Genomic DNA, 57,671 nt, shown 5'->3' on the forward strand with positions numbered 1-57,671 from the left:
GTCTCACGTGGTTTCTGACGCTTTCCCTTTTGTCGAAGGAGTCCAGAATCGGCCTCGACGAGGCCCATATAAATCCAACGATAAATTGTCTTGAACGAAAGTCCTTCTTCTTGGAATAATCGTCCGGCAATCTGTTCAGGGGACCACGTCTCCCGTAACTTTTCGAGGATGCGGACTCCTTTTTCGAGCGTAAACTTCGTCCGTGCACCGCACTTCTTTTTTCGCTCCACATAACGCTGGTCGGCATGGGAAGAATCATAGTGAGGATTTCGTTTCAATTCTCGTGAAATCGTAGAAGGTTGACGCCCCAGGCGTCCAGCAATCTTTCGGACAGAGAAACCTAGCTCGAGATACGTCTCTATTTTGACTCTTTCTGATGTGGTAAGATGAACATAGCTCATAACGAATCCTCCGTTGAATTTTGTGTGGTAACTCTATTCTACACGAGGTCGTTATGGGTTTTTTTGTGTTTTCAGCTAGGTGTTGCACTTAATATTACAATTCGTCAATAATAAAAAAGCTTTGTATGAACAAATTGGTGACGCTCGATTTATAAAAAGAAAAATATAAAACAGAAAATATAAAACAGAATAGAAGATTAAAGCAAAATAATTAGTTTTTTTAAAATTGATGAATAGCGAACGTTAGAATATCATTGGAATATTTAGAGAAAGTCTGGTCGCTAAAATTAGCGTTGACTTTTTTTTTACGAAAACATGTATAAATAATGTTTAATTAAAAAAGAAGTAGGGGAAATTCAAAATGTTGGCATTTAAAATTATTTGTAAGCGTTTGATATTTGATTTTAACATTAAATTTTAAAACGCTGTTAATCCAAAAGGAGGAAGAGGATCATGAGTAGAAAAGAGAATACATTTATCGACCTGTTTAATAGCCAAGCGGAAGTATTAAGCAAGGGTGAATGAATTAAAGGCACAGGGTTATAATGAAAGAGATATGTATGTCGTCGCACAAGATAAAGATTCGTTTTCTATGTTGAAAGACCCAGACAGACGTGAATGTGGATACTACGGGTGAAGAGCAGCATCAAGGGTTCATGGGGAAATTCATGGCTGCCTTCTCTGATGATTCTTCTACGGAAGCATTCAATGGTATGGGGCTAGATCGTACTGAATCAGAAAGAGTACCGTCGTCAAGTAACAGAATGGAAAATTGGTATTGTACGTAGACAGTGATTATGGGGATTCTTACGAAAAACACAATCAGAGTTATGTCAAGGATACGGTACGACTTCAGAAGTGGACCGGAATCAGGATTACGATAAATCTTCAGAAATGGATCGGACATCTACTACTGCATCAGATGTTGGGACAGAGGAAGAACGTATTCGCCTACATGAAGAACGTTTGAACGTTGATAAGAAAGAGTTCAAACTGGAGAAGTAAACGTTAGCAAACGTGTTGTCGAAGATCAACAATCCATTGAAGTCCCTGTTGAGCGTGAAGAAGTATATGTAGAACGTCGCCCAGTCAACGAGAGCGAAACGAGAACAGAGGCGTTTGTAGACGAAAATGACTCCATCCATGTCCCGCTTTCTGAAGAACGCGTTGTAGTTTCAAACAAGATGTCGTTACTGAAGAAATTGTGGTCGGGAACGGAAAGTTCAAGATACTGAAATCGTCTCAGAAACAGTTCGTCGTGAAGAAGCGGATATCGATGATGGTACGAGTACAACGAATAATCTTGATCGAGATAACAGACTTGATCGAGATAATGATCTTGATCGAAACAACGGACTTGATCGAGATGATAGAAGATAATTTTATAGTTAATTGTTAAAAGAGAGTAGCTCATCAGCTACTCTCTTTTTTGTGAAAGGTCTGGTCGCATCCTCTTACTTCGAAGAATTGCCTGAACTGAAAGTTTTAGTTATGCCCGTATTCGCTGTAGTTATGGTGATCGCGTTCGGAAAACGACGGATTCAGTTGCAAGTTCATCAATTGTTATTCAAGAAGCGTCCTGAAGAACATATTCAAGCCAAAGCAAATAAAGAAAAACGCTTCCAAAACCGAACGTTTCGGATTAATTAAAGAACTAAATTTCGCTTTTATGGTTGACCGTCCATTTTTTGCGTGCTACGATGTGTCTGTTCTTATTTTTATCATCCACTAAAAAACAAAAAATAATGCCGTATAATTCTGGGGATATGGCCCGGAAGTCTCTACAGGAACACCTTAAAGGTTCCTACTACGGCGTGCACTGATTCTGGTGTGCGCTTAAAGAAACGGCTTTTACCGCTTAGGTAACTGCCGTTTTTTTCGTTTCTTGAGACGGCTTATTTGGAAAGAGGGCAACCATGAGCACACAGATGAAACCGCAACAACCAAAACAAAAGGAGAACGCGATTGCGCGTTACTTCGATTTTAATGGACTCGGTACGAATATGCGGACAGAGTTCATCGCCGGTATGACGACCTTCTTCGCAATGGCCTACATCTTGTTCGTCAATCCGAACACGCTTGCTGAAGCCGGGATGGATGCAGGAGCAGTCTTCGGAGCAACGGCACTCGTTGCGATCATCGGTTCGGTGACGATGGGCCTACTCGCCAATTACCCAATCGCCCTGGCGCCCGGTATGGGACTCAACGCATTCTTCGCCTACAGCGTCGTCATCGGAATGGGCATTCCGTGGGAGACCGCTTTATCCGGTGTCTTGGTATCCGGACTTGTCTTCATGGTCTTGACGGCGTCCGGTATTCGCGAAACGATCATCAATGCGATTCCTGAACCCCTTAAAATGGCAGTTGCTGCCGGAATCGGTTTATTCATTGCTTTCATCGGTTTGAAAACAGGTGGTATCGTCGTCGCCAATGAAGCAACACTCGTCTCACTTGGTAATCTTGGTCAAGGAACAACATTACTTGCCGTCTTCGGATTAGTCATTTCAGCGATCTTAATGACACGTGGTATTAAAGGCGCCATCTTCTTCGGAATGATCATTACAGCGATTGCGGGGATGATCTTCGGCTTGATTCCCGTACCATCCGGTCTAGGTGAGATCGTCTCGGCGCCACCAAGCATCGCACCGACATTCGGACAAGCGTTCTTACACTTTAACGAAATCTTTACGGTACAGATGGCAGTCGTCATTTTAACATTCTTCTTCGTTGATTTCTTTGATACAGCAGGAACACTCGTTGCTGTAGCGAACCAAGCCGGTTTGATTAAAGATAATAAAGTCCCGCGTGCCGGTCGTGCCTTGATCGCGGACTCGACAGCAACGGTCGCGGGTTCGATTCTCGGAACGTCGACAACGGTCTCCTACATTGAATCGAGTGCCGGGGTCGCAGCCGGTGGACGTTCAGGGATGACGGCGATTGTCACAGGATTATTCTTTGGACTTGCCTTGTTCTTCTCACCACTACTTGCGGTGATTACGGCGCCGGTTACAGCACCGGCATTGATTATCGTGGGCGTCTTGATGGCTTCTTCGCTTCTCCAGATTGATTGGAAGAAGTTCGAATATGCAGTTCCGGCATTCTTGACGGTCATCATGATGCCACTGACGTACTCGATTGCAACCGGGATCGCGTTCGGATTCTTATTTTATCCAATCACGATGATCGCGAAAGGACGCGCGAAAGAGGTCCATCCAATCATGTATGCGATGTCCCTCGGATTCCTGGCGTACTTCATCTGGTTACACTAAGTGTTCTTGTACGTTTGACGTCTTTCTTCTATATAGAAGAAAGGCGTTTTTTTTGTTGATCAGGGAAAGGAAAGAAAGAGGAGGTGTTTTGGATGATTGAAAAAATTACAGGCCCTGTATTTGAATACTTAGCGGAAGACAAACGATTGATCAAGCTGGCCCGAAAAATCGGTTTGCCGCTAGGTGGCACATTTTTTGTTGGTGGACAGACGTTGGATGAAACCGTTGGAACCGTCCAAACGTTAAATCAAGATGGGCGGGCGGCGACCATCGATTGTTTAGGTGAGTTCATCGAATCAGAAAAAGACGCCATCGATATCGCGGATGAATGCATAAAAGTCATTCACCGTATTTCAGAAGATCAACTGAATGCCCAAGTGTCCTTGAAGCTTACATCAGTTGGTTTACGGTTAAATCCAGAAATCGCTTTTGCACAAATGACGCGCATTTTAGAAACGGCAGAACGTTTTGATATGCGCGTGACGATTAACATGGAAGAAGAGGCGGTATGTGAATCGATCATACATGTATTTGAACAGCTGCGAACAAGATTTTCAAACGTCGGCATTGCCTTGCAAGCGAATCTGTATCGCAGTCGCTTCGATCTTGAACGTTTGCAATCCACCGTTCGTGTTGTTAAAGGAGCGTACACAGGTCCAGCTGATATTTATATCGAACGGAAAGAAACCGTCGATGCGACATATTTACAGCTAGTCAAACAAAACCTTTTGCAAGGGTGTTATACGCAGGTGGCGACACATGACGAAGACATGATTCAAGAAGTTATCCGTTTCGTGCATCAACAGGGAATCGGATTCGAACAATTTGAATTCCAGATGCTGCAAGGGATGCGACCGAATCGGCAAAAGGAATTGGTAGAGGAAGGATTCCGTGTCGTGATCTATGTTCCGCATGGCGTCGACTGGTACACATATTTGATGAAACGTTTGGCGGAACGACCAGCGAACATCGTCTTTACTGCAATCAGTATGTTAAGGCTGTAACTACTTTGCAAAGGGTTCTTAAACTCTTTGTAAAGTTTTTTTTGAAATAATGCTTGTGTTTGTCGAATTTTGTTGGTATATTAATAAATGTTCCAGCGAGACGCCTTTTATAAACGGTTTGTTGGGGCTGAAAAAACTTTTCTAAAACGTGGTTGACATAATCGAAAGAACCTGTTAGTCTATTAAAGTCGCTAACACGACTTAAACGAAACGACGAACTTTGAAAACTGAACGATGAGGCAAAAAACGTATCTTCGGATACAAACAATGAATGAAGCGCAAGCTTCGTCAACGTGACTTCGGTCACAAAAACGAGCAAGTCAAACACTTTATGGAGAGTTTGATCCTGGCTCAGGACGAACGCTGGCGGCGTGCCTAATACATGCAAGTCGAGCGCAGGAAGCTCACGGAACTCTTCGGAGGGAAGTGAGGGGAATGAGCGGCGGACGGGTGAGTAACACGTAAGGAACCTGCCTTAAGGATTGGGATAACTCCGAGAAATCGGAGCTAATACCGGATAGTTCTTCAGACCGCATGGTCTGATGATGAAAGGCGCTTCGGCGTCACCTTGAGATGGCCTTGCGGTGCATTAGCTAGTTGGTGGGGTAATGGCCCACCAAGGCGACGATGCATAGCCGACCTGAGAGGGTGATCGGCCACACTGGGACTGAGACACGGCCCAGACTCCTACGGGAGGCAGCAGTAGGGAATCTTCCACAATGGACGAAAGTCTGATGGAGCAACGCCGCGTGAGTGATGAAGGTTTTCGGATCGTAAAACTCTGTTGTAAGGGAAGAATAGGCGTGAGAGGTAATGCTCACGCTATGACGGTACCTTACGAGAAAGCCACGGCTAACTACGTGCCAGCAGCCGCGGTAATACGTAGGTGGCAAGCGTTGTCCGGAATTATTGGGCGTAAAGCGCGCGCAGGCGGCCTTTTAAGTCTGATGTGAAAGCCCCCGGCTCAACCGGGGAGGGTCATTGGAAACTGGAAGGCTTGAGTACAGAAGAGAAGAGTGGAATTCCATGTGTAGCGGTGAAATGCGTAGAGATGTGGAGGAACACCAGTGGCGAAGGCGACTCTTTGGTCTGTAACTGACGCTGAGGCGCGAAAGCGTGGGGAGCAAACAGGATTAGATACCCTGGTAGTCCACGCCGTAAACGATGAGTGCTAGGTGTTGGGGGGTTTCCGCCCCTCAGTGCTGAAGCTAACGCATTAAGCACTCCGCCTGGGGAGTACGGCCGCAAGGCTGAAACTCAAAGGAATTGACGGGGACCCGCACAAGCGGTGGAGCATGTGGTTTAATTCGAAGCAACGCGAAGAACCTTACCAACTCTTGACATCCCCTTGACCGCTTGAGAGATCAAGTTTTCCCTTCGGGGACAAGGGTGACAGGTGGTGCATGGTTGTCGTCAGCTCGTGTCGTGAGATGTTGGGTTAAGTCCCGCAACGAGCGCAACCCCTATCCTTAGTTGCCAGCATTTAGTTGGGCACTCTAGGGAGACTGCCGGTGACAAACCGGAGGAAGGTGGGGATGACGTCAAATCATCATGCCCCTTATGAGTTGGGCTACACACGTGCTACAATGGACGGTACAAAGGGCAGCGAGACCGCGAGGTGGAGCCAATCCCAGAAAGCCGTTCCCAGTTCGGATTGCAGGCTGCAACTCGCCTGCATGAAGTCGGAATCGCTAGTAATCGCAGGTCAGCATACTGCGGTGAATACGTTCCCGGGTCTTGTACACACCGCCCGTCACACCACGAGAGTTTGCAACACCCGAAGCCGGTGAGGTAACCGCAAGGAGCCAGCCGTCGAAGGTGGGGTAGATGATTGGGGTGAAGTCGTAACAAGGTAGCCGTATCGGAAGGTGCGGCTGGATCACCTCCTTTCTAAGGAAAACGTCCCGTAAGGGACATGCCCATCGTTCAGTTTTGAGAGCTCGTCTCTCAGTCTCGATAAGAGACACTCGCACCTTGAAAACTGAAGACATCAACAAGACATCAAACTTTTTATAACCATGTCATTAGACGTGTGTTCTTAGAATACCAAAATGCTAGATCAAGGTATGAAGGGCGTACGGTGGATGCCTTGGCACTAGGAGCCGATGAAGGACGCGACGAACAGCGATATGCTTCGGGGAGCAGTAAGTATGCTTTGATCCGAGGATTTCCGAATGGGGGAACCCACCATCCGTAATGGGATGGGACATGTTACATGAATACATAGTGTAGCGTGAGGCAGACCCGGGGAACTGAAACATCTAAGTACCCGGAGGAAGAGAAAGCAAATGCGATTCCCTGAGTAGCGGCGAGCGAAACGGGAACAGCCCAAACCGGAGAGCATGCTCTCCGGGGTTGTAGGACACTCTATACGGAGTCAAAAAGGAAGACAGTAGGCGAACGACCTGGAAAGGCCGGCCGAAGAAGGTGACAGCCCTGTAGCTGAAACTGTTTTCCCTCCAGAGTGGATCCTGAGTACGGCGGGACACGTGAAACCCCGTCGGAATCCGGGAGGACCATCTCCCAAGGCTAAATACTCCCTAGTGACCGATAGTGAACCAGTACCGTGAGGGAAAGGTGAAAAGCACCCCGGAAGGGGAGTGAAATAGATCCTGAAACCGTATGCCTACAAGTAGTCAGAGCCCGTTAATGGGTGATGGCGTGCCTTTTGTAGAATGAACCGGCGAGTTACGATAGCGCGCGAGGTTAAGCTGATGAGGCGGAGCCGTAGCGAAAGCGAGTCTGAATAGGGCGCCATAGTGCGTTGTCGTAGACCCGAAACCAGGTGATCTACCCATGTCCAGGATGAAGGTCAGGTAACACTGACTGGAGGTCCGAACCCACGCACGTTGAAAAGTGCGGGGATGAGGTGTGGGTAGCGGTGAAATGCCAATCGAACCTGGAGATAGCTGGTTCTCCCCGAAATAGCTTTAGGGCTAGCCTCGAGGTTGAGAGTTCCGGAGGTAGAGCACTGATTGGACTAGGGGCCCCCACAGGGTTACCGAATTCAGTTAAACTCCGAATGCCGGCAACTTATACTCGGGAGTCAGACTGCGAGTGATAAGATCCGTAGTCAAGAGGGAAACAGCCCAGACCGCCAGCTAAGGTCCCAAAGTGTATGTTAAGTGGAAAAGGATGTGGCGCTGCCTAGACAGCTAGGATGTTGGCTTAGAAGCAGCCACCATTCAAAGAGTGCGTAATAGCTCACTAGTCGAGTGGCGCCGCGCCGAAAATGTAACGGGGCTAAACATACCACCGAAGCTGCGGATTCCGTAAGGAATGGTAGGGGAGCGTTCCAAACCGCTGTGAAGCTGTACCGTAAGGAGCAGTGGAGCGTTTGGAAGTGAGAATGCCGGTGTGAGTAGCGAAAAGAGGGGTGAGAATCCCCTCCGTCGAAAGCCCAAGGTTTCCTGAGGAAGGCTCGTCCGCTCAGGGTTAGTCTGGACCTAAGCCGAGGCCGAAAGGCGTAGGCGATGGATAACAGGTTGATATTCCTGTACCACCGATCCACCGTTTGAACAATGGGGGGACGCAGGAGGATAGTGACGCATGCGGATGGAAGTGCATGTGTAAGTTTCGAGACCGTCTGATTGGCAAATCCGTCAGGCATCAAAGTCGAGGAACGATGCGGAGTCCCGTAGGGACGAAGGTCACGATTTCACACTGCCAAGAAAAGCCTCTAGTGAGGTGGAAGGTGCCAGTACCGTAAACCGACACAGGTAGGCGGGATGAGAATTCTAAGACGCGCGGGATAACTCTCGTTAAGGAACTCGGCAAAATGGTCCCGTAACTTCGGGAGAAGGGACGCTCTACATTGAGTAGAGCCGCAGTGAATAGGCCCAAACGACTGTTTAGCAAAAACACAGGTCTCTGCTAAATCGCAAGATGACGTATAGGGGCTGACGCCTGCCCGGTGCTGGAAGGTTAAGGGGATGGGTTAGCGCAAGCGAAGCTTTGAACCGAAGCCCCAGTAAACGGCGGCCGTAACTATAACGGTCCTAAGGTAGCGAAATTCCTTGTCGGGTAAGTTCCGACCCGCACGAAAGGCGTAACGATTTGGGCACTGTCTCAACGAGAGACCCGGTGAAATCATAGTACCTGTGAAGATGCAGGTTACCCGCGACAGGACGGAAAGACCCCATGGAGCTTTACTACAGCCTGATATTGAGGCTTTGTGCATGATGTACAGGATAGGCGGGAGACGTCGAGACCGGAGCGCCAGCTTCGGAGGAGTCACCCTTGGGATACCGCCCTTCATGCATAGAGTCTCTAACTCGCAGCCGTCATCCGGCTGGAGGACCGTGTCAGGCGGGTAGTTTGACTGGGGCGGTCGCCTCCTAAACAGTAACGGAGGCGCCCAAAGGTTCCCTCAGAATGGTTGGAAATCATTCGTAGAGCGCAAAGGCAGAAGGGAGCTTGACTGCGAGACCTACAAGTCGAGCAGGGACGAAAGTCGGGCTTAGTGATCCGGTGGTTCCGCATGGAAGGGCCATCGCTCAACGGATAAAAGCTACCCTGGGGATAACAGGCTGATCTCCCCCAAGAGTCCACATCGACGGGGAGGTTTGGCACCTCGATGTCGGCTCATCGCATCCTGGGGCTGGAGTAGGTCCCAAGGGTTGGGCTGTTCGCCCATTAAAGCGGTACGCGAGCTGGGTTCAGAACGTCGTGAGACAGTTCGGTCCCTATCCGTCGTGGGCGCAGGAAATTTGAGGAGAGCTGTCCTTAGTACGAGAGGACCGGGATGGACGCACCGCTGGTGTACCAGTTGTTCCGCCAGGAGCATCGCTGGGTAGCTACGTGCGGACGGGATAAATGCTGAAAGCATCTAAGCATGAAGCCCCCTCCAAGATGAGATTTCCCTTTGAGTAATCAAGAAAGACCCCTCAGAGACGATGAGGTAGATAGGTCACGGGTGGAAGCATGGCGACATGCGGAGCTGAGTGATACTAATCGGTCGAGGCCTTGTTCTAGCAGATGATCTTGTTGATGACTTCAGTTTTGAGGGCGCGAGCCCGTCGTCTGGTGACGATAGCCAAGTGGTCACACCCGTTCCCATGCCGAACACGGAAGTTAAGCACTTGAACGCCGAAAGTAGTTGGGGGCTTCCCCCTGCGAGGATAGGACGTTGCCAGGCAAACGGTGGTTCTGGAGCATACGCTCAAGGGCCGCCGCTTTTTTATGGACTTTTTTTGGTTTTTTCATATATATAATAAGGAAGGAACGTGATACTCATGGCAAAAAAACAAAAAATGCGCGTCATGGTCGAAGAAAATGAAACGATCAGTGCCTGTCTCGATCGGATTGATGCCATGGGTTATCGTCCGACCGTCCGGCGGGAAGAACCGATTTTTGGACTCGATGCCAACGGTGAACCGTATCCGATTCGCCAGCAAATTGTTTTTGATTGTAAGCCGAAAATCGAATCCGATAAAATATGAATTTTTCTAAAAGACCATCGTTTCTTTAATGAAACAGTGGTCTTTTTTGTGTGATCTGACTTTTTCAAAGAGGACAGACCTTTAAAATTCCGAATGGGACACAAATTAAAAGGAATATTTCTGCTATAAAACCGAACGATGAATTTTCAGACAATTAAATTGTTCGCCTTTGGTTGACGAATCGAGTTCAGTCTTGTTAAGATGAAGGCGTGATAGGAAGATTGAATATAACACCTCGTATAATAGCAGGGATATGGCTTGCAAGTTTCTACCCGACGACCCTAAATCGTTGGACTATGGGGTATATGGATGTTCGTCGATGATTCTTTGGCGTACCTTTTTATACCCTAAGCCACCCTTTTAGACGTGGTTTGGGCTTTTTTTATGCAAAAAGGAGGAGACGAAGATGAGTAAGGTGGAAATCGGAGTCATCATGGGCAGTCAATCGGATTGGGTGACCATGCAGAAAACGTGTGATGTACTGGATCAGTTGGATATTGCGTACGAAAAGAAAGTTGTGTCGGCACACCGGACACCTGACTTAATGTTTCGTTATGCGGAATCTGCTCGGGAACGAGGATTAAAAGTCATCATTGCCGGTGCAGGCGGAGCAGCCCATCTTCCGGGAATGGTTGCTGCAAAGACGACATTACCGGTAATCGGTGTCCCAATTCAAAGCAAAGCACTTCAAGGCATCGATTCCTTACTCTCAATCGTCCAAATGCCCGGTGGTGTTCCAGTCGCGACGGTTGCGATCGGTGACGCTGGAGCAAAAAATGCGGGTTTACTTGCGGCTCAGATTCTTGGAACGGTCGACGAACGGATTGCCCGAGCTTTAGACCATATGCGGGTCGAACTAGAAGGAGATGTCATCGCTTCCGAGGTGCATCTGACATGAAACGGATTGGTATCTTAGGTGGAGGACAACTAGGTCGGATGATGGCTTTATCTGCACGGCAAATGGGCTATTCGCTCATCACGCTTGATCCAACTGAAAACGCACCGTGTGCGCAAGTAGCGGATCAACAGATTCAAGCACCGTTTACGGACGTCGAGGCAGCGAAACGACTTGCCGCCGAATCAGATGTCGTGACCTATGAGTTTGAGAATATCTCACACGAAGTAGCGGAAGCAATCGGCAATAAACTGATTCACGGGACAGAACTTTTGTTTCGGACCCAACACCGGATTCGGGAGAAAGAACTGATTGAACAGCTTGGTTACCAGGTGGCACCTTATCTGGCAATCCAGACGACCGATGATCTTATGGAAGCGAAACGGCAGCTAGGTCTTCCCTTCGTCTTAAAAACAGCACGCTTTGGTTACGATGGGAAAGGACAGACCGTCATTCGGACAGAGCTGGATTTACAAACAGCGATGAAGACCTTTGAGGCAACCGAGTATGTTGCAGAAAAATGGTTGCCGTTTGATCAAGAAATCTCCGTCATTGTCGCGCGAAGTGAGCGGGACACAAAAGTGTTCCCAGTTAGTGAAAATATCCATCAAGACAACATCCTGCATCTGTCGATCGTACCGGCACGCATCTCAAAAGACTTGGAACAACAAGCGATTGACCTGGCGAAACGTCTCGCAAACGATGTCGATTTGATTGGCACACTGGCAATCGAACTGTTCGTCGTCGGTTCCGAACTGATCGTCAACGAACTGGCGCCGCGCCCGCACAACTCGGGTCATTATTCGATTGATGCGTGCGAGACGTCACAGTTCGAACAGCACATTCGGGCCATCTGCGGACTGCCGCTTGGCGATACCCGCTTGACGACACCGGTCGTCATGGCGAACATCCTAGGTCAACATATCACAGCATTAGACGAGGCATTACCGATGTTATCCTCGCGGACGAAAGTCCATTTATACGGAAAACAGGACGCGAAACCGGGGCGGAAGATGGGGCATCTAAACATCTTGGCTGATTCGGTCGAAGAAGCGTTAGCCGAAGTTGCGCGCCTGCAGATATGGAAGGAGACGGTTAGATGATCGAACGCTATACACGTCCTGAAATGAAAGCGATCTGGACAGAACAGAACAAATTCGAAGCCTGGTTGAAAGTTGAGATTTTAGCATGTGAAGCCTGGAGTGAACTGGGAGTGATCCCAAAAGAAGACGTCCAGTTGCTTTGGGAAAATGCTTCGTTTGATGTCAATCGAATCAATGAGATCGAACAAGAGACACGCCACGACGTCATCGCCTTTACACGTGCTGTATCGGAGACACTTGGTGAAGAACGCAAATGGGTTCATTACGGTCTGACGTCAACCGACGTCGTTGATACGGCGTTATCGTATCTCTTGAAACAAGCGAATGACATCTTAGCGGCGGATCTCGATCGTTTCATTGAGATTTTAAAGGTCAAAGCAAATGAACATAAATATACGGTCATGATGGGACGTACACACGGCGTACACGCTGAACCGACGACGTTTGGTCTGAAGCTGGCTCTTTGGTACGAAGAAATGAAACGCAATAAGGTCCGGTTCGAGGCAGCACGTGAAACGGTCGAATACGGCAAGATGTCGGGGGCGGTCGGAACGTTTGCGAATATCGATCCGTTCATCGAAAAATATGTCTGTGAGAAGCTTGGTACGAAACCGGCACCGGTCTCGACGCAAACCCTGCAACGCGATCGTCATGCCCACTACATGTCGACGATCGCTTTGATTGCGACATCGATTGAAAAGATGGCGACGGAAATCCGTGGTCTTCAAAAAACGGAGACCCGTGAAGTCGAAGAATTCTTCGCTAAAGGTCAAAAGGGATCGTCGGCGATGCCGCATAAACGGAATCCAATCGGTTCGGAGAACATGACGGGTCTTGCCCGTGTCATCCGCGGCCATATGGTGACAGCGTACGAAAACGTCTCGCTGTGGCATGAACGGGATATCTCCCACTCGTCTGCGGAACGGATCATTTTGCCGGATGCGACGGGATTACTCAACTACATGTTGAACCGCTTCGGCAACATCATCAAAAATCTGACGGTGTTCCCGGAAAACATGAAACGCAACATGGACCGGACGTTTGGTGTCATCTTCTCCGGTCACGTCTTACTCGCTTTGATCGAAAAAGGCTGGTCACGTGAAGCGGCCTACGACTTCGTTCAACCACGGGCGATGCAGGCATGGGAAGAACAAATCATGTTCCGTGATGTCTTATGGCAGGAAGCGGACATTCAACAACTCTTTACAGAAGAAGAACTCGATGCTTGTTTTGATCCAACGTATCATACGAGCCGGGTCGATGAAATCTTTGAACGGTGTGGCTTGAACTAATCAACCTGGGACGGGAGTCTGACTCCCGTCTACATCTTAGGATCATGGGGGACGAAATCGATGCAACCACTTTATGAAGGCAAGGCGAAACGGTTATACACGACGCAGGATCAGGATGTGCTCCGCATCGTTTACAAAGACGAAGCTACGGCATTTAATGGAGAGAAGAAGGCAGAGTTTGCCGGTAAGGGAGAACTCAACAACCGTTTGACGAGCCACTTTTTTGAGGTTCTCGCAGCGGCGGGAATTCCGACCCACTTCATTGAACGAACATCGGAGCGCGAACAGCTCGTACGTCGTGTCACTATCATTCCACTGGAGGTCGTCGTTCGAAACGTCGTCGCCGGCAGTCTCAGTAAACGGCTTGGCATCGAAGAAGGAACGGTCCTCGAGACGCCGATTGTCGAGTTTTATTATAAGGATGACAGCCTAGGTGATCCGCTTGTCACACCGGCACACATCAATTTACTGAAGATTGCGACTACGGAGGAACTTTCCTTGCTCGAACAGGAAGCACATCGTGTCAATGACGTCTTACGTCCCTACTTTGATAACAAGGGCATCACACTCGTTGATTTTAAACTGGAATACGGTAAAACACCGGCCGGCGAAGTTCTGCTGGCGGACGAAATCTCACCGGACACGTGCCGGTTATGGGATAAGGAAACGGGCGAACACCTTGATAAAGACGTCTTCCGCCGTAATATCGGATCACTGATCGACACATACCAAACACTATTCAATCGCCTAGGGGGAAACGGACAATGAAAAAGGTTACAGTAGCGGTCGCATTACGGGAAAGTATTTTAGATCCACAAGGTGTCGCGGTCAAAGGCGGTCTCGTCCAGCTTGGTTTTGCAGGTGTCGAAGAAGTTAGAATCGGCAAGCGGATCGAACTGCTCGTCGCGGACGAAACAACGGACACGATGATCCATGAGATGTGTCAGAAACTGCTCGTCAATACCGTGATGGAAGATTATCAGTTTGAGATTGAAGAGGTGACACCGGCATGAAGTTCGCAGTCATCGTCTTTCCCGGATCGAACTGTGATTTAGATATGTATCATGCTGTCAAAGACGCACTCGGCGAAGAAGCGGACTACGTCTTCCATACAGAAACGTCCCTTGAAGGATACGACGGCGTCTTGTTACCAGGCGGCTTTTCCTACGGCGACTATCTCCGGTGTGGAGCGATCGCTCAGTTCTCACCGATCATGGAGGAAGTGAAACGCTTTGCGGCAGAAGGCAAAACGGTCCTCGGCGTCTGCAACGGATTCCAAATTCTTGTTGAAGCGGGGCTTCTCCCGGGTGTCTTGCACCGCAATACGGGACTGAAGTTCATGTGCCGGACGGTTGAACTGAAGGTCGAAAACAATGAGACTCGTTTTACATCCGACTATGCAGCGCAAGAAACGATTACGATTCCAATCGCACACGGAGAAGGCAACTATTACTGTGACGATGCGACGTATGCGATGTTACAGACGAACCGACAAATTGCCTTTACGTATACCGATAACCCGAACGGATCACGCGGCGATATCGCCGGCATCACGAATAAAGCCGGGAACGTTCTCGGCATGATGCCACACCCGGAACGGGCAGTTGAGCTGCTGACCGGCGGAACTGATGGACTTAAGTTATTCACTTCACTCGTCAAACAGGGGGCACATCATGTTAAAACAACAGTCTGAACCAACGATGGAGCAAATTCAGGAACAACGGATCTACGCAACGATGGGACTGAGCGACGCGGAATATGAGATGGTCGTCAACTTACTCGGACGCCAACCGAACTACACAGAAATCGGATTGTTTTCCGTCATGTGGTCGGAGCACTGTTCGTACAAGACGTCGAAGCCGGTCTTACGTCAGTTTCCGACGACAGGTCCACGCGTCCTGCAAGGTCCGGGTGAAGGAGCCGGTGTCGTCGACATCGGGGATAATCAAGCCGTCGTCTTTAAAATCGAGAGTCACAACCATCCGTCAGCCGTCGAACCGTACCAAGGGGCAGCGACCGGTGTCGGTGGCATCATTCGCGATATCTTTTCGATGGGAGCCCGTCCGGTCGCCTTGATGAACTCGCTTCGGTTCGGTCACCTCGGTACACCACGTGTCAATCAACTGTTTGAACAAGTGGTCGCTGGAATTGCCGGATACGGGAACTGTGTCGGGATTCCGACGATCGGAGGAGAAGTCGGCTTTGATCATTCGTATGAGGGCAACCCGCTCGTCAATGCGATGTGTATCGGCTTGATCAACCATGAAGACATTCAAAAGGGTCTCGCAAAAGGCGCGGGAAACTCCGTCATGTACGTCGGAGCCGCAACCGGACGCGACGGCATTCACGGGGCAACCTTTGCCTCAGAGGATCTCGGGGAAGATACGGAAGCGAAACGTCCGGCCGTTCAGGTCGGGGATCCGTTCATGGAGAAACTCTTGATCGAAGCGTGTCTTGAAATCGTCGGTCATCCGGCGCTTGTCGGCATGCAGGATATGGGAGCCGCCGGACTGACCTCGTCGTCAGCCGAGATGGCTTCGAAAGCCGGTATGGGGATCGAGATGCATCTGGACGATGTCCCGCAACGGGAAACCGGGATGACCGCTTACGAAATGATGTTATCGGAATCACAAGAACGGATGTTGTTAGTCGTTGAACGCGGACGCGAAGCAGAGATCGAAGCAATCGTCAGCAAATGGGGACTCCATGCGGTGCATGTCGGAGAAGTCATCGACGAGAAAGTGCTTCGTTTGGTCCACCACGGTCAAATCGTGGCGGAAGTACCGGTTGATGCGCTCGCAGAAGAAGCACCGGTCTATAACAAACCATCCCGTGTCCCGGCATATTATGAAGAGTTCCAAACGATGGAGGAAACGTTACCGGTCGTTGAGGATGTGGTCGAAACATGGCGTTCCTTGCTCAAACAACCGACGATTGCTTCAAAACGTTGGGTCTACGACCAATACGATCATATGGTCCAAACATCAACGGTCGTCGCACCAGGTTCTGATGCAGCCGTCATCCGGGTTCGCGGAACGAACAAAGCACTCGCGATGACGACAGACTGCAACAGCCGTTTTGTTTACCTCGATCCATTCGTCGGTGGACAGATTGCTGTCGCCGAAGCGGCCCGCAACATCGTTGCCAGCGGTGCAACACCACTCGCGATCACCGACTGCCTAAACTTCGGAAACCCGGATAAACCGGAAGGCTTCTGGCAACTGCAACAAGCGACGGCAGGAATGGCAGAAGCGTGCCGCGTGCTTGAGACACCGGTCATTGGCGGAAACGTCTCGCTCTATAACGAATCAGCTGGAAAGGCCGTTCATCCGACGCCAGTCGTCGGGATGGTTGGTCTTCATGAACAGACGGAGTGGATTACGACACAACACGTCAAGCAAGCAGGCGACGCGGTATACATTCTTGGTGAGACGTTACCTGAGTTTGGTGGAAGTGAGCTCCAATACATGCAGTTTGAGAAGTCCTTTGGTAAAGCACCGCAAATTGATTTAGCGCTCGAACAAAAACGACTTCTGGCATTACAAGCATCCGTTCAAGCGGGACTTGTCACGGCAATCCATGACGTGGCAGAAGGCGGTCTCGCTGTTGCATTAGCCGAGATGACATTCGGAACGACACTTGGTCTTGAAGTGACATTTGACGGTCCAGCCCTTCATCTGTTCAGTGAATCGCAATCACGTTTCGTCGTGACGGTGAAGCCGGAGCATGAAGCGGCCTTCGTCAAGCAGACAGGTGCTCACAGATTAGGAACGGTCACGGATCAAGATGCTTTGCAAATCAAGACTAACGATACACTCATCGAAGCGACACGTTCGACACTGCAAGCCGACTGGGAAGGGGCGATCGCGTGTTATATGACATCAAAGGATTAAACGAAGAGTGTGGGGTATTCGGGATTTTCGGACAACCGGAAGCGGCACAACTCGCGTATTACGGTCTTCACAGCTTACAACACCGAGGGCAGGAAGGAGCGGGCATCGTCGCAAGTGACGGCAACCTACTCCTGCCACACCGGGGGCAAGGACTCGTGACGGAAGTTTTCTCACAAGAAACACTGGATTCCTTATCAGGACACCATGCGATCGGACACGTCCGGTATTCGACGGCCGGGGGCAATACGCTTGAAAATACACAACCGCTCCATTTTAAATCACGGACCGGCGACTTGGCGCTTGCGCATAACGGAAATCTTGTCAACGCGGATTCGTTAAAACATTTACTCGAAGCAGAAGGCGCTATCTTCCAAACGACGAGTGATACGGAAGTCGTCGCCCACCTCGTCAAACGCAGTAAGTTACCAACGCTTGAAGACCGGATTGCCGATAGTCTGGCCCGGCTCGTCGGCGCATTCGCCTTCCTGTTTTTAACGGAAGATACGTTGTACGTCGCCGTCGATCCACACGGTCTGCGTCCGTTGTCGCTCGGGAAAACACCGGACGGCGGAATCGTCTTTTCGTCAGAAACCTGTGCCTTTGACATCGTCGGTGCCGAATTCATTCGGGATATCGAGCCAGGGGAGCTCGTGACCATCACGACGTCCGGCATGTCATCACGCCAGTATATGGAACCACATGAGCGGGCGATGTGTTCGATGGAATACATCTACTTTTCCCGCCCTGATTCGATGATTGATGGGGTCAATGTCCATACGGCACGAAAAGCACTTGGCAAAAAGATGTTCGAAGAAGCACCGGTCGAGGCAGACGTCGTCACCGGAGTCCCGGATTCGAGTATTTCCGCTGCCATCGGTTATGCGGAAGCGAGTGGGATTCCGTATGAAATGGGACTGATCAAAAACCGTTACGTCGGACGGACGTTCATCCAACCGTCGCAAGAATTACGCGAACGTGGCGTCAAAATGAAGTTGTCGGCCCTGCGTGGTGTCGTCAACGGAAAACGGGTCATCATGGTGGACGACTCAATCGTCCGCGGTACGACAAGCCGCCGTATTGTCGGCTTGTTACGGGAAGCCGGCGCAACGGAAGTCCACGTCCGCATCACGGCACCGCCGATCACGAATCCGTGTTATTACGGCATCGATACTTCTTCAAAAGACGAATTGATTTCCGCCCGTTTGACACCCGGTGAAATTTGCCGGGAGATCGGTGCTGATTCACTTGAGTTTCTGTCTGTGACCGGGATGGTCCATGCGATCGACCGTCCGTTCGAAGGTCCGTTAAAAGGGCAGTGTACGGCTTGTTTCACAGGTGAATATCCAACGCCAATCGGTGCGCTAGAACTAGAAGCTAAACTTTGAACAGATGGGGGAACAAAGCATGAGTAAACAATACGAAGCAGCAGGTGTCAGCCTGACAGCAGGATACGAATCCGTTTCTCGAATGAAAAAACATGTGGCCCGCTCGATGCGCAAAGAAGTCATGACGGGACTCGGCAGTTTCGGTGCAATGTTCGACCTCAGCCAATTGAATCTGAAAGAACCGGTTCTCGTCAGCGGTACGGATGGCGTCGGTACGAAGCTGAAGCTCGCTTTCGCCCTCGACCAGCACGATACGATTGGGATTGATTGTGTCGCAATGTGTGTCAACGACATCATCGTCCAAGGCGCAGAACCACTGTATTTCCTCGATTACATCGCCCTTGGGAAAGCGATCCCGACAAAGATTGAACGAATCGTCGCCGGTGTCGCCGAAGGCTGTGTCCAGTCCGGCTGTACATTGATTGGCGGGGAAACGGCAGAAATGCCGGGTATGTATGCAGACGGTGAATACGACATCGCAGGATTTGCGGTCGGCGCCGTCGAAAAACAAAAATTGATCACAGGAGAACACGTTCAACCAGGCGACGTCATTTTAGGTCTCGCCTCGTCCGGTGTCCATTCGAATGGTTTTTCACTCGTCCGAAAAATCGTCAAAGAAAGTGGTCTTCGTTATGAAGATGAGTTGATGATGTTCGGCAGTACGATTGGCAATACATTATTGATGCCAACCCGGATTTATGTCGAAGCGGTCAAAGCGGCCCTTGAGACGGAAAAAATTCAGGCGATGGTCCATATTACCGGCGGCGGTTTTTACGAAAACGTTCCGCGTGTCCTTCCTGAAGGATGTGGTGCGACGTTTGACCCACAAAAATGGCCGAACCTCCCCGTCTTCGATTGGCTCGAACAAGCCGGAAACGTGCCGCGTCACGATATGTACAACGTCTTCAACATGGGTATCGGCTACATGCTGATCGTCAAACCGGAAGATGTCGGAGCGGTCACGGCACGTCTTGCCCGTGCCAACGAGACGGTTTATACGATCGGGACGGTGACGCGTGAAGAAGGTGTTCGGATTAACGGAGTCGATCAATGAAGATTGCCTGTTTTGCCTCGGGAAGTGGCAGTAATGTCGAAGCCTTATTCGAAGCGATTGAAACAGGGCGTCTGCAGGCAACGATTGAACTCGTCGTCTGTGATCAAAAACAAGCAAAAGTGATTGAACGGGCCCGCAATTGGGGTTGCGATGTATTTGTCTTCACCGCAAAAGAGTATCCCGACAAACCGTCGTTCGAACGGGAAATCGTCGCAGAGTTAGAGAAACGGCACATCGAACGGATCATCCTCGCAGGATACATGCGTCTGATTGGTGATGTCCTGCTGTCGCATTATGCAGGGCGAATCGTCAACATCCATCCGTCGCTGCTCCCTGCTTTTCCCGGAAAAGATGCAATCGGCCAAGCATTTCGTGGCGGAGTCAAAATCACAGGTGTTACAATTCATATAGTCGATGAAGGCATGGACACAGGACCGATCATGGCACAAGAAGCGGTCCGGATTACAGAGAATATGACACGCGAGACGCTCCAGCAGGCGATTCAGCAAGTAGAGCATAGACTGTATCCGCAAGTCATCGAAGAGTGGATCAAAGAGGAGGCAAACGTATGAGAGCGTTAATCAGTGTATCAGACAAAACAGGAATCGTAGAACTCGGGCAAGCCATGCATCAGGCAGGAATTGAACTTGTTTCAACAGGTGGAACACATCAAGTTCTTGAAGCGGCAGGACTTCCGGTCATTGGTATCAGCGAGGTCACCCAGTTTCCAGAGATGCTGGACGGGCGGGTCAAGACCCTTCATCCGATGGTCCATGGTGGACTACTCGGGCGCCGCGATCTCGAAAGCCACCGGGAACAGATGGCAGAGCAACAGATTAAGCCGATTGATTTTGTTGTCGTCAATCTGTATCCGTTCAAAGAAACGGTCATGAATGAGGACGTCTCGTACGCCGATGCAATCGAAAACATCGATATCGGCGGACCGAGCATGATTCGTTCTGCCGCAAAAAATCATGCCGCAGTGACGGTCGTCGTCGATCCGGCAGATTACGCAGCCGTCATCAACGAGATTCATCTTGGTGGGACGACGTTTGAAACGCGTCAAAAACTAGCGGCAAAAGCATTCCGGCATACGGCAGCTTACGATGCCTTGATTGCCGACTACTTCTTGACACAGACGGGTGAAAAATTCCCGGATCAATTGACGATCACGCTCGAGAAGGTCCAGGATTTGCGGTACGGAGAAAATCCACACCAAGAAGCAGCCTTTTACAAAACACCGATTTACCGCGGGGCATCCCTTGCTTCAGCCAAGCAACTCCACGGTAAAGAATTGTCCTACAACAATATCCAGGATGCCAATGCAGCACTTGAGATTTTGGATGAGTTCCGCGAAGCGGCAGCCGTCGTCGTCAAACATATGAATCCGTGTGGCGTCGCCGTTGGTCCGACAATCGACGAAGCCTTCCGCCGGGCGCATGCGGCGGATCCGGTCTCGATCTTTGGTGGAATCGTTGCCTTAAACCGCGAAGTCGATCTCGCGACAGCTGAACAGTTAAGCGGGATTTTCCTTGAAATCATCATCGCACCGTCCTTTACGGAAGAGGCATTTACATTACTTGCAGCGAAGAAAAACCTTCGTTTACTCGAACTGGATGTCAAACGGGTCCAAGCTATCCGTTATACGGCAGTTGCCGGTGGTATGCTCGTCCAAGATAGTGATGACGAGACACTGGACGATGCGTCAGCACGCGTCGTGACGGAGCGGAAACCGACCGCAGCAGAATGGGAAGATTTAAAACTCGCTTGGCGTGCCGTGAAACATGTCAAATCGAATGCCATCGTGATCGCGAAAGACGAAGTGACGGTCGGCGTCGGTGCGGGACAAATGAATCGAGTAGGTTCGGCGAATATCGCCATCACGCAAGCAGGCGACAAAGCAATCGGTGCCGCGATGGGGTCAGACGCGTTCTTCCCGATGGGGGATACGGTCGAAGCGGCAGCCGCAGCTGGCATCACAGCGATTATTCAACCGGGCGGCTCGATTCGCGACCAGGAATCAATTGATGCCTGTAACAAACACGGCATCACGATGATCTTTACGAACGTGCGTCATTTCAAACACTAAGCGGAGGCGATCCGAATGAAAGTATTAGTAGTCGGTAAAGGTGGACGCGAGCATGCGCTCGTGTGGAAACTGGCACAAGATGTTCGCATCGATACGATTTATGCTGCACCTGGAAACGTCGGGATGACAGAAGCGATTTGTGTCCCGATTCGCGAAGACGCAATCGGTGAGTTGGTTCAGTTCGCCCGCGATGAGCAGATTGATTGGACGATCGTCGGACCTGAAGGCCCACTCGTCCTTGGAATCGTCAACGCGTTTCAAGCCGCTGGACTGAATATCTTTGGACCGTCGCGGGAAGCAGCGGCGATTGAAGGCAGTAAACAGTTTGCGAAAGCGTTGATGGATCGGGCCGGCATTCCGACGGCAGACCATGCTGTTTTTACGTCAGCTGTCGAAGCGAATGCCTACATTCGGACGCAAGGGGCGCCAATCGTCATCAAGGCCGATGGTCTAGCGGCAGGAAAAGGTGTCACCGTCGCCACGACGACGACAGAAGCAATCCGAGCGGTCGAAGAAATTTTCGCCGGGGATTTTGGAGAGCAGAGCAGTGTCGTGATCGAAGAATGTTTAGTTGGAGAAGAATGTTCGTTGATGGCATTTGTTCATGAAGAAACCGTCATTCCGATGGTCTTGTCGCAAGACCATAAGCGGGTTTTTGATGGTGATCAAGGTCCGAACACGGGGGGGATGGGTGCTTATAGTCCACTGCCGCAGTTTGACGAACAAGCGGTGACGGAAGAAGCGATGCAGCGTGTCCTCCGCCCACTTGTCGAACAGATGGCAAGTGAAGGCATTCCGTTCACCGGCTTTTTATACGCCGGGCTGATGTTGACCGATCGTGGACCTTCTGTCATTGAATTCAATGCGCGTTTTGGGGATCCGGAAACGGAAGTGATTTTGCCACGCCTGGAAACACAACTATTAGATGTCATCATTCCATTGATGCAAGGAGATGTGCCGGAAGTCGTCTGGTCGTCGGAGTCGGTCGTCGGTGTCGTCATCGCCGCGAACGGTTATCCGGAACATCCGGAAACGGGACATCTCGTTCGAACGGATACGATTGGCTCAGGTATAACCGTCTTTCATGCAGGAACTGTCGCCGGTGAAGACGAGACGGTGTTGTCAGCAGGAGGACGTGTTCTCGTCTGCGTCACGAAGGCTCCGACGATGGAGGAAGCAGTTTCGACGATCTATCAAGGTCTGGATTCGTTTGATCGGACGGGCTTCTTTTACCGGACGGATATCGCCAAAAAGGCATTTCGAACAACATGAGTGTTAGTCATGAACAAGTCGGTCTCTCTCACGTCTCGGTGAGTGGACCGACTTTTTTTGTATCTAGCGCCGAACGACGCTTGTCTTCCTTGTCCGATTTGTGTTATTTTGGCGAAATGAGTCGAATTAAAGACAAATAAGCTTGAAACTTTTCCGCTAACATTTTAGTATAAGAACTATAAGAAAGCGTTTTCAAACTATAAAGGAGGTCGAGCTTTCATGAAAAAAAATTGTGGACGGTCCCCATGGACGAAAACAGAAGTCCGTTCTCATCAGGCGGTCATCAATGGAAAGCTTGCGCCTACACTCGTGATTGAAAATGCGACGTACTTAAACCAAGGCCTCAAAGCATGGCGAACGGCTAACATCTGGATCAGTGGTGACCGGATCATCTATGTGGGACCGGAGATGCCAGAAACGGCAGATGAAGTCTACGATGCTTCCGGGAAGTTCATCGTTCCAGGTTACATCGAGCCACATGCCCACCCCTTCCAGCTCTACAATCCAGCGACGCTCGCAAAATTTGCGGCAGAACGCGGAACGACGACACTTGTGAACGATAATATGCTCCTTTTATTAGAGCCCGTGGAGCAAGCGTTTGCGCAGGTTGACGCATTAGCAGACCTTCCGACCTCGATGTATTGGTGGGCACGACTCGATGCGCAGACGGAGCTCGACTCCGACAGTATCGCGATTGACAACAAGCGGGTTCAGGCATGGCTGAAGCATCCCCAAGTGATCCAGGCCGGTGAACTGACGGGTTGGCCACGTCTGTCACAAGGTGATGACGAATTGTTGCAATGGATGCAAGATGCGATGAAACTCGGGAAACCGATTGAAGGACATTTCCCGGGAGCGTCCGCGAAGACGTTGACGAAGATGGCACTTTACGGCGTGACGAGTGATCATGAAGCGATGACTGTCGAAGAAGCCCTGACCCGACTGGAACTTGGATATACGACGACGATCCGCTACTCGTCGATTCGTCCGGACTTACCGGATATTTTTGCGGGACTCGTCGAAGCCGGACTACAAAATTACGAAAAGGTGCTCGTGACGACAGATGGTTCGACTCCGTCGTTTTATAAATCCGGTTTGATGGATGAGACGATTCGTCTGATGCTCGCTGCCGGAATCACGACTGAGGATGCTTACCGGATTGCCTCTTATAATGCGGCACGTCACTTTAACCTGGATCATCTGCTCGGAAGCATCGCACCCGGACGGATTGCCCACCTGAACATCTTAGAAGCAAAAGACCAACCGACACCAGTTGACGTCTTAGCAAGAGGAACATGGGTCCGCAAAAACGATATCCCGTGTTACCCGGTCGAAGCGCTTGATCGTGCACTGGCATTGATGCCAGTCTCTGAAGTCGGGATTGATTTGACGGAACAAGACTTTTCTTTCAGCATGCCGGTCGGACTCGAGATGGTCAATTCCGTCATCATGAAGTTGTATCAGATTGAACATGATACAAGCATGCAAGTCCTGCCGACCGGATGTGATGAATCCTATTTGATGCTTGTGGACCGGGAAGGGAAATGGCGTTTGAATACCGTCCTGAAAAACTTTGCGACGCATGTCGGGGGACTCGTCAGCTCCTATTCGATTAGTGGGGATATCTTACTGATTGGAAAATCAAAACGTGACATGCAGATTGCGTTTGAGCGGATGAAATCATTTGGTGGTGGTGTCGTCCTAGTCGATGACGGGGAAGTGATTGCGGAAGTTCCGCTCACATTGATGGGGCAGACGTCTGATTTACCGTTAGAAGAGTTGATTGTTCAAGAAACGGCACTCCGGGAAGCCTTATTTGCACGAGGATACCAGTTCGAAGATCCGATCTATACGTTGCTGTTCCTTGCTTCGACACACTTGCCGTATGTCCGGATCACACCGCAGGGAATCTATGAAGTCCTGCGGAAGAAAGTACTTTTCCCGGCAATTTTGCGCTGACGCTTGAAATTTAAAACGTCGCACTTTAAACTGTTAAAGAGCAATGAATGGGAAAGGGAGTTAAACGATGCAACTTGATAAATTGCGTGGAAAAGAACTCGATCAATTATTTACAGCCATCATGAAGATGGATTCATTAGAAGATTGTTATACCTTGTTTGAAGACTTGGCGACCGTCAATGAAATCCAGGCATTGGCACAGCGCCTTGAAGTCGCACGACAATTGCGTGAAGGAAATACCTATCATAAGATCGAGAAGGCGACGGGTGCTTCGACAGCGACGATTTCCCGTGTCAAACGTTGTCTGAACTATGGTTCTGGCGGCTATGATTTAGCACTCGCACGATTAGGTCTTGAAGAGAAGGAAGTAGCGGATAACTAACCGGTTATCCGCTATTTCTGCGAAGGAGGACGACGCCGGATGGATTTAGCGTTTCAACAAAAAATTCAACATTTCATTCGAAAACTGACGCCGATCCAGTCACTCGTCATTATTTATTTCGTTGCCGTCATCATCGGAATTATTTTGCTTGGATTACCTTGGTCGACACAAGGGGATTACAATTGGGATTTTACGGATCTTGTGTTCATGGCCGTCAGCTGTGTCAGTGTGACCGGTTTGACGACGGTATCTGTTTCGGATACATTTACGACGTTTGGCTATTTCATGATCATGCTGTTAGTCCAGGTTAGCGGGATTGGTCTGATGTCGCTCCATATCGCGATGTGGGTCATTCTCGGGAAACGAATTGGTTTTCGGGAGCGGCAACTTGTCGTCCGTGACCAAAATCAGACGACGATGCAAGGGGTCGTCAAATACATTCGTGAAGTCATCTTAATTATTTTATCAATCGAAATCATTGGAGCCTTGATTTTAGGCTTCTATTATACGAAGTACTTTCCGACGCTAGGTGAAGCGATGTTACAAGGGTTGTTTGGTTCTGTCAGTGCGACGACGAATGCCGGTTTCGATATCACGGGAGAGTCGTTGTTGCCGTTTCGGGGAGATCTCTTCGTCGTCTTCATGCAAATCGTCTTGTTGACGCTTGGGGCGATCGGGTTCCCGGTCTTGGTTGAAGTCCGGCGCTATATCTCCTACCGGGCGACACGTCAATCAACGCGTCAACCGTATCATTTTTCATTATTCACGAAATTGACGGCTTCGACGTTCTTTATTTTGGTCCTGTTCGGAACAGCCAGCCTGCTGCTGTTTGAATGGAATCAGTCGTTTAAAGGGTTGCCGGTCGGTGAAAAGCTGGTTGATGCCTTGTTCCAATCCGTCACGACCCGAAACGGCGGGCTGACGACGGTCGACATCACGACCTTCTCGCAAGCTTCGATTTTTGTTTTATCGATTCTGATGTTTATCGGGGCGTCGCCTTCTTCCGTTGGGGGAGGGATTCGGACGACGACGTTTGCCGTCGCCGTTCTCAGTGTCATTGCCTTTATCCGCGGGGAGTATGGGATTAAGATTTTTGGGCGTGAGATCGGACAGTCCGATATTTGGAAAGCATTTGTCGTCATCGTCGTCTCGACCGGTGTGACGATGATTGGATTGATCGTCTTGTTGATCTTTGAAGATGCCCCGTTCCTCGTGTTATTTTTTGAGGCCTGTTCCGCGTTTGGGACAACCGGGCTGTCGCTTGGCATTACGAGTGAATTATCTGATGTCGGAAAATGGACGTTATCCGTCTTGATGTTCATCGGACGAATCGGTGTCATTTCCTTTGTGCTCCTGCTCAAAGCCAACCAGCCGAAACGGAATTACAATTATCCAAAAGAATCGGTCATCATCGGTTAAGGAGGTTGCGACATGCAACGTACATTTTGGATCAACTTTGGTTATATCTTTATGGTTCCCGCCTTACCGTTTTTAGCACTCGTCAACGGTCGAGCCCTTTGTTCACCGGACTCGCCGTTGCTCGATGTCCCTATCCTTGGTTTTTTCTTAGCCGAACCGTGGGCATTTGCTGTTATTTACGCCTTCCTCGCCTTTGGACTTGCCGCGTTGTTGACGAAACGCCAAGTCCGGACTTGAAAGGTGTGTCCCATCTCGCTCTGCGCGGGATGGGTTTTTGTTTTATACTGGACACAGCGAATGAAAAGAGAGGGTGGAACACACATGTTGTTACCGTATAATGAATGGCGTCATGTCTTTAAGCTCGATCCGGCAAAGGAAATTGAAGAAGACGCCCTCCAAGCGATTGCTACGTCAGGAACCGACGCCATCATCGTCGGAGGAACCGATGACATCACACTCGATGCGACACTTGATTTACTGATGCGGTTGCGTCGTTACCCTGTCGCGGTGGCGCTCGAAGTATCGGAACTAGAAGCGGCGACGATGGGATTTGATACGTATTTGACGCCAAGCGTGCTCAATAGTGGCACACTGGAACACGTCATTGAAAAGCAAGTCGAGGCGCTAGAAGAAGTGGGGCATATGCTGGCACATGCGGACCTTGTCGGGGAAGGGTATATCGTACTGAATCCTGATGCCAAGGTCGCCCGTGTCACGCAAGCAAAGCAACTAGCGGACAATACGGTCATTGCATACGCACAACTCGCAGACAGTGTGTTCCGGATGCCGGTTATTTATTTAGAGTATAGCGGTATCTACGGTGATCCAAAGCTTGTCGCTTCGGTCAAACGCGTGCTGAAGCAAGGTCGCTTGTTTTATGGCGGCGGCATTGACTCTGCCGAACGGGCGAAAGAAATGTTGGCGTATGCCGATACGATCATCGTCGGCAATATCATCTATGAGAATTTAGAGGCAGCACTTGCGACAGTAGCTGCAACACGATAAAATATAAGAACAAAAGTTCGGAATACAGAAATGAGGCTATTTAGATGTTTAATTTAAGTGAACAGCTTGTCAGCGGATTGAATCCGGAGCAAGCAAAAGCAGTCAAGCATACGGACGGACCGTTGCTGATCATGGCGGGAGCCGGATCAGGGAAAACACGTGTCCTGACACATCGGGTCGCCTATTTAATGGCTGCGAAACAAGTCGCACCTTGGAATATCCTGGCGATCACGTTTACGAATAAAGCAGCACGTGAGATGCGTGACCGGATTTCCCGTCTTGTTGGTGGTGTCGCCAATGACATCTGGGTATCAACCTTCCATTCGATGTGTGTCCGGATGTTACGTCGCGATATCGAAAAAATCGGCTATAACCGTAACTTTACGATTCTCGATTCAAGTGATCAGCAGTCGGCACTTAAATTAGTCCTGAAAGAACAAAATCTCGATCCGAAAAAATGGGATCCACGATCGATGTTGTCGATCATCTCGAGTCAAAAAAATGAACTTCGCAGTGCCGAGTTTTACGCCTCAATCGTCACGAACCCTTATGAAAAAACGGTCGCTGAGATCTACAAAGGATACGAAGCGATTTTACGCCGGAACAATGCCCTTGATTTTGATGATTTGATTGGTAAAACGACGGAGTTGTTCAAACAAAATCCGGACGTCCTGGCGTTTTACCAACGAAAATTCCAATACATCCATGTCGATGAGTATCAGGATACGAACAAAGCTCAATATGATCTCGTCAACCTCCTAGCAGCAGCGCATCAAAATCTATGTGTCGTCGGGGACTCGGATCAATCCATTTATCGTTGGCGTGGAGCGGATATCGCTAACATTCTTTCGTTTGAAGAAGATTATCCGACGGCGAAAGTCATCCTGCTTGAACAAAACTACCGATCGTCGAAACGCATTCTGGACGCAGCGAACCATGTCATCCAAAACAACAGCACCCGTAAAGATAAAAAACTGTGGACGGAAAACGCGGAAGGCGAAAAACTGGTGATCCATACAGCAGAAAACGAACGGGAAGAAGCGTTCTATATCGTTCAGGAAATCCGCAATGCTTTGCGTTACGGGATGAAATTAAACGATGTCGCGATTCTGTACCGGACCAATGCCCAGTCACGGGCGATTGAGGAAACGTTGCTCAAATCGAATGTTCCGTACAAAATGATTGGCGGCACGAAGTTCTACGATCGGAAGGAAATCAAGGATGTCTTGGCTTATCTGCGTCTGATTTCGAATCCGAACGAAGATTTATCGTTTGCCCGCATCGTCAATGAACCGAAGCGCGGAATCGGCGCGACGACGATCGATAAATTACGCGATTTCGCGGACTTACAGGGCGTTTCCCTGATGGAAGCGATCCGTGACATCGAATTGTCGAGCATCGCCCCGAAAACGGCAGCAAAACTGACGGACTTCCGAACGATGATTCTTGGTCTGCAACAGATGCAAGAATTCATCAGCTTATCCGAGCTGGTGGAAGAAGTGCTTGAGAAAACCGGCTACCGTCAAGTCTTAAAAGAAGACAAGACACTGGAAGCACAAAGTCGTCTCGAGAACATCAACGAGTTCATCACGGTTGCGCAAAACTTTGAAAAAGAGACCGAAAAAGCAGATCCGGAAGAACAAACCATCATCGCTTTCTTAACCGATTTGACGTTGGTCGCTGATGTCGACTCACTGGATGAAAGTGATCCGGGGGAGCAGGTAACCTTGATGACGTTACACTCAGCGAAGGGGCTCGAGTTCCCGATCGTCTTCCTGATCGGAATGGAAGAAGGATTGTTCCCGCACAGCCGCTCCCTGCAGGATGAAGATGAAATGGAAGAAGAACGCCGTCTTGCTTACGTTGGGATTACACGGGCTGAAAAACGCCTGTATCTCTCGCACGCGCGGATGCGTTCGCTCTATGGTCGGACGAATGCCAATCTCGAATCCCGTTTCCTTGCCGAATTACCGGAGGAAGTACTGGAACGGACCGGTAAAAAACCGAAACCGTTACCGTGGGAAGATCGTCCGGTGCCGCAAGGAAAGGCCGTCATCGGCCGATCGGTCACGAAACCGACAGCGATGAAGACGTCAGGCGCTGAATCACTCGGCTGGAACGTCGGGGACAAAGCGGAACACGGAAAATGGGGTCGGGGAACAGTCGTGCAGACACGCGGAGCAGGGGACAGCTTAGAAATCGATATCGCCTTCCCGGAAGTCGGTGTCAAACGGTTGCTTGCGAAATTCGCACCGATCAAAAAGGTATGAGTGGAGGCGTCAAGATGATAGAACAGGCACGAATCGAGGAATTACGCCAAAAGTTGAACCAATACAGTTATGAATATTACGTGCAGGATCAACCGACTGTTCCGGACAGCACCTACGATCAGCTGTTACGTGAACTGATGGATCTCGAAACACAGCACCCAGAGTTGATTACGGCTGACTCGCCGACGCAACGCGTCGGTGCTGCGCCGCTCGATGCCTTCGAGAAGGTGACTCATGATTTACCGATGTTATCGCTCGGAAACGTTTTTGACGAGACAGAGATTCGGGAGTGGGTCGCTCGCATCGAACGCTCACTCGGCCGTTCGACGACATATGTCGCCGAATTAAAGTTTGATGGTCTGGCGATTTCCTTAAAGTACGAAGACGGACGTCTCGTCCGCGGTGCGACACGCGGCGACGGAACCGTCGGCGAGAACATCACGCAAAATCTGCGGACAATCAAAGCCTTGCCGCTGCGGTTACGTCAAAATGAAACGGTCGAGGTGCGTGGGGAAGCCTACATGCCCAAACAATCGTTTGAACGCCTGAATCAAGATCGCGCAGAACGTGAAGAAGCCTTGTTTGCCAATCCGCGGAATGCGGCAGCCGGTAGCTTACGGCAACTCGACTCTTCAATCACGGCGTCACGTAATTTATCCGTATTCGTCTATGGACTCGGGGTCAACACACTTAGTGCCCGATCGCACAGTGAAGCGATGCAACAGCTAGCTGAACTCGGACTCCCGACAAATAACGAGATGCGGACATGTGAGACGGTGGAAGATATCTTGGCGTACATTCAGCACTGGACGGTTGAACGGGCAACACTTCCGTACGAGATCGACGGGATCGTGCTGAAGGTTGACCGCTACGATGATCAAGAGGAGCTCGGATTCACAGCGAAAAGTCCCCGTTTTGCAACGGCTTATAAATTCGCCGCGGAAGAAGTCATGACGACGGTCGAAGAAGTTGATTTCAGTGTGGGACGAACCGGGAAAGTCACGCCGCGTGCGCGCTTTGCTCCGGTCGTCGTCGCGGGATCAACCGTCAGTTATGCGACATTGCACAATGCCGACTTCATCACGGAAAAAGACATTCGTCTGCATGACCAAGTCATCATCAAAAAAGCGGGTGACGTCATACCTGCCGTCGTCAGTGTCGTCGTCTCAGAACGGACAGGGAACGAACAACCGATTGAGTTTCCGACACACTGCCCGGCTTGTGCATCGGAACTTGTTCGCCTCGAAGGCGAAGCGGATATCCGATGTGTCAGTCCGGAATGTCCAGCTCAACTCGTTGAAGGCATCATTCATTTTGTGTCGCGACAAGCGATGAACATCGATGGACTGGGCGAGAAGGTCGTCCGCCAATTGTACGAACACCAAGCGATTCGGACCTTAGCCGACCTGTATCGGCTCGATCGGGATGAATTGTTAACGTATGAGCGGATGGGCGAAACATCGGTCGAGAATTTACTGAAGGCGATTGAAGTGTCCAAGAACAACTCATTGGAACGGCTGATGTTTGGTCTTGGTATTCGATTGGTCGGACAAAAAGCAGCCTACTTGTTAGCGGAACGGTTTGATACACTCGATGGTATTGCACAAGCGGAGTACGACGATATTCTGGCGATTGATGGCATTGGCAGTAAAATCGCCGACTCGGTCACGAAGTATTTTGAACATCCGGAAGCCCAAACCTTGATTCAAGATTTGGCAGCACTGGGACTCAATCAACAATTCCTCGGACAACGGATCGATCAATCGAATGCTCCGCTTGCCGGAAAAACGATTGTCCTGACGGGAACACTCGAAACGCTAAAACGTTCAGAAGCCGGAAAACGGCTTGAATTGCTTGGGGCAGACGTGACAGGAAGTGTCAGTAAAAAAACAGACATTCTTGTCGCTGGTGAGAAGGCGGGTTCCAAATTAACGAAGGCGGAGTCGCTCGGGATTGAGATTTGGGATGAAACGCGGTTACTCGAAGAGTTAACGAAGTACGAAGGATAAAACAAAGACCGACTCAAATGTCGTTCTCTACACAAACGAGGGTGGCAGATTTCAAATCTGCCACCCTCGAATCGTTTACAAGAGATTACTCGCTTCACGTAACGCCTACAGAAAAAAACGCAGAAACCTGCGCTGTCAGAGACGAACAAGATCCATTTCCTTGCCTGCACGGACAGGGGAGTTGGCTTGTGTTTCGCCTGAGGAAAGCGCGTGAAAGAAAGAGTAATCTCTTTTCTGTAGCTGAAGACATCGGTCGACTTCATCACCGTTGTTATCTCGATTCCGTTTTGATCAAGACACCTTGTTTGATCAGACGATTGGTCGCCGTTTCCGGAGGGTCACAGGTGATGAGCGTAATCGTCGCTTGTTTGACGTTTTGATTCAAGACAGATACATCAGTCGGTTTGACAAGCTTCGAGGCCGTCATCTTGTAGGTATAACGATGACTTTTTGTCGTCACGGTGACGTGTGCCCCTTCTTTTAATTCGGGCAATCGATTGAAGTGAAGTCCTTTCGTAAAACTACGGTGTCCGGCTAAGGCATAATTGTCTTTACCCGGAGCACCCGTCTGTTTCAGATGACCAATACTTTGGTCGAGAATTTTAGTCGAAGCGCCTTCTAAGATGACTTGTTCAAAATCGATGGAAGGAATCGTCAGCAAGCCACTACCGTTCGTCGCGACAGGGGCCGCCGTTTCTTTGGCAGCGACGGCTTTTAAATTTTGAGTCCAGCGTTGTTTAAGTTCGTCGGCAGCGGTTTGTTTTTGGTGTGCGGTAAAAACGGGCCATGCGATCAAAAGAATACCTGTAATTAGTAAAAGCAGACCAAGAAGTTGTCGTCGTTTCATGAAAAAAATCCTTTCGTCTGCATAAAAGCAGGGTGTACTTTTTTGAAAAATAGGGAAAAACAACTCCTTCCCCGATGGAAAACTATTCTGTTATGATAGAGAGAACGATTTTAAACATATGGGGTGCGTAAATAGATGAAATATAAAAAAATGGCAGCATTGACGTTGACGAGTACATTGTTCCTCGGCGCGTGTTCGTTTGATTTATCACAAAAAAGCGATACAAAAGAAGTCATCACGGAAAGTGAACAAGGAAAAGAAGTGCAGGCAGTCGTCAGTCCGGCGATTGATACAACGGATTCTTATTACCGGACCGTTTTACCGTTTCGACCAAGTGTCGCTCGTGGGATGACACAAAAACGGGTCAGTTCACGTCTCGAATTGGACGAGATCGAAACCGGACTGATGCGTCACTCGACACAATTTTTTGATCCGGAAAAATATTATTACCAAGAAGGTCAATTGCTTGAAGCGGAGCAGATTGCCCAGTGGTTACTGCGAAAAGGAAAAGCCGGTGACGGTGTCAGTGATCCAAACGGTTTGAATCCAGCCTATACGACAGGGAAGTCCTATAAAGAAAAAAATCAAAAGTCTCCTCTGATTCTATCGCACATCTTGGAGCAAGACTATATGTTAGAAGAAGATAAAAAGCTTGAGATGGGCGGTACTTCAATCGCGTTAGTCTTAAATAGTGAATACGTCTTCCAAGATGAAAATTATGGACCGACCTACACGGTGAAACTGGATGAGAAGAAAGTCATCGCACAAGGGAAACAGATGGCGAATGAACTGGTGAAAAAAATGCGGAAAACGGACGGAATGAAAACGACGCCGATCCATGTCGCGTTGTATTTACAAGAAAGTGAAGGTTCACCGGTGTCGGGTCATTATCTATCCTCTGCCTTTATCGGACGTGGGAATCAAATCAGCGAGAATGACTGGAAAAATTACGATGAAAAGTATTATTATTACCCGTCTGGCGTTGCGACCAATGATGTCCGGGATGATGCGGCAAAATTTGATCTGTTCAAGGATCGTTTAGAGGATTACTTCCCGAACTATACCGGGATGATGGGGGAAGGCTTTTACCAAGAAGGTGAGCTGAAGAAACTCGAAATCAAAATTCCAGTTCAATTTTACGGAAAAGCAGAGCTCGTTGCCTTTGTTCAATACGTCACCTACCTGCTGGAAAATCGTTGGGAGTACAACCGGAACGTCCCGACGACCATCACCGTCACGAATTTAAATGGGGATACGGAAGCCATGTTATTCATTGAGCCGGAGACGAAAAAACCAATCGTCAAAATTCGTTGATTTCATACAGGAAAAAAGACTCTTTGCGAAAGCGGGAGTCTTTTTTGATACTTAATTTTGTTCGCGGACTTCTTTGGATTTACGAAAGCCGTCTTGGAAGAGCATAATAGAAAAGAAGCATAATGCGGATCAGGTGGATTGACGCTGCATTCGCCTGTTTTAATTCATTGTAAGGGAGAGAGTCGTATGAAAGGTGGTATTTTTTCACAGATTAGTGCTGTCCGGGAAGAGTTGCCTTCTTCATCACGGAAAGTCGCTGATTTTGTTTTAGCGCATATGAATGAAATCGCGGGGATGACGATTCATCATTTGGCAGAAGAATCGGGAACAAGTGCGGCGGCAGTCGTCCGCTTTTGCCGGGCGCTTGGATTGAAGGGGTATCCGGAACTACGGATGCGGATTTCGGCGGATACGGCCCGAACGGACTTAAAAGGATATCACGATATCGAAAAAAATGAACGACCGGCTGACTTGGTTGAAAAGACATTAAGCAACAGTATGCAAGCCTTACAGGATACAGCAAAGCAGTTGAGTGAAAACCGGATTGCCGAGGCGATGAAAGTCCTCGATCAAGCACGGGCGATTTATTTTTATGGGATCGGAGCATCAAATGTGGTTGCGTTAGATGCCGCACAAAAGTGGACCCGTGTTGGTAAATTAACGATTCAAGAATCCGATCAACATCTCGTCGCGACGATTTTGGCGAATGCGAGTCCGGACGATGTGTTTTTCGCAATTTCTTACAGTGGAGAAACGGAAGAAGTCGTTGAATTGATCCGTCTTGCTAAAATACGTGGATTACAAGTCATCAGTCTGACACGGTTTGGAGATAATCGGGTCAGTCAGTTGGCGGATATTGCGTTGTGGACGTCGCGGGCACCGGAAGCCCCATTACGGAGTGCTGCCCTCAGTTCGCGCCTCGCACAGCTGTTTGCGATCGATGTGTTGTTCCTATCCTATGCGGCGGTTCATTATGACGATACGATTGAACGGCTTCAATATACACGGGAAAGCGTTAAGATGTTGCACAGCAAAAAATAGGGGGTTACATAAATGAAGCAGACAGTAGAAGAGATGGTGGAGCAGTTATTTCCAGTAATGGTCGAACGGCGTCGTTATTTACATCAACATCCAGAACTGTCGTTTCATGAAGTCGATACACCACGGTTCATCGCTGAACGATTAACGGAACTTGGAATCGACGTCCGGACCAATGTCGGAGGTCGTGGTGTCGTCGGAACGATTCGGGGCGGAAAACCAGGTAAGACGGTGGCACTACGGGCTGATTTCGATGCCTTGCCGATCCAGGATGAGAAAGAAGTCGAGTACCGTTCGACCGTTCCCGGTGTCATGCATGCCTGTGGTCACGATGGGCATACGGCGACTTTACTTGCGGTGGCGGAAATCCTCGTGCAGCAGAAAGAACAGTTAGCCGGGAATGTCGTCCTGATCCATCAGCACGCAGAAGAAGTCGTCCCGGGTGGTGCCCGTGACATGATTGCCGACGGTTGTTTAGAAGGGGTCGATGTCATTTTCGGGACACATCTCTGGTCGACGACGAAGCTTGGAACAATCGGCTACCGCGTCGGACCAGTGATGGCAGCAGCCGATAAATTCGAGCTGACGTTGTTTGGTCGCGGCGGACATGGGGCAAAACCACACGAAACGATTGATGCCGTCGTTCTTGGGGCGACGGTCGTCAAAGAATTGCAAAGTATCGTCAGTCGACGACTCGATCCCCTGCAACAAGCGGTTTTGACGATTGGAACACTTCATGCCGGGAATACGTTTAACGTCATTGCAGACAGTGCGCAATTGACAGGGACGGTCCGAACGTTTGATCCAGCAGTCGCCGAACAGATCGTCCGGGAAATGGAACGGACGATCAAAGGTGTGTGTGACGCGGCGGGGGCGACCTATTCGTTTACGTACGAAAGAGGGTATCCGGCGGTCGTCAACCATCCGGAAGAAACGAACCTATTGCGGACCGTTGCTTCTGACATCATGGGTGCGGATCACGTCTTTGAAATTGCTCCGACGATGGGCGGTGAAGACTTCGCGTATTATTTGCAACAAGTGCCCGGCACCTTTTTCTTTACCGGGGCAGGAGACGAAACGTTTTATCCGCATCACCATCCGAAGTTTGATTTTGAAGAACAGGCGATGCAATATGCTGCCCGGATTTTAATTGAGGCGACGTTACGCTATCTTGATTCTCCGATGGAACCTTAAGTCAGATACGAAAAGACACCTACCCTTCGGCAAGTAACCGGAAAGTAGGTGTCTTTTCGTGTAGATAGGAATTATAAAATTTCTTGGACGCGACCGACTTGCCCGTCTTCGAGTCGGACTTTGATACCGTGCGGGTGGTTTGGAGACTTCGTCAAAAGATCCTTGACGATTCCCTCCGTCCGTTTTCCTGTCCGCTGATCCTGTTTTAATACGATACTGACGTGTTGTCCGATTTTGACATCGGCTCGTTTTTTACCATCCATCTGTTGACCGCTCCTTTTTAGATAACTATGGATGTCAGTATACCATGCTTCTTCTGCACGAAACTTGTTTAAGGAAAATCCGTAAAGTGAAAAGAATGAAAGAATCAGCAAAAAAAGTTTGACTATATTTGACCAATTGAGCGATCAATTTTATAATTAAGATACAGAATGAACGTTAAGGGAGTGATCGGGATGGCAAAAGATTATTATCGAACACTTGGGGTCGAGAAATCAGCATCGAACCAAGAGATCAAACGGGCGTACCGCAAACTGGCGAAACAATACCATCCAGACGTCAATCAAGAAGCAAGCGCCGACCAGCGCTTTAAGGATATTCAGGAAGCTTTTGATGTGCTCGGGGATGAAGAAAAAAGAGCCCAGTATGATCAGTATGGAAGTGATTTCGAACGGGTGGCAGGGGCGGGATATGGTCAGTCGGCTGACTACGATGATTTGTTCCGTCAGTTTAACGGACGTCAATCGAGACCAGGCGGATCAGCCGGTCAATCGTTTGGATTTGAAGACATGTTTGGTTCGTTTTTTAGTCAAGAGGAAGAAGCGACGGATGAGGAACTCGAATTGACCGTTCCGCTCAGTCATCTCAGTACCAATGAGAAAGTAACGATTCGATTAGCTACGGGTGCGATTCAGATGAGTCTCCCAAAAGATTTATATGACGGAAAAAAAGTCCGGTTACGCGGGAAAAGTTCGATGCGCAACCGTAAAGGCATCGCTGGGGATGTCTACGTGACGATTCATCTGAAGGATGACGACCGTTTCCGCCGTCAAGAGACCGACGTCATCTCGACCGTCCGCGTCTATCCGACGATATTTGTCTTAGGAGGCGAAGTCGTGGCTGATACATTAGAGGGAAAACGTGTGAAATTAAAAATCAAACCAGGTACAAAACCGGGTTCGCGTCTCCGAATTCCAAACCGAGGGCTCAGTAACCGCGAAGGTCATCGAGGAGCTCTATTAGTGCAACTCGAAGTAAAACTTCCAGAAATGGATTCAGCATTTTATGAAGAGTGGGAAAATCGTTTATCTGTGAAGGAGTGACGTACAATGGATTTTGAAAAACTAACAGATCGGGCGCATGAAGCCATCGTATCGGCACAAGCGATTGCCAAACAACGTCGACACAGTGAAATCACGGAGTGGCATTTATTGCTTTCCTTGATTTCCCAAGAAGAAGGAATTGCACGAATCGTCTTTGAGAAGTTGGATCAGCGGATGGATCAACTCGAAGTAGCCATCAATGAAGCCATCGGGCGATTACCTGCCCTCGGTCAGTCGTCGACCCCGCGTATCAGTAACTCGCTGTTACAAGTACTGACGGAAGCAGAAACAGAAGCGCGATTGATGCAAGACGATTATGTCTCCGTGGAACATTTGTTGCTTGGTCTCGTTAAACAATCAAGTCCAGCGACACAATACCTGCGGAGCCAAGGCGTAACAGAACCATTATTACGAGAAGCGATCATCGAGATGCGAGGAAACCGGAAAGTTACGACCAAAAATCCGGAAGCCACTTTTGATGTGTTAAAGAAATATGGACGCGATCTCGTAGCCGATTTCCGGTCAGGTAAAACGGATCCGGTCATCGGACGCGATGATGAGATTCGCCGGGTCATTCGGATTCTCAGTCGGAAGACAAAAAACAATCCGGTTTTGATTGGTGAACCGGGTGTTGGGAAAACGGCCATCGTCGAAGGACTGGCTCAACGGATTGTTCGGGGAGATGTGCCGGAAAGCCTCAAAAATAAACAGTTATTCAGTCTGGATATGAGTACACTCGTCGCCGGTGCCAAATACCGAGGGGAGTTCGAAGAACGGCTCCAAGCCGTCTTGAACGAGGTCAAGGAAGCCGAAGGTCAGATTCTGTTATTCATCGATGAATTGCATACGATTGTCGGTGCAGGTAAGACGGAAGGTGCAATGGACGCCGGGAATATGTTAAAACCGATGCTTGCCCGGGGAGAATTACATTGTATCGGTGCGACGACATTAGATGAATACCGGAAATATATCGAAAAAGACCCGGCACTTGAACGTCGTTTCCAACAAGTCCTCGTCGCGGAACCGGATGTCGAAGATACGATTTCGATTTTGCGCGGACTGAAAGAACGGTTTGAGATTTACCATGGTGTCCGGATCCATGACAATGCCCTTGTCGCAGCAGCCATTCTTTCGGACCGTTACATCACGGACCGTTTCATGCCTGATAAAGCGATCGACCTGGTCGATGAAGCCTGTGCCATGATTCGGACCGACATGGAATCCATGCCTGCGGAACTGGATTCTTTAGTTCGTCGTGTCATGCAACTTGAAATCGAAGAAGCAGCACTCAAAAAAGAAACCGATGAAGCATCACGGAAGCGACTTGAGGTCTTGCAACAGGAATTAAGTTCTGTTCGGGAAGACGAAAGTGCGCTCCGGACAAGGTGGGAACGCGAGAAAGACAGCTCCCAAAACGTCCAGCAGTTGCGGGCGGATCTTGAAAAAGCAAAACTTGCCTTGCAAGAAGCAGAAGGACGGTATGATTTAAATACAGCATCGGAAATCAAGTATGGACAGATTCCAGCACTTGAAAATCAGTTGAAGGTGGCGGAGGAATCGGCGGAACACGTCTCGCATGAACTAGTCCGAGAAGCCGTGACAGACGAAGAGATCTCCGATATCGTCTCGAAGTGGACGGGGATTCCGGTCAGCCGTCTCGCACAAGGCGAACGCGAAAAATTACTGTATTTAGAAGATACGTTGCATGAACGAGTCTTTGGCCAAGATGAGGCCGTCCGGTTGGTCTCGGATGCTGTCATCCGGGCACGTGCGGGAATCAAAGATCCGAATCGTCCGATCGGTTCGTTCCTGTTCCTCGGTCCGACCGGTGTCGGGAAGACGGAACTTGCGAAAGCACTCGCAGCTGCGATGTTTGATAGCGAAGAACATATCGTTCGAATCGATATGTCGGAGTATATGGAAAAACACAATGTATCACGTCTAGTCGGAGCCCCTCCAGGATATGTGGGGTATGAAGAAGGCGGTCAATTGACGGAAGCGGTGCGCCGAAGTCCTTACTCTGTCCTGCTGTTTGACGAAATCGAGAAGGCGCATGGTGATGTGTTTAACATCCTGCTCCAAGTGTTAGACGATGGAAGGTTGACGGATGCACAAGGGCGGATGGTTGACTTCAAGAATACGATCGTCATCATGACGTCGAATATCGGTTCAAACATCCTACTCGAAGCAGCAAAAGATGGAAATATTGATGCGGCAGAAGAAGAGGCCGTTCGCCAAGAATTAAAAAATTATTTCCGGCCGGAATTCTTGAACCGGATTGATGACACGATCCTCTTCCATCCGCTCCATCGTGCCGAAATCGAGCGGATCATTGATAAAGCGGTCAGTAAAATGGCCGATCGTCTCTCTGGTCGTGAGATTACGATCGATGTGACGGATGCTGCGAAAACCTTGATTTTCAACGAAGCCTTTGAACCGCAGTACGGGGCACGTCCAATCAATCGGTACATTCAACGGACGATTGAGACAAAACTGGCCCGTGCATTGATCAGTGGGGCAATCCAAGATGGTTCGCATGTCGCCGTCGATACGGATGGAACAGAACTTGTCATTCGTTGACATCTATTACAAAAAGGTCGTCTCGTCCTCTAACCAGTAGGGGACAGACGACCTTTTTGACGTGGCATGAAATCAAAAAGAAGAACGGTCATATCTCGTTTCTGAAAAGCATGATAAGCTATTAAAAACGACAGGAAGAGGGACTTCGATGAATGTAACGCAACAACAACTAGAAGAATTAATCGCTGAATGTCGCCCTTATACGGTGCTTGGACAGGTAGCGAGTTATATTCCAGAACTGGCAAAGTCTGAACCGACACAGCTTGGAATCGCTGTGTGTAATGCCGACGGAACGTTTGTATCGGCAGGGGATGCAGAAACGATGTTTACGTTACAAAGTGTTTCGAAAATCATTACGTTAGCCTTTGTCCTTGAGACATTTGGGGAAGACTATGTGTTCTCCAAAGTTGGGATGGAACCAACGGGTGATGCCTTCAACTCGATTGCGAAACTTGAGGAGACGATTCCGACCAAACCACTCAATCCAATGATTAATGCAGGTGCGCTTGCCGTGACGAGTATGTTGCCAGGAGAAGATGCTGCCGATAAACTGAACCGCTTACGTCAATTCATCGCGGACTTACTCGATATCGAACTCGACATGGTCAAATATGATGCGGAAGTTGCACAGTCCGAATTTGAGACAACGGATTTGAACCGCGCTTTGCTATATTTTATGCGGTATCATGGAGTCATCGAAGGAAATGTCGAAGAAATCATCGATGTCTACACGAAGCAGTGTGCCATCCTGACGAACTGTAAAGGGCTGGCTATGATGGGGAAAATTTTAAGCCAGTCTGGGAAGACACCGTCCGGTCATCAGGTCATTTCACGCCGAAACGCTCGGATCATCCGCGCCATCATGACGACGTGTGGCATGTATGATGCCTCAGGTGAATTTTCCGTCCAAGTGGGGTTGCCGGGAAAAAGTGGTGTATCCGGTGCGATTGTTGCCTGTGGTCGAAGTGACTTCGATATGGCGGATCTTGGAATCGGTATTTTTGGACCGGCACTAGATTTAAAAGGAAATTCGATTGCCGGAACAAAGATGCTTGAATTGCTTGTCCAGCGTCACCCCTAGGCAAACGAAAGCTGATCCAACAGCTTTGAGAGTTTCCGTTCGAGACGTTCGACTTCTTTTTTCTGTTGGGGTACTTGTGACGCAGGAACGGTGAAGATACGCCAACGTTCCAAGCGATTATACGTATCGTTGATATCACCCAATTGGGTCTGGATCCGTTTTAATCGGTCAACAGAAGACTTGGGAAAATCGGTGTAGGGACGCAAGTATTCTACCGTATACCTGTAAAATTTCGTCGCGAGTCGTAATTGGTGCATCATCTGGATGCGTTTATTTCCCTCCTTATGTTGGACTTTTTCATAATGGAGTCGTTTTTTATCGAATCGTTTTTCGGCAGTTTGGAGCAGTTCTTTTTCATCAATCCGTTTTAACTGTTTTGTTAAAGGACCGGCTAAAAACCGTCGGACGGAACGATCCAGTTCATTTGAGATCAACAGGTGCATCGTTTCGAGCAACGTCGCACGTTTTCCCTGGAGTTGGAGAGCAAGGTGCTCCGCAAACAGTTGTTCAATTGGAGAGTCAACGGATTGTTGGCTCAGTTGGACATCAAGATCACGGACTTGGCCAAATGCGTCCATCAGGCGTTTCCAGATGAGATAGATGGGTTCCTCCGTTTGATTGAGTAACTTAGCGAATGTAATCAATTTACGTAATCGAATCCGTGCCTGATGGACATCCTCCGGATTTTTAAAGGTTTGTGCTTCTTTTGCATAATGATTAAACGTCGACCATGTTTCCAACAATTCAAATGTTAAATTTTCGACATCACGATGATTCAAATGAATCCCTCCTTATGGATTTTACGTAGAACAGAGCATCATAGAATAACTTATTAAAAATAGGGGAATGTATTGCCCTGGAATGTGGTGGAACAATGTTAGAAACAACTACGCTACTTGGAAAGATTCAGCAGTTCATGAAGATCTTCTTTCCGATTCTGGTCACACAGGTAGCGTTTTACTTAATTAGTTTTTTTGATACAGTCATGGCTGGTCGATACGGATCAGCTGATTTAGCAGGTGTTGGAGTCGGAGCGAGTCTATGGGCACCCGTCTATACCGGGTTGACCGGTATCTTATTAGCCGTCGCTCCACTTGTCTCCCAGGCGATGGGCGCACGGAAGGAACGAGAAGTGAAACGAATCGTCGTTCAGGCGCTTTATGTGTCTGTCGTCATCATCCTCCTGACAATCATCCTTGGTTTTTTGCTTGTTAATCCGATTTTACATCAGATGGAATTATCGGACGAAGCACGTCATGTCGCCCGTGTGTATCTCATCATGTTAGGGTTTGGTATCATACCGATGTTTGTCTTCTTTGTCCTTCGTACGTTGATTGATTCCTTAGGGAAGTCGAACATTACGATGACGTTATTATTATTCTCTTTACCCATTAATGTCGCTTTCAATTATCTGTTTATCTTCGGAAAGTTCGGTTTTCCGGAATTGGGCGGAATCGGGGCAGGGGTCGCGACAGCGATCACCTATTGGATTTTATGTCTTGCGGTCATCGGTGTTGTCTTAAAAGGGGAACTGTTCCAACGCCTTGGGATTCTCCGACGTTTTTATAAACCGGATGTCAAGCGGATCAAAGAATTGATCTTACTTGGAGCGCCGATTGGTCTGGCGATTTTTTCAGAAGTCAGTATCTTTTCGGCAGTGACGTTGTTGCTCGGCGCTTACGGCGATGTCGTCATCGGAGCCTATCAGGCAGCAATCAACTTTGCGTCATTTGTCTACATGATTCCCCTCTCGGCAGCATCAGCACTGACGATCACGGTCGGCTTCGAGATGGGGGCCAAACGGGTCAAGGACGCGGTACAGTATGTCTGGATCGGTTTGTTGTTATGCCTTGCCGTGTCCTTGTTCTCCGGTGGATTGTTGTACGTCCAAAACGAACAGGTTGCAGCACTCTACAGTAATGACCCCGCTGTCATCGAGATGGCAGCACATTTCATGATCTTGGCGATTTTCTTTCAATTATCCGATGCGATCGCAGCACCGACTCAGGGGGCACTGCGAGGATTCAAAGATGTGAACGTCACCTTCATTCTGACGATTACTGCCTACTGGGTCATCGGTTTGCCACTTGGCTTTTATTTCGAGCGATTTACGGCACTTGGACCAGACGGCTATTGGTGGGGATTGATCATCGGACTTGCTGTCGGAGCCGGTCTTTTGTTACTCCGCTTGGTGCATCTCGTTAGAAAATCGAAGGAGGTCGTGAAATGAAGCTCAATAAACAGCGCCTCATGACGGTTGCGAAAATCATTTTGCCGATCGTCTTGATTGCATTCATTTTTTATCAAGGACAAAACGAGTTAAAAAGTCTGTCGTTAAAAGAATCGATTCGAGCGATTCAACAAATCCCGTCTTGGAAATTCATTTTGCTCATCATCGCTGGACTTGCAGCAGTCGCGACGATGTTCTTTTATGACTTCTTTTTATTGCGGTCGCTTCAAGCCAAAGTACCGCTCGGGTTGATTTTCCGGGCCTCTTGGATTGCCAATTCGTTTAACGGCATCATCGGTTTCGGTGGACTCGCCGGAATCGGTGTCCGCTCGGCACTATATCGTCCATTCGTCGAGGGCACTCGTCTATTGAAGGCGATTGGTTGGATGGCGCCAACGCTGATCAGTGGATTATCGATTCTATCGGCGTTGTCATTACTAAATGTTTTTCCGGCATTCGAAGTATTGGACTTAAAAAAATGGTTGTGGCCGGTCATCATCGGCGTTGCTTTTTTCTTCCCGGTCTATTTGTTGTTTACGTTCCGCCGGGGGAGCAGCAGTATTCGTCCGTCGTCGATTGCCCTCTATTCCTTAGTGTCACTCGCAGAATGGTTTAGTGCCGGAGTCGTCGTGTATTTGATTTTAGCGGCACTTGGGACAGACGTCAGTTTTTCAAAAGTCATCGGGGTCTTCATCATCGCAGCGACAGCTGGACTGATTTCGATGGTACCAGGTGGATTTGGATCGTTTGACTTAGTCTTTTTGATCGGCATGCAACGTGCGGGTGTCGAAGAGGGGATCGTCCTCACGGGATTACTGATTTACCGGTTGGTCTATTACTTGATTCCGTTTGTGATTGGTGTGATTTTCTCGGCACGTGAATTCAGTGGTCCCGTCGTCAAGATGATTGAAGACAAACCGATCGTCGGACCCTCAGTGGAAGTCGGAGGTGTCCTCTGGCGACTCCAGTTACGTTTCTTGAGTAAGGTCCGGCACTTTACATTAGCCTTGATCACCTTACTCGCCGGCATTACGATTTGGGGACTGGCGATTTTACCGCCGAACTCCACCCAATATGAATACCTGGAAGCACGTTTGCCGCATGAACTTTTATTGCTCGCAAACAGTTTCTTTTTAATGGCGGGCTTGTTGTATGTCTTACTGGCACCCTCCTTGTATCGTCGGACAAAACGTTCATTATATATGATCTATGGTGCGTCGTTCTTTGCCCTCATCGGGATGGCGCTTCGTGGATTTAACCTGATTTCCTTATCCGTCGTACTGATTGTTTTAATTTTGGTCACGATGTCACGAAATGCCTTTCATCGCGAACGCACTTTGATTACGACGACCCGTCTGATCCGTGCGAGTATCGCTGGCTTTTTGTATATCGGAGGGTTCATTTTCTTTGGTTACGCCTTTTATACGCTCGGATCAGCCGATGGGACAAAGGTCTATCCGGCTCATGAAATTTTTATGTTTGCTGCCAGCGCGACGATTTTTGCTCTTGTCTATACCCTCGTCTTCATTCGTTTATTTAATGCGTTTAACCAACCTGTCTTAGGAGAAAAATTAGATCAACAAAAAGTGACCGCCGTGTTAACGGAACAAGGCGGGAATTATTTAAGTCATTTGGCCTTTTTGGGAGATAAACGCTTTTTCTATTCCGAATCGGGTCGTTCGTTCATTCAATTCAGTCAAACGGGTAACCGGATCATGATGCTCGGAGACCCGAGTGGGGATCCGGCAGAACATTCCCAACTGATTGCGTGTTTTCTACGACGCGTCGAGGACTTGGGGTATATCCCGAACATCTATCAGATACAGGCACAAAACATGTCCCTGTATCATGATTTTGGATTCAACTTCTTTAAGTTAGGTGAGGAGGCAATCGTCGACATTACCAGCTTCACGGTTTCAGGAAAAAAACGGGCCGGTCTACGTTCCATTAAAAACCGGTTTGAACGGGAAGGGATGACGTTTGAAATCGTCGAGCCCCCCTTGACCAGCGACTTGCTTGACGAGTTACGAGACGTCTCGGATGACTGGTTAGGCGGGAAATCAGAAAAAGGCTTTTCACTTGGTTATTTTGATGAGTCCTATCTGAACCAAGCTCCGATTGGTATCATGCGTGATGCCCAAAATGAGATTCTAGGATTCATGACTTTCATGCCGGCATATCAAGAAGGTGTCTTGTCGATTGATTTGATGCGTTTTCGCCCAGATGGTCCGAACGGGATCATGGACGCGATGCTCATGCGTCTGTTTGAATATGCAAAGGAGCAGGGATACCATACGTTCAACATGGGGATGGCACCTTTGTCTTCCGTTGGTGAGGATGAAACCTCCTTCTGGCAAGAACGGGTCGCAGCCGATGTCTTTAACAACATCCGCTATATGTACAGCTTCACCGGCTTGAGACGGTATAAAGAAAAATACGATCCGAAATGGGAAGGACGCTACTTGGCGTACCGAAAACGTCAATCCTTGACGATGGCCATTTTCAAGGTAACGCGTCTCATTTCGAAGAAAAAAGACCGGATTTTATTACCGTAAGTGAAAGAAGATTCCTTTATCATAAGGGATCTTCTTTTTTGTGTTCGATTAAAATGTATAAAGGTCTATACAACTAGAATGAATGACGATATACTAAAGGTGAAGGAATAATGACGAACGGGATCATACAGGGAAAGGGAGCGAAGATATGACAAGCATCATTCATGCAGAAATCTATACAGGACAGGGAGTCATTCCGAACGGATTCATTCGATTTGATCGTGTGATCGAAGCGATTGGTGACATGACCGACTATACGCCAGCCGACGAAACCGTCATTGATCTGGGAGGGAAACGACTGATTCCAGGAATGATCGATATTCACATTCATGGTGGATATGATGTCGATACGATGGATGCGGATCCGGAAGCATTGATCCGGTTAAGCGAAGCGATGCTTGCAGAAGGAGTCACTTCCTTTTTTGCGACGACGATCACCCAGGACTGGAATCAAATCAGCCGGGCGTTGGAAGTCGCGCGAGACGTCATAGCCTCTCGCCAAACGACGATAGAAGGAATCCATCTCGAAGGTCCGTTCATCAATCCGGATTATGCGGGGGCACAACCTCTTGAATATATTGTTGAACCGGATGTCGAACAGTTTTTAAAATGGCAAGAGGTATCCGGAAATCAAATCAAGCTCGTCACCTATGCGCCGGAACGTCCGGGAGCGCGTGCTTTTGAAGCCGCAGTCCGAGCGACAGGGGCGGTTCCATCTGCCGGACATACGGACGCGACCTTTGATCAAAATCATTTAGGACAAGTCACACACGGCACGCATCTCTACAATCAGATGCGTGCCCTGCATCACCGGGAACCCGGAACGGTCGGATACTGTCTGCTTGAACGATCTGTTTATGCAGAAATCATTCCGGACGGGATTCATAGTTCCAAAGAGATGGTTGAATTCGCCTATCGGATGAAGGGACCAGAACGGTTGACAGTCATCACCGATGCCATGCGGGCAAAAGGGTTGTCGGACGGAGAATACGAGTTAGGCGGACAGACGGTCTACGTCAAGGACAGCGCAGCACGGCTAGCGAGCGGTCATTTGGCAGGGAGTGTCTTGACGATGGATCAGGCGCTCCGCAACATCATCACGTTTACCGGCTGTTCACTGGAACAAGCGGTACAGATGACTTCAGTCAACCAGGCGGAAGAATTTGGTCTGACACAAAAGGGGCGACTTGAACGAGGGAAAGATGCGGATTTTGTTGTGTTAAATGCGAATCTAGAAGTCGAACAGACGATTCACCGAGGAACGATCCATCAATTTAAAGGACGGAAGGGGTAACAGCTGATGAAATGGATGATTGTAAAAAAAGCAGAAGAATTAGCAAACGTCTCGTATCAATTACTAAAACAAGAAATTCTGAGACACCCGGAAGGTTTGACGATAGGTCTCGCGACGGGCAGCTCCCCGCTCGGTGTGTACGAAGAATGGCGTAAGGATCAACTAGATTGCCGGCACGTGACGACTGTCAACTTGGATGAATATGTCGGACTGAGTCCGGATCATCCGCACAGTTACCATACCTTCATGAAGGAACATCTGTTTGAAACGGTTACTTTCAAGGAATCCTATCTGCCGATCGGTAATACAGCGGATCCGGTTGAAGAAAGTGACCGGTACGAACATCTCGTCAGGACACTCGGGATCGATATTCAACTTCTTGGTATCGGCTCAAACGGACATATCGCGTTTAACGAGCCGGGAACTCCGTTTGATGCTAAGACGCATGTCACCGAACTAACGGAATCGACACGACTTGCCAATCAACGGTTTTTTGACCGCTTAGAAGATGTTCCGAGCGAAGCAATCACGATGGGAATCGGCACGATCATGGAAGCGAAAAAGATTTTGTTGGTGGCGTCGAGTGAACGGAAAGCGGAAGCGATCCGGGACATGATGGAAGGACCGGCAACAGTCGACTGTCCGGCGACCATCTTACAACGGCACGCAGATGTCATGGTCGTATTGGATGAAGAAGCGGCAAGCCTGTTATCGGAAGAAGCAAAACGGACTGGTCGGGCAGCGTATACGAATTTTATGAAATGAATCGGGAAACAACGGACTCGTCTTTCACGAAAACGGACTTTTAAAAGTCCATTTTTGGTAAGGCGAGTTTTTTTCTTTTGAAATCCGAATCGAAAAGCATGGACGTTCGTCAAGTAATGAAATCACACGATCTTAATCGAATCGTAAATTGACATTTCAATAAAAGTCCGGATAATGGAGAATAGTGAACTTTACAGAAAATTTACATGAAAATGAGGGCTTACAGATGCAGACGAGATCAGCAAGAAAGAGGCAACCGAGTGCTGGCAAGATGTTCATCAAAGTGATCGCGGCCTTGTTACTACTTTTGACTGTCATCGGTTCCGGTTATGCGGGAGCGGTTTTCATAAAAACGCAGGAAACATTAGCGAAAACACAAATCAACATTCCAGGTTCGAGTGCGAGTTCTAAATATGACGATGTTCCGTCCGAATCGTTTTTGATTTTAGGAACGGATGAGACAAAAGCCAGCAAATCACGGAATGAGCCCGCTCGATCAGATGTCATGATCGTCGGTGTCTTGAACAAAAAAACGGAACAATTGGTGTTGACGAGTATTCCTCGTGACTCGCTCGTTAACATCGACTATTCGAAATATGACGTGCCATACGGGAAGACGGGTGTCGAGCAGGATAAAATCACCCATGCCCACTACTTTGGTTCGATGGATCCATCCAGCTCATACAACGGAATCAAGTTAGCACGTGAGACGACTGAAAATTTGCTTGGAATTGAGATCAACCATGTCGTCAAAGTCAATTTCCAAGGATTTGTTCAATTGATCGATGCCTTAAACGGTGTAGATGTGGATGTCCGTTACGCGTTTAAAGAACAGGATTCAGCACGTAAGGCAGGCACGATTACCGTTGAAAAAGGGATGCAACATCTGACCGGAGAACAGGCACTCGCCTATGTCCGAAATCGTCACGATGATCCACTCGGTGATATCGGTCGGGGACAAAAACAGATGCAAGTCATTCAGGCAGTTGCGAAAGAGGCAGCGAGCTTCCGTTCGCTTGGTGCGTACCGTGATATTTTAGATGCAGTCGGAGACAACGTCGAGACGAATCTAGGTCCCAATGACTATTTACGTCTAGTGGACTTCACGACGGCATTACGTAATACGACCGAATACCAGTTAGCGGGAGAAGGGTATATCGGGATCAGCGGGAAATGGGAATATCATCTCGACCCAGACCAGCTTGACCGTGTCAAAGCAAACTTAACAAAAGCGATGCAAGGACAAGAAGTCTCACCGATCAAAGATGAAACGGAAACACCCGGACAAACCGATTCAACGACAGTCGAAGAACCTGTTCAATAAATCAAAAAAAGGGGCTGACTCAAAAATGAGGACGTCTCTCGATTAAAAGGAATGAAGGGAGGTGGATTTCCGATGTTTGATTCGGAAATCTACCTCCCTTTTCCTTCGTGAACAATAAGAATTTGCATAGAAACGGCCGATAATTCCGTGAAAGATGGAATCATCGGCCATTTGATTGATAGAGGACGGAAACGTTCATCCTCGACGCCCATGGAAAGCGAGGATGTCGGAAACGTCCGTCTCAAGGATTGATCTTGACCTGACTGATGAGTCAGACCCTTTTTTAGGGAATAATCAACGTCGTCGCTCCATCTCGACCGTAAAGGTGTACCGATCGCCACGATAAGCCGAAATGACGTATTCAAACGGTTGATCCGTCGCAAGGAAGGTCAATTGCTCGACCGATAAGACGGGCGAACTGATCGACAAACCGAGATGGTGGGCTTCTTCTTTTGTAGCGAGACGCGACTCGAACGTCTGACTGGCACGACCGAGGTTCAGCCCACTCGCTTCAGCGAATGCGTATAAGGAAGCAATCGCAACTTCCTGATTCAGACCCGGTAACAACTGTTCCGGAATATAGACGGTCTCAAGCGCGAGCGGTTGTTCATTGGCGATGCGTAAGCGTTTTAATTCATAAATCTTGGCACCTTCACGGATGCCCAGTTTATTTGCAATCGTCATTTCAGCAGCAATCACCTGATAGGACAAGAGTTCACTCGCTGGTTCGAGTCCGAGGTGTTCCATCTCCTCTGAAAAACTAGTCAATCCAGACAATTGCATGACGATTTTTTTATTGGCAACGAATGTGCCACGACCTTTTTGACGGATCAGATAACCCGCGTTGACAAGGTTTGAAATCGCTTGGCGAACCGTCATTCGGCTGATTTGATGTGCCTCAGCAAACTCTCGTTCAGAGGGGATCAAATCCCCTGGCTGCAACAGACCACTTTCGATTTGTTGTTTCAAGGCAGCTTCGATTTGATAGTAGATTGGAAGTGGTGAATTTTTATTGATGTGCTGAATCACGGCATTTCGTCCCTTCGCGGTCGATAGTCTTTCGTCTAGTGTACTAGGAAATGAAGGTGCCGACAAACGATTGTAGGCAATTTGTGGCATAATAGAAGCGAAATCAGATGAAGAAAGGTGGGCGTAGGATGCGTCTTGAACAAATTTATCCGACGGTTCGGACATTCGAAACCGTTGTAGCGGATATGAAAGAACAACAGGGGTATTGGGTCGCGTTGGAAAAAAGCTATTTTTACCCGGAAAGTGGAGGACAGCCAGCTGATCGCGGGACGCTGAATGGAATCGAGGTGCTGGATGTCCAACTAATAGAAGGCATCGTTTGGCATCTGCTGAACAGTCCGCTTCTTGGAAAAACTGTTCACGGTGAAGTCGATGATGCAGTCCGGACGGATCATGCGGCGCAACATACAGCCCAACATGTCATTTCGGCGATTTTACAAGATGAGTTTCAGATTAAAACCGTCAGTTTTCGAACAGGATCAGAAGAATCGACACTCGATCTTGCGACGGACCAGTGGGACGAGAAATTACAGAACCGGCTTGAGGAACGGTTACGTCAGGTCATCGTGGCCGGACATGTCATCACGGCTACAGAATACGAAGAGGCGGAGGCTTTGGCATTACCATTACGAAAAATGCCTCAAGTGACTGGTCAAATTCGAGTTGTCCAAATCGGTGAACTCGATTATAGTGCATGTGGCGGAACACACCTTGAATCAACATCAGAACTGGAGTTGATTTTATTTACGGGTCAAGAAAAGATTCGGGGGAATATCCGATTGACGTATGTCGCAAAGGACCGGGCGTTTCGATTACTCACGACAGAACGACGTGTCTTGTCGGAAACTGCACGTTTCTTATCGGCTAAAAAAGATCAGGTCCGTGACGTCGTCGACGAACTGAAACAAGATCAAATCCGGTTGAATCGACAAGTCGGTCAAGCAGAGGACGCGCATGTCCAAACCGTTCTGAAACAGCTCTTGAACGGACCGGAGCAGATTCTAGTGCTTCACCATGAGCAGGAAGATATCCGTTTTTCAGAAAAAATCGGTAAAGCATTGGTAGAAGCAGGGCGTACTGTACTTGTCTGGAACGAGGTCGCTAAGAAACTCTTGATGTACAGCACGGGACGTGTGCATCTCGGACAGTTTACGAAAACACACGTCAAACAGTTTAATGGCCGCGGTGGCGGAAGCGAAACGAACGCGCAAGTTTTGTTCGTAACGCATGAAGATGCACTGGCCTTTGTAGAAGCATTAGAGGAGGAATTACATACATGACCGTCATACAAGTAAAAACAACAGAGCATAAGCAAGCTGTACGCATGATCCGGGAACGTGTTTTCGTCGAGGAACAAGGCGTCCCGCGCAATCTTGAATATGATACACATGACGAAACGGCAATCCATCTCCTCGTTCTCGATGAGATGAATCGTCCGGTGGCGACGGGCAGAACCCGCCCGTATGACGAGCAACGGATGAAGGTGGAACGTGTCGCCACGCTTGCTGCGACACGCGGAAAAGGGTATGGCGGTGAACTGATGCGGGCGATGGAACGGATTGCACGCCGTGAAGGACGGACGATTTTGACGCTTGGTGCGCAAGTCCAGGCGATTCCCTTTTATCAAGGACTTGGTTATGCCATCGTCTCGGATGAATTTGATGATGCCGGGATTCCGCATCGGACGATGGAGAAGAAAATTTGATGGAATTTGATGAGAAATCCTGAAAAAGGGTTTCTTTTTTTTGATATCTATGTATATATATAATTCATAGTGAATTTTTATACAGATAGATACAGTCGACTTCAAGGAGGAATTGGGAATGACGAAACAAAAATTGATTTTAGCGTATTCAGGTGGACTTGATACTTCGGTCGCCATCAAATGGTTGAGCAAGGACTATGATGTCGTCGCGTTATGCATGGATGTCGGTGAAGGAAAAGATTTGACGGTCATCAAAGAAAAAGCATTGCTCGTCGGAGCCGTCGAATCGATCGTTCTTGATGTCAAAGAGGAGTTTGCGAACGAGTTTGTTTTGCCAGCCCTTCAATATGGAGCACATTATGAAGGAGCTTATCCTTTGATTTCGGCACTATCCCGTCCGTTGATCGCTGAAAAACTGGTCGAAGTGGCCCATGCGCACGGCGCAACGGCAGTCGCTCACGGCTGTACCGGAAAAGGAAATGACCAAGTCCGGTTTGAAGTCTCGGTCGCGGCCCTCGATCCGTCACTCGAAGTCATCGCGCCAGTCCGGGAGTGGAAATGGTCACGGGAAGAAGAGATTGCCTATGCTAAGGAAAATGATGTCCCGATCCCGATTAACCTCGACAGCCCGTATTCAATTGATATGAATCTTTGGGGACGGAGTAACGAGTGTGGCGTCCTTGAAAACCCGTGGACAGAACCTCCGCAAGATGCGTATGCGTTGACGGTGGCACCGGAAGAAGCACCGGATCAAGCAGAAGAAATCGTCATCGGTTTTGAAGCGGGTGTACCGACTTCAATCAATGGAACAGCCTATCCACTCGCAAAACTGATCACAGAACTCAACATCATCGCCGGGGCACATGGCGTCGGACGGATTGACCATGTCGAGAACCGTCTTGTCGGGATCAAGTCACGTGAAGTGTATGAGTGCCCGGGTGCAACGGTTTTACTTAAAGCACATGCTGCTTTAGAGACAATCACGCTGACTAAGGATGTTGCTCACTTCAAACCGATTTTAAGCAAACAATATGCAGAGACGATTTATAACGGATTGTTCCACGCACCGTTAACAAAAGGACTGAAAGCCTTCTTGACAGCGACACAACAAGATGTGACGGGCGAAGTCCGCGTCAAACTGTACAAAGGGAACGCGACCGTTACAGGACGTCAGTCAACTGTTTCGCTGTATGACGAGAAACTCGCGACTTACACAAAAGAAGATGCATTTGATCACGAAGCGGCAAAAGGATTCATTAAATTGCATGGTCTAGCGATTGCGACACATGCAAGTGTCCATCGTCAGGAAGGCGTGAAAAAATGACGAAACTATGGGGCGGACGGTTTACGGAAAGTGCTTCCGCTCAGGCGGAGGCATTCGGCGCATCGATTTCATTTGATCAAAAATTGGCGGCTGTCGATTTACAAGGCAGCTTGGCCCATGCACAGATGTTATACGAACAAGGAATTCTCGAGGAGACGGAATGGAAACAAATCGAAGCCGGTCTGCAACGATTACGACAGACGATTGATCAGCATGTCTATTCGCTTGCAGATGAAGACATCCATATGAATCTCGAACGGTTGTTGACGGAGCAGATTGGTCCCGTCGCCGGGAAGTTGCATACAGCACGCAGTCGAAACGACCAAGTCGCGACCGATCTCCATCTTTGGATGGAGCAACATGTGCTCGAACTGTTGACGAGTATCCGTAACTTACAATCTGTCATCACGGGACAGGCAGATCAGCACATCGAAACAATCATGCCCGGTTATACGCATCTCCAACGGGCCCAACCGATTTCGCTGGCCCATCATTTACTTGCCTATTTTTGGATGTTTGAACGGGATGCCGATCGATTAACGGATAACTTGAAGCGGATTCGGATGTCGCCACTCGGTGCCGGTGCACTTGCCGGGACGACGTTCCCGATCGATCGGTTCAAATCAGCCGAGTTGCTTGGTTTTGAGCACGTCTATCCGAATAGTTTAGACGCCGTCTCGGATCGTGATTTTGTCATCGAATATCTCGGAATCGCCTCGACAGTCATGATGCACCTGTCGCGGTTCTGTGAAGAAATCATCATCTGGGCGTCGCAAGAGTTTTCTTTCATCGAGTTATCTGATGCGTTCTCGACCGGTTCAAGCATGATGCCACAGAAAAAGAATCCGGACTTCGCGGAATTGATTCGTGGGAAGACAGGACGGGTATATGGAAACTTGATGGGGTTCTTGACGACGATGAAAGCATTACCACTCGCTTACAATAAAGATATGCAAGAAGATAAGGAAGGCGTCTTTGATACGGCTGATACGGTGTTACAATCGGTTCAGATTTTTACCGGGATGCTTGAATCCGCTACGTTTAAGACAGAAGCGCTCAAGAAGGCGACGATGCAAGACTTCTCGAATGCAACGGAACTGGCAGATTATTTGGTCACAAAAGGCATACCCTTCCGTGAAGCACACGAAATCGTCGGGAAAGCCGTCCTGCATTGCGTCCAATCAAATTGTTTCTTAAAAGATTTGACGCTTGTGACGTATCAGACGTTCCATCCGGTAATCGGGGAAGACGTCTATCCGTTACTTGATCCGGTTCAAGCCGTCGCACGACGGGGAAGCTATGGTGGGACTGGTTTTGATGCTGTCCGAGAACAATTGACATCGGCGAAGCAGAAGCTGGAAGAAGGATAAAAATCAAAAAAGTTTGGCAAATCACTGGATTTAACAAAAAATGTTTGCTATAACTGTAACTAACAACCGACAGATAGAGGCGCGGATGACATCAGTAGCAACACTGACAAAGGCAAGCATGCCAAGTGATGTGAAAGGGGAAATCCGCCGAAGTGAACAGGAAAATGCTTTTTCCTGATTGCTGGTACAACGGTTAAGATCCGTTGTACTGCCGAAACCCACGTTTCGGAGCGCTATCTTACGTAAAAGAACGTATGACACTGTCATCGTTTGTCCGATCGTGATAACGACGGGCCGTAGGAACGCTCCTACCGGCCCGTCGTTTTTTTCTGTTTCGGGACAAAAGGAGATAGGATTGTGACAACTGTACTTAAATTTGGTGGTAGTTCGGTTGCGACTGTCGAACAGATTCAGTCTATTGCGAATTATTTGAAGAATCGGACGGATCAAGGTGAAAAATTAGTCGTCGTCGTATCAGCAATGGGGAAAATGACAGACTCCTTGATTGCGCAGGCCCAGGCAATCACGGATCGGCCGGAACGCCGTGAACTCGATCGTCTGCTTGCGATTGGTGAGGAACAGACAATCTCGCTCCTTAGTATTGCCTTGAACTCACTCGGGACAAAAGCACTGTCGCAGACAGGTGCTCAAGCCGGCATCAGTACGATGGGGCTCCATACGAAAAGTAAAATCAAACAGATTGATGGTGGATTGCTTCGGAAAAAACTGGAGACCTACGATGTCATCATCGTTGCTGGTTTCCAAGGAGTCAATGAACTGGGGGATGTCACGACACTCGGACGTGGCGGATCCGATACGACTGCCGTCGCACTGGCAGCCGTTCTCGATAAACGCTGTGAAATCTATACGGACGTCGATGGAGTATATACGGCAGATCCACGGATTCATGCCGCGGCCCAACCGATTCCACATATTTCATATGATGAGATGATGGAAATGAGTGCGCTCGGATCAAAAGTCATGGAGATGCGTAGTGTCGAGCTTGGTAAAAAATATGGTGTGCATATCTTTGTTGGGAAAACACTTGAATCGGAAAGAGGGACTTGGATCATGGAGGTAACGGAAACGATGGAACAAAAAGCGGTCACGAGTGTCAGTGTGACGAAAAACGTCATGACAGTATCGATTAAACATGTACCGCAGACGAACTCAGCGGTCGCGGATATCTTTGAATTGTTATCGGGTCGTCACGTCAACATCGATATGATCAGTCAGACGACGTTTGACAGTGACATCTTCCTCTCCTTCTCTTGTCCGTTAGACGAAGAAGAGTTTTTGGAAGAAGCGTTGCAGGACATCATGGAACGTTTTCCAACGGTAAAGGTTGATCGGCATAACCAACACGCTAAATTATCCGTTGTCGGAATCGGGATGCGTGACGCAACCGGGGTCGCCTCAAAATTATTTGCGACATTCCGGGCAGAAAATATCACGTTTTATCAAGTTACGACATCAGAAATCAGTATTTCGTATACGATTGCTCAAGCCGATATCGAACGAACGGTCGCAGCGATTGCAAACGCATTTGAATTGTAAGGAGGAAATGAGATGTATCATGTAGCAGTCATTGGCGCAACGGGCGCTGTCGGACAAAAAATGTTACAAGTCTTGGCCGAACTCGATTTTCCAGTTCGTCAGATTTCAGCCTATGCGTCCGCGCGTTCCGCAGGCAAAACGGTTCAATTTAAAGGACAAGACATCATGATTCAAGCCTTGTCGGAGCAGATTACAGATGACGGAATCGATGTTGCCTTGTTCGCAGCGGGGGGAACAATCAGTGAACAGTATGCACCGTTACTTGCGAACGCAGGGACACTCGTCGTTGATAATTCAAGTGCTTTCCGGATGCAAGCCGGTATCCCGCTTGTCGTTCCGGAAGTGAACCCCGAAGCGATCGGACCGAAAAACCGGCTGATTGCAAATCCGAACTGTTCGACCATTCAATCCGTCGTCGCCCTGGCGCCGTTACAACAATTTGGACTGAAACGCGTCAACTATACGACGTATCAAGCCGTGTCCGGTTCGGGACAAAAAGGGATCGAAGATTTAGCACGGGGAAGTCGTGGTGAAGAACCGGTCAATTATCCGCATCCGATTTTTGATAATATCTTGCCGCATATCGATGTGTTTTTACCGGACGGTTATACAAAAGAAGAACAAAAAATGATCGATGAAACACGAAAAATCTTTCAGTTGCCGGAGTTGCCGGTCAGTGCGACATGTGTCCGCGTACCGGTCACGAATGCCCACTCGGTTGCGATCAACGTGACGTTCGAGCAGGAGACGACAGTTGAAGCGATTCGCGCTGCATTGATTGACGCACCAGGTGTCGTCCTTGTCGACGATGTCAGTCAAAATCAATACCCGATGCCGCTTGACGCGAGTGGAACAGATGATGTCTATGTCGGACGGATTCGTCAGGATCAAAGTTTCCCGAATACGTTCCATATTTGGTGTGTTGCCGATAACATCCGGAAAGGTGCTGCATCGAACGCTGTCCAAGTGGCGCGCCAAGCGCTCGAAAGTTCAATCCATT

The 57,671-nt window shown here is 48.8% G+C and carries 45 protein-coding genes, 3 rRNA genes, 2 pseudogenes and 3 riboswitches (1 of these 53 running past the window's edge); of the genes and pseudogenes, 45 read left to right on the forward strand and 5 right to left on the reverse strand.

Annotation, left to right across the window (positions count from 1 at the left end; all coding sequences use genetic code 11):
* Window positions 1-401: helix-turn-helix domain-containing protein (locus P404_RS0111320; RefSeq protein WP_026831247.1), on the reverse strand; the 401-nt coding region annotated here is incomplete at its 3' end.
* Window positions 402-957: 556 nt separating this feature from the next.
* On the opposite strand from P404_RS0111320, the gene P404_RS18815 reads away from it, so the two are divergent.
* The 27 genes from P404_RS18815 to ligA all read left to right on the forward strand — a co-directional run bounded on the left by P404_RS18815 (window position 958) and on the right by ligA (window position 32,142).
* Entirely contained in the window at window positions 958-1,038 is an 81-nt protein-coding gene (locus P404_RS18815; protein WP_236624426.1) for a hypothetical protein, read from the forward strand.
* Between the two features lie 403 nt (window positions 1,039-1,441).
* Window positions 1,442-1,636: a DUF2382 domain-containing protein gene (locus P404_RS18820; RefSeq protein WP_236624427.1), complete on the forward strand. Its 195-nt coding sequence runs from the start codon at window positions 1,442-1,444 to the stop codon at window positions 1,634-1,636.
* 493 nt (window positions 1,637-2,129) lie between these two features.
* Window positions 2,130-2,231: riboswitch (purine riboswitch) on the forward strand.
* A gap of 86 nt (window positions 2,232-2,317) precedes the next feature.
* Window positions 2,318-3,670, forward strand: a complete 1,353-nt coding sequence (locus P404_RS0111340) for an NCS2 family permease (RefSeq protein ID WP_014969453.1) — start codon at window positions 2,318-2,320, stop codon at window positions 3,668-3,670.
* A gap of 92 nt (window positions 3,671-3,762) precedes the next feature.
* Entirely contained in the window at window positions 3,763-4,674 is a 912-nt protein-coding gene (locus P404_RS0111345) for a proline dehydrogenase family protein (protein ID WP_034774181.1), read from the forward strand.
* Between the two features lie 328 nt (window positions 4,675-5,002).
* A 16S ribosomal RNA gene (locus P404_RS0111350) occupies window positions 5,003-6,564 on the forward strand.
* A 167-nt stretch (window positions 6,565-6,731) separates the two neighbouring features.
* A 23S ribosomal RNA gene (locus P404_RS0111355) occupies window positions 6,732-9,647 on the forward strand.
* Between the two features lie 48 nt (window positions 9,648-9,695).
* Window positions 9,696-9,811, forward strand: a 5S ribosomal RNA gene (rrf, locus tag P404_RS0111360).
* The 16S, 23S and 5S rRNA genes sit together here, the layout of an rRNA operon.
* A 97-nt stretch (window positions 9,812-9,908) precedes the next feature.
* On the forward strand, window positions 9,909-10,115 hold the full coding sequence (locus P404_RS0111365) for an NETI motif-containing protein (RefSeq protein WP_026830833.1): 207 nt from the start codon (window positions 9,909-9,911) through the stop codon (window positions 10,113-10,115).
* A 215-nt stretch (window positions 10,116-10,330) separates the two neighbouring features.
* A riboswitch (purine riboswitch) is annotated at window positions 10,331-10,432 on the forward strand.
* Between the two features lie 89 nt (window positions 10,433-10,521).
* Window positions 10,522-11,013 (forward strand): 5-(carboxyamino)imidazole ribonucleotide mutase, encoded by a 492-nt coding sequence (purE, locus tag P404_RS0111370; RefSeq protein WP_026829312.1) that lies wholly within the window; start codon window positions 10,522-10,524, stop codon window positions 11,011-11,013.
* The gene (gene purK / locus P404_RS0111375; protein WP_026830834.1) at window positions 11,010-12,113 is read left to right on the forward strand and encodes a 5-(carboxyamino)imidazole ribonucleotide synthase; all 1,104 of its coding nucleotides are present in this window, start codon (window positions 11,010-11,012) and stop codon (window positions 12,111-12,113) included. The genes purE and purK overlap by 4 nt, the downstream gene beginning before the upstream one ends.
* On the forward strand, window positions 12,110-13,405 hold the full coding sequence (gene purB / locus P404_RS0111380; RefSeq protein WP_026830835.1) for an adenylosuccinate lyase: 1,296 nt from the start codon (window positions 12,110-12,112) through the stop codon (window positions 13,403-13,405). Before purK ends, purB begins: the two co-directional genes overlap by 4 nt.
* Before the next feature lie 60 nt (window positions 13,406-13,465).
* On the forward strand, window positions 13,466-14,173 hold the full coding sequence (gene purC / locus P404_RS0111385) for a phosphoribosylaminoimidazolesuccinocarboxamide synthase (protein ID WP_026830836.1): 708 nt from the start codon (window positions 13,466-13,468) through the stop codon (window positions 14,171-14,173).
* The gene (gene purS, locus P404_RS0111390; RefSeq protein WP_026830837.1) at window positions 14,170-14,418 is read left to right on the forward strand and encodes a phosphoribosylformylglycinamidine synthase subunit PurS; all 249 of its coding nucleotides are present in this window, start codon (window positions 14,170-14,172) and stop codon (window positions 14,416-14,418) included. The genes purC and purS overlap by 4 nt, the downstream gene beginning before the upstream one ends.
* Complete coding sequence (gene purQ, locus P404_RS0111395; protein WP_026829307.1) at window positions 14,415-15,098, forward strand: phosphoribosylformylglycinamidine synthase subunit PurQ; 684 nt, start codon at window positions 14,415-14,417, stop codon at window positions 15,096-15,098. Before purS ends, purQ begins: the two co-directional genes overlap by 4 nt.
* Window positions 15,079-17,298 (forward strand): phosphoribosylformylglycinamidine synthase subunit PurL, encoded by a 2,220-nt coding sequence (gene purL / locus P404_RS0111400; RefSeq protein ID WP_026830838.1) that lies wholly within the window; start codon window positions 15,079-15,081, stop codon window positions 17,296-17,298. Before purQ ends, purL begins: the two co-directional genes overlap by 20 nt.
* Entirely contained in the window at window positions 17,274-18,683 is a 1,410-nt protein-coding gene (gene purF / locus P404_RS0111405) for an amidophosphoribosyltransferase (protein ID WP_026831248.1), read from the forward strand. The genes purL and purF overlap by 25 nt, the downstream gene beginning before the upstream one ends.
* Before the next feature lie 19 nt (window positions 18,684-18,702).
* Window positions 18,703-19,737 carry a phosphoribosylformylglycinamidine cyclo-ligase gene (gene purM, locus P404_RS0111410; protein WP_026830839.1) on the forward strand — a complete coding sequence of 345 codons (1,035 nt, stop codon included), beginning with the start codon at window positions 18,703-18,705 and terminating at the stop codon, window positions 19,735-19,737.
* Window positions 19,734-20,309: a phosphoribosylglycinamide formyltransferase gene (gene purN, locus P404_RS0111415; protein ID WP_026830840.1), complete on the forward strand. Its 576-nt coding sequence runs from the start codon at window positions 19,734-19,736 to the stop codon at window positions 20,307-20,309. Before purM ends, purN begins: the two co-directional genes overlap by 4 nt.
* Window positions 20,306-21,826: a bifunctional phosphoribosylaminoimidazolecarboxamide formyltransferase/IMP cyclohydrolase gene (gene purH, locus P404_RS0111420; RefSeq protein ID WP_026830841.1), complete on the forward strand. Its 1,521-nt coding sequence runs from the start codon at window positions 20,306-20,308 to the stop codon at window positions 21,824-21,826. The genes purN and purH overlap by 4 nt, the downstream gene beginning before the upstream one ends.
* Window positions 21,827-21,841: 15 nt before the next feature.
* The gene (purD, locus tag P404_RS0111425; RefSeq protein ID WP_026830842.1) at window positions 21,842-23,098 is read left to right on the forward strand and encodes a phosphoribosylamine--glycine ligase; all 1,257 of its coding nucleotides are present in this window, start codon (window positions 21,842-21,844) and stop codon (window positions 23,096-23,098) included.
* Between the two features lie 219 nt (window positions 23,099-23,317).
* Window positions 23,318-25,057, forward strand: a complete 1,740-nt coding sequence (locus tag P404_RS0111430) for an adenine deaminase C-terminal domain-containing protein (protein ID WP_026830843.1) — start codon at window positions 23,318-23,320, stop codon at window positions 25,055-25,057.
* A 67-nt stretch (window positions 25,058-25,124) separates the two neighbouring features.
* A complete protein-coding gene (locus P404_RS0111435) occupies window positions 25,125-25,439 on the forward strand; it encodes a YerC/YecD family TrpR-related protein (RefSeq protein ID WP_014969469.1) in 315 nt (104 codons plus the stop codon).
* 39 nt (window positions 25,440-25,478) lie between these two features.
* Window positions 25,479-26,858, forward strand: coding sequence for a TrkH family potassium uptake protein (locus P404_RS0111440; RefSeq protein ID WP_026830844.1), 1,380 nt, complete (start codon window positions 25,479-25,481; stop codon window positions 26,856-26,858).
* Between the two features lie 12 nt (window positions 26,859-26,870).
* A complete protein-coding gene (locus P404_RS0111445; RefSeq protein WP_026830845.1) occupies window positions 26,871-27,095 on the forward strand; it encodes a hypothetical protein in 225 nt (74 codons plus the stop codon).
* An 84-nt stretch (window positions 27,096-27,179) separates the two neighbouring features.
* Window positions 27,180-27,863 (forward strand): heptaprenylglyceryl phosphate synthase, encoded by a 684-nt coding sequence (pcrB, locus tag P404_RS0111450; RefSeq protein ID WP_026830846.1) that lies wholly within the window; start codon window positions 27,180-27,182, stop codon window positions 27,861-27,863.
* Between the two features lie 44 nt (window positions 27,864-27,907).
* Window positions 27,908-30,133, forward strand: coding sequence for a DNA helicase PcrA (gene pcrA, locus P404_RS0111455; RefSeq protein ID WP_026830847.1), 2,226 nt, complete (start codon window positions 27,908-27,910; stop codon window positions 30,131-30,133).
* Window positions 30,134-30,147: 14 nt separating this feature from the next.
* Window positions 30,148-32,142: an NAD-dependent DNA ligase LigA gene (gene ligA / locus P404_RS0111460; protein WP_026830848.1), complete on the forward strand. Its 1,995-nt coding sequence runs from the start codon at window positions 30,148-30,150 to the stop codon at window positions 32,140-32,142.
* A gap of 271 nt (window positions 32,143-32,413) precedes the next feature.
* On the opposite strand, the gene P404_RS0111465 is transcribed toward ligA, so the two are convergent.
* Entirely contained in the window at window positions 32,414-32,989 is a 576-nt protein-coding gene (locus P404_RS0111465; protein WP_026830849.1) for a class D sortase, read from the reverse strand.
* Between the two features lie 135 nt (window positions 32,990-33,124).
* Between P404_RS0111465 and P404_RS0111470 the strand changes: the two genes are divergently transcribed.
* From P404_RS0111470 to P404_RS0111480, 3 genes are all read left to right on the forward strand, one after another.
* Entirely contained in the window at window positions 33,125-34,303 is a 1,179-nt protein-coding gene (locus P404_RS0111470) for a CamS family sex pheromone protein (RefSeq protein WP_026830850.1), read from the forward strand.
* Window positions 34,304-34,489: 186 nt separating this feature from the next.
* Window positions 34,490-35,344, forward strand: a complete 855-nt coding sequence (locus P404_RS0111475) for a MurR/RpiR family transcriptional regulator (protein WP_026830851.1) — start codon at window positions 34,490-34,492, stop codon at window positions 35,342-35,344.
* 12 nt (window positions 35,345-35,356) lie between these two features.
* Entirely contained in the window at window positions 35,357-36,535 is a 1,179-nt protein-coding gene (locus tag P404_RS0111480) for a M20 family metallopeptidase (RefSeq protein ID WP_026830852.1), read from the forward strand.
* A gap of 71 nt (window positions 36,536-36,606) precedes the next feature.
* Here the strand turns inward: P404_RS0111480 and P404_RS0111485 are convergent, their stop codons facing one another.
* The gene (locus P404_RS0111485) at window positions 36,607-36,798 is read right to left on the reverse strand and encodes a YwbE family protein (RefSeq protein ID WP_012369376.1); all 192 of its coding nucleotides are present in this window, start codon (window positions 36,796-36,798) and stop codon (window positions 36,607-36,609) included.
* A 192-nt stretch (window positions 36,799-36,990) separates the two neighbouring features.
* On the opposite strand from P404_RS0111485, the pseudogene P404_RS19105 reads away from it, so the two are divergent.
* From P404_RS19105 to glsA, 4 genes and pseudogenes are all read left to right on the forward strand, one after another.
* Window positions 36,991-37,341 (forward strand): annotated as a pseudogene (locus tag P404_RS19105) (DnaJ domain-containing protein); the annotation flags it as partial.
* Between the two features lie 102 nt (window positions 37,342-37,443).
* Window positions 37,444-37,857, forward strand: a pseudogene (locus P404_RS19110) (DnaJ C-terminal domain-containing protein); the annotation flags it as partial.
* 6 nt (window positions 37,858-37,863) lie between these two features.
* A complete protein-coding gene (gene clpB, locus P404_RS0111495; RefSeq protein ID WP_026830854.1) occupies window positions 37,864-40,437 on the forward strand; it encodes an ATP-dependent chaperone ClpB in 2,574 nt (857 codons plus the stop codon).
* A 148-nt stretch (window positions 40,438-40,585) separates the two neighbouring features.
* Window positions 40,586-41,518 carry a glutaminase A gene (gene glsA, locus P404_RS0111500; protein WP_026830855.1) on the forward strand — a complete coding sequence of 311 codons (933 nt, stop codon included), beginning with the start codon at window positions 40,586-40,588 and terminating at the stop codon, window positions 41,516-41,518.
* On the opposite strand, the gene P404_RS0111505 is transcribed toward glsA, so the two are convergent.
* The gene (locus tag P404_RS0111505; protein WP_014969483.1) at window positions 41,515-42,297 is read right to left on the reverse strand and encodes a CHAD domain-containing protein; all 783 of its coding nucleotides are present in this window, start codon (window positions 42,295-42,297) and stop codon (window positions 41,515-41,517) included. The genes glsA and P404_RS0111505 overlap by 4 nt on opposite strands.
* 95 nt (window positions 42,298-42,392) lie before the next feature.
* On the opposite strand from P404_RS0111505, the gene P404_RS0111510 reads away from it, so the two are divergent.
* The 5 genes from P404_RS0111510 (at window position 42,393) to P404_RS0111530 (ending at window position 49,686) form a co-directional block, all read left to right on the forward strand.
* Window positions 42,393-43,748 (forward strand): MATE family efflux transporter, encoded by a 1,356-nt coding sequence (locus P404_RS0111510; protein ID WP_026830856.1) that lies wholly within the window; start codon window positions 42,393-42,395, stop codon window positions 43,746-43,748.
* Complete coding sequence (gene mprF / locus P404_RS0111515) at window positions 43,745-46,303, forward strand: bifunctional lysylphosphatidylglycerol flippase/synthetase MprF (RefSeq protein WP_014969485.1); 2,559 nt, start codon at window positions 43,745-43,747, stop codon at window positions 46,301-46,303. The genes P404_RS0111510 and mprF overlap by 4 nt, the downstream gene beginning before the upstream one ends.
* Window positions 46,304-46,451: 148 nt before the next feature.
* Window positions 46,452-47,597, forward strand: coding sequence for an N-acetylglucosamine-6-phosphate deacetylase (gene nagA / locus P404_RS0111520; protein ID WP_026830857.1), 1,146 nt, complete (start codon window positions 46,452-46,454; stop codon window positions 47,595-47,597).
* Window positions 47,598-47,603: 6 nt separating this feature from the next.
* Window positions 47,604-48,362, forward strand: coding sequence for a glucosamine-6-phosphate deaminase (gene nagB, locus P404_RS0111525; RefSeq protein ID WP_014969487.1), 759 nt, complete (start codon window positions 47,604-47,606; stop codon window positions 48,360-48,362).
* Window positions 48,363-48,588: 226 nt separating this feature from the next.
* Entirely contained in the window at window positions 48,589-49,686 is a 1,098-nt protein-coding gene (locus P404_RS0111530) for an LCP family protein (protein WP_034774486.1), read from the forward strand.
* Between the two features lie 294 nt (window positions 49,687-49,980).
* On the opposite strand, the gene phnF is transcribed toward P404_RS0111530, so the two are convergent.
* On the reverse strand, window positions 49,981-50,715 hold the full coding sequence (gene phnF / locus P404_RS0111535; RefSeq protein WP_014969490.1) for a phosphonate metabolism transcriptional regulator PhnF: 735 nt from the start codon (window positions 50,713-50,715) through the stop codon (window positions 49,981-49,983).
* Window positions 50,716-50,843: 128 nt separating this feature from the next.
* On the opposite strand from phnF, the gene P404_RS0111540 reads away from it, so the two are divergent.
* From P404_RS0111540 to P404_RS0111565, 6 genes are all read left to right on the forward strand, one after another.
* A complete protein-coding gene (locus P404_RS0111540; RefSeq protein ID WP_026830859.1) occupies window positions 50,844-51,995 on the forward strand; it encodes an alanyl-tRNA editing protein in 1,152 nt (383 codons plus the stop codon).
* On the forward strand, window positions 51,992-52,420 hold the full coding sequence (locus tag P404_RS0111545; RefSeq protein WP_014969492.1) for a GNAT family N-acetyltransferase: 429 nt from the start codon (window positions 51,992-51,994) through the stop codon (window positions 52,418-52,420). Before P404_RS0111540 ends, P404_RS0111545 begins: the two co-directional genes overlap by 4 nt.
* A 118-nt stretch (window positions 52,421-52,538) precedes the next feature.
* Window positions 52,539-53,744 (forward strand): argininosuccinate synthase, encoded by a 1,206-nt coding sequence (locus P404_RS0111550; protein WP_014969493.1) that lies wholly within the window; start codon window positions 52,539-52,541, stop codon window positions 53,742-53,744.
* Window positions 53,741-55,114, forward strand: coding sequence for an argininosuccinate lyase (gene argH / locus P404_RS0111555; RefSeq protein WP_026830860.1), 1,374 nt, complete (start codon window positions 53,741-53,743; stop codon window positions 55,112-55,114). The genes P404_RS0111550 and argH overlap by 4 nt, the downstream gene beginning before the upstream one ends.
* Before the next feature lie 66 nt (window positions 55,115-55,180).
* A riboswitch (Lysine riboswitch) is annotated at window positions 55,181-55,358 on the forward strand.
* A gap of 113 nt (window positions 55,359-55,471) precedes the next feature.
* A complete protein-coding gene (locus P404_RS0111560) occupies window positions 55,472-56,671 on the forward strand; it encodes an aspartate kinase (RefSeq protein ID WP_026830861.1) in 1,200 nt (399 codons plus the stop codon).
* A gap of 12 nt (window positions 56,672-56,683) precedes the next feature.
* Window positions 56,684-57,671: the 5' portion of an aspartate-semialdehyde dehydrogenase gene (locus P404_RS0111565; RefSeq protein WP_026830862.1), read on the forward strand. 5 nt of this gene lie beyond the right edge of the window; 988 of the gene's 993 nt are visible here — the first part of the coding sequence; it begins with the start codon at window positions 56,684-56,686; the stop codon falls past the right edge of the window.

This window comes from Exiguobacterium antarcticum DSM 14480, from assembly GCF_000685865.1.
Classification (GTDB): Bacteria; Bacillota; Bacilli; order Exiguobacteriales; family Exiguobacteriaceae; genus Exiguobacterium_A; species Exiguobacterium_A antarcticum.

Bases quoted from the DNA above. Each gene is read 5' to 3' on its own strand.
- purQ (WP_026829307.1), top strand. From the start codon at position 14,415: ATGAAGTTCGCAGTCATCGTCTTTCCCGGATCGAACTGTGATTTAGAT.
- P404_RS0111480 (WP_026830852.1), top strand. From the start codon at position 35,357: ATGAAGCAGACAGTAGAAGAGATGGTGGAGCAGTTATTTCCAGTAATG.
- argH (WP_026830860.1), top strand. From the start codon at position 53,741: ATGACGAAACTATGGGGCGGACGGTTTACGGAAAGTGCTTCCGCTCAG.
- P404_RS0111340 (WP_014969453.1), top strand. From the start codon at position 2,318: ATGAGCACACAGATGAAACCGCAACAACCAAAACAAAAGGAGAACGCG.
- P404_RS0111430 (WP_026830843.1), top strand. From the start codon at position 23,318: ATGAAAAAAAATTGTGGACGGTCCCCATGGACGAAAACAGAAGTCCGT.
- P404_RS0111510 (WP_026830856.1), top strand. From the start codon at position 42,393: ATGTTAGAAACAACTACGCTACTTGGAAAGATTCAGCAGTTCATGAAG.
- pcrB (WP_026830846.1), top strand. From the start codon at position 27,180: ATGTTGTTACCGTATAATGAATGGCGTCATGTCTTTAAGCTCGATCCG.
- P404_RS0111545 (WP_014969492.1), top strand. From the start codon at position 51,992: ATGACCGTCATACAAGTAAAAACAACAGAGCATAAGCAAGCTGTACGC.
- clpB (WP_026830854.1), top strand. From the start codon at position 37,864: ATGGATTTTGAAAAACTAACAGATCGGGCGCATGAAGCCATCGTATCG.
- P404_RS0111465 (WP_026830849.1), bottom strand. From the start codon at position 32,989: ATGAAACGACGACAACTTCTTGGTCTGCTTTTACTAATTACAGGTATT.
- purB (WP_026830835.1), top strand. From the start codon at position 12,110: ATGATCGAACGCTATACACGTCCTGAAATGAAAGCGATCTGGACAGAA.
- P404_RS0111540 (WP_026830859.1), top strand. From the start codon at position 50,844: ATGCGTCTTGAACAAATTTATCCGACGGTTCGGACATTCGAAACCGTT.
- purK (WP_026830834.1), top strand. From the start codon at position 11,010: ATGAAACGGATTGGTATCTTAGGTGGAGGACAACTAGGTCGGATGATG.
- P404_RS0111440 (WP_026830844.1), top strand. From the start codon at position 25,479: ATGGATTTAGCGTTTCAACAAAAAATTCAACATTTCATTCGAAAACTG.
- P404_RS0111365 (WP_026830833.1), top strand. From the start codon at position 9,909: ATGGCAAAAAAACAAAAAATGCGCGTCATGGTCGAAGAAAATGAAACG.
- purD (WP_026830842.1), top strand. From the start codon at position 21,842: ATGAAAGTATTAGTAGTCGGTAAAGGTGGACGCGAGCATGCGCTCGTG.
- purN (WP_026830840.1), top strand. From the start codon at position 19,734: ATGAAGATTGCCTGTTTTGCCTCGGGAAGTGGCAGTAATGTCGAAGCC.
- P404_RS18815 (WP_236624426.1), top strand. From the start codon at position 958: ATGTATGTCGTCGCACAAGATAAAGATTCGTTTTCTATGTTGAAAGAC.
- mprF (WP_014969485.1), top strand. From the start codon at position 43,745: ATGAAGCTCAATAAACAGCGCCTCATGACGGTTGCGAAAATCATTTTG.
- glsA (WP_026830855.1), top strand. From the start codon at position 40,586: ATGAATGTAACGCAACAACAACTAGAAGAATTAATCGCTGAATGTCGC.
- purH (WP_026830841.1), top strand. From the start codon at position 20,306: ATGAGAGCGTTAATCAGTGTATCAGACAAAACAGGAATCGTAGAACTC.
- purS (WP_026830837.1), top strand. From the start codon at position 14,170: ATGAAAAAGGTTACAGTAGCGGTCGCATTACGGGAAAGTATTTTAGAT.
- P404_RS0111530 (WP_034774486.1), top strand. From the start codon at position 48,589: ATGCAGACGAGATCAGCAAGAAAGAGGCAACCGAGTGCTGGCAAGATG.
- ligA (WP_026830848.1), top strand. From the start codon at position 30,148: ATGATAGAACAGGCACGAATCGAGGAATTACGCCAAAAGTTGAACCAA.
- P404_RS0111445 (WP_026830845.1), top strand. From the start codon at position 26,871: ATGCAACGTACATTTTGGATCAACTTTGGTTATATCTTTATGGTTCCC.
- purM (WP_026830839.1), top strand. From the start codon at position 18,703: ATGAGTAAACAATACGAAGCAGCAGGTGTCAGCCTGACAGCAGGATAC.
- P404_RS0111470 (WP_026830850.1), top strand. From the start codon at position 33,125: ATGAAATATAAAAAAATGGCAGCATTGACGTTGACGAGTACATTGTTC.
- P404_RS0111345 (WP_034774181.1), top strand. From the start codon at position 3,763: ATGATTGAAAAAATTACAGGCCCTGTATTTGAATACTTAGCGGAAGAC.
- nagA (WP_026830857.1), top strand. From the start codon at position 46,452: ATGACAAGCATCATTCATGCAGAAATCTATACAGGACAGGGAGTCATT.
- P404_RS0111475 (WP_026830851.1), top strand. From the start codon at position 34,490: ATGAAAGGTGGTATTTTTTCACAGATTAGTGCTGTCCGGGAAGAGTTG.
- P404_RS0111485 (WP_012369376.1), bottom strand. From the start codon at position 36,798: ATGGATGGTAAAAAACGAGCCGATGTCAAAATCGGACAACACGTCAGT.
- P404_RS0111435 (WP_014969469.1), top strand. From the start codon at position 25,125: ATGCAACTTGATAAATTGCGTGGAAAAGAACTCGATCAATTATTTACA.
- pcrA (WP_026830847.1), top strand. From the start codon at position 27,908: ATGTTTAATTTAAGTGAACAGCTTGTCAGCGGATTGAATCCGGAGCAA.
- purL (WP_026830838.1), top strand. From the start codon at position 15,079: ATGTTAAAACAACAGTCTGAACCAACGATGGAGCAAATTCAGGAACAA.
- P404_RS0111550 (WP_014969493.1), top strand. From the start codon at position 52,539: ATGACGAAACAAAAATTGATTTTAGCGTATTCAGGTGGACTTGATACT.
- nagB (WP_014969487.1), top strand. From the start codon at position 47,604: ATGAAATGGATGATTGTAAAAAAAGCAGAAGAATTAGCAAACGTCTCG.
- purC (WP_026830836.1), top strand. From the start codon at position 13,466: ATGCAACCACTTTATGAAGGCAAGGCGAAACGGTTATACACGACGCAG.
- purE (WP_026829312.1), top strand. From the start codon at position 10,522: ATGAGTAAGGTGGAAATCGGAGTCATCATGGGCAGTCAATCGGATTGG.